The sequence below is a fragment of the Wohlfahrtiimonas sp. XWW7 genome (genome assembly GCF_056716055.1).
The window spans coordinates 288,358-345,490 of the sequence record NZ_CP168032.1 but is presented as its reverse complement, the minus strand read 5'-3'; the positions used below and the strand labels follow the sequence as shown (position 1 = coordinate 345,490).

The window sequence follows — 57,133 nt, the reverse complement described above, 5'->3', positions numbered from 1 at the left end:
ATTAGGCGCAGGTGCAGGTATTGCAATTCAGCAAGCAGCACGTTTTGGTATTGCGCGTGGTTTATTCTCAAACGAAGCAGGTATGGGTTCAACGCCACATGCACACGCCGTTGCGAAAGATACAGCACCTGAAGAGCAAGCATTTTTAGCAATGATGGGCGTTTTCATCGTATGTACAATTGTAACTTTAACAGGCTTTGTGATCATTACATCGGCATTAAAAGATTGGGCAGCACTGGGTTTAACGTTGCAAGATGGTAATTTTTTATCCATTTATAAAGTTAAAGGGATTGCAGTTACTCAACAGGCATATCAATCAGTCTTTGGTGACTTTGGCGGTTATTTTGTGAGTGTTGCATTGCTGTGTTTTGCATTTTCAACCATTATTGGCTGGTATTATTATGCAGAAACGAATGTACGTTACTTATTCAATTCATCATTAGCAATTCGTATTTTCCAATTTTTAGTGGTTTGCTTTATCTTCGTTGCAGCATTTTTTAAAGTGGATTTAGTTTGGGATATGGCGGATATGTTCAATGGATTGATGGTGATTCCGAATATTATTGCATTAATTTTATTATCATCCATTGTGGTGAAAATCACTAAAGCGTCTAAGATCAAATGATGAAATGATCAGCGTACATAGCTTAAATGTAAGATAATAAAAAAAGCGCCGATGGCGCTTTTTTAGTTTATAAGATTATTAAGAAATTTTAGCCCCAGGCTTCAATTCACTCAATGTTGTCAATAATGCTAAATCACCATCTAGCGATGCGGATAAAATCATGCCTTCACTGACGCCAAAGCGCATTTTGCGTGGTGCTAGGTTTGCAACAACGATCACATATTTACCAATTAATAATTGTGGTTCACCATAAGCAGAACGAATGCCAGAGAAAATATTGCGCGGCTTTTCTTCGCCTAAATCTACAGTGAATGCTAATAATTTGTCAGAGCCTTCCACAAAATCACAATGCAGCACTTTACCTAAACGTAGATCAACTTTTGCAAAGTCATCGATATTGATGAAGCCTTCTTCTGCAACAGGTGCGGCTTTTTTCTTGTTAGCTTTTTCTGATTTGTCAGTTTTTTCAACTTTCTTCACAGATTCCGCAGGTTGTAAACTTGCTTTATTGCGCTCAACCAATTGCTCTAATTGTTTGAGTTCAATACGCTTCATTAAATGTTCATAATTGTTGATGCTTGCATTTTCTAAGCTGTTATCCGTTGCTTCAAAACTGCTTAAATCACAATTTAAGTATTCGCCAATATTTTTGATCGTTTCTGGTAAAACAGGGAATAAATAGATGCTCAATAGTCTAAATGCTTCCAAGTAGCTTGTACACAATGCTTGTAAGCGAGTAGCTTGGCTTTCATCTTTGGCTAGCTCCCAAGGTTTTGTTGTATCAAAGCTCTCATTGACTAAATCACAACCACGCGCGATTTCGCGCATTGCAGCTGCAAAATTACGATCTTCATAATGCGCTAAAATCGTTGCTTTCATGCCACGGATTGTATTCAATAATTCTGATGTTTCTTCAGCAAATGAGCTTAATTTATTGTCAAACTTGCTGGATACAAATTTACTTGTACGCGATGCAATATTAATAAATTTGCCCACTAAATCAGCATTCACACGATTGACCAAATCTTCCATATTTAAATCTAGGTCATCAATTGCGCCTGATGATTTAGCTGCAAAGTAGTAACGTAACCATTCAGGGTTCAATTTCTCATCTAAGTAAGAGCGTGCGGTGATGAATGTACCGCGTGATTTACTCATTTTCGCGCCATTGACTGTGATGAAGCCATTCACTGCGTATTGCGTTGGTAAACGATAGCCTGAGAAATTCAACATTGCAGGCCAGAACAATGTATGGAAATACATGATGTCTTTACCGATGAAATGAATCATTTCTGTGCCTGCTTTTTCGGCAGCTTCACGTTCTGTATATTCAGCAAAGTTGTATTGAGGATTTTTCTCAATGTAGTTTGCAAGTGATGCTAAGTAACCAACTGGTGCATCCAACCAAACGTAGAAATATTTGTTGGGTTCATTTGGGATTGGGAAACCAAAATAAGGTGCATCACGGGAAATATCCCAATCAGATAATTTATTTTCTTCTTCAGTGCCCAACCATTCTTTCATTTTGTTGGCAGCTTCGGGTTGCAAACGATCGCTGTTTGCTAAGAAATCACGGAGGAATTTCACACAACGATCATCAGATAATTTAAAGAAGAAGTGTTCAGAGCCTTTCATGATTGGTTTATTACCAGAAACAGCGGAGAAAGGATTGATCAATTCTGTTGGATGGTAAACTGCGCCACAAGCTTCACAGTTATCGCCATATTGATCTTGTGCATGACATTTTGGACATTCGCCTTTAATGAAACGATCAGGCAAGAACATTGATTTTTCTTCATCAAAGAACTGCTGAATTTCACGAGTTTCAATTAAATTTGCTGCTTTGAGTTTTAAATAAATATCTGAAACTAACTTGCGATTCTCTTCACAATCGGTTGTGTGATAGTTATCAAATTTCACATGGAAATCTGTGAAATCTTGTAAATGTGCTTTTTGCGCTTTATCGATTAACTCTTTTGGCGTGATGCCCAAGCTTTCTGCACGAATCATAATGGGTGCACCATGAGCATCATCAGCGCAGATGAAATGAACTTCAGAGCCAGACATTCGATGGAAACGTGCCCAAATATCACCTTGGATATAACCCAATAAATGACCTAAATGGATATCGCCATTGGCATAGGGAAGTGCATTGGTAATAAATAACTTACGTTTCTCAGTCGACATTGTTTTGCTCTCAGTTTGAAAAATAAAACGAATTTAATAGTGTAACATTCTCTACGATTTATATTAACCTTATTCTTGAGTAGGTTTTAAAAGAACGATGGCTTGTGCAGCAATGCCTTCTTCTCTTCCAATAAATCCTAGTTTTTCCATTGTGGTTGCCTTAACATTCACATCATCTTCATGAACATTAAGTGCTTTGGCAATGTTGAGTGCCATTTTTTCTTTATGTGGCATTAGTTTAGGGCGCTCTGCCATCACAGTGATGTCAATATTGCCGATGGTATAACCTTTTGCTTGAACTTTTTCATAGGCTTTTTGCAATAGAATCACGCTATCTGCATCTTTAAATGCAGGATCTGTATCAGGGAATAGCATGCCGATATCACCACATTTGGCAGCGCCTAAAATGGCATCCGTTAAAGCGTGTAAAACAACATCGCCATCTGAATGAGCCAAAAATGATTTTGTGTACGGGATTTTTTCACCCGCTAAAATAACATAATCACCTTCTTTGAAGGTGTGAACATCAAATCCAATGCCTATTCGCATAGTTTTCTCTCTTCTAATAAAAAGCGCATTAAGCGTAAATCTGTTGTGTGAGTGATTTTAAAATTGTGTGAATAACCTTGGTAAATATAAGGTTGATAGCCTAAAGCTTCAATGGCAGATGCTTCATCTGTGATAGCTTTGCCTTGCGTTAAAGCTTCTTCATAAGCTTGATATAAATAATGATAGCGGAACATTTGTGGTGTTTGCGCTAAATAAATCGTATCACGATCAATGGTTTGTGTGATTTGTCCGTGTGCAACTTGTTTCACTGTATCCACCGCGGGCATCGCCATAATTCCGCCAATAGAATTTTCTTCATACATCACTTCTGTGATGAATAATTCAAGTTCTTCAGTTGTTAATCCTGGACGAGCTGCATCATGCACAATGATCCAATCATTAGGTTTGGCAATATTTTGTAAAGCTTTTAAGCCCAAAAATACAGTATCACTGCGTGTTTCGCCTGCATCGTAAGTGATTAATTTATCTTTTGAAATGTTCAGTGTTGGGAAATAGGCATCATTCGCTGAAATGCCGAGCGCACCACTTTTGATATTAATAATGGCGTGAAATAATTCTAAAGTGCTTTCTAGAACTGTTTGATCCAATAATTTCAAATATTGCTTCGGACGATCAGCCTGCATCCGAGAGCCAATTCCGCCAGCAGGAATGATGAAAAAGATATTTGCCATGTCTTTCATTGAGAGTAAAACCTCTATTTTATCGCATCCGCTTTTAGAATGTTATGATAATCCTAGTCATATTGTTCAATAATTTATTACGATATAATGACAAGTATATTATTATGTAGATGAAACCCAACAACCATAGAGGAAAAGCTATGAGTAATGAATATAAGCATGTATTAGTGGCAATTGATCATTCTGAAGATTCAGAAAAAATCGTGAAGCAAGCCATTGTAGTTGCACAGCGTAACCACGCAAAAATTACATTGTTACATGTTTTGGAGGATATCAATATTGCATTGGGCTATGAGCTCATGCCGATTATTTCTGAGCAAACAGATACTGAAATTGTAAGCGAAGCAAAACGTAATGCACGTGCATTGGCAGATCGTTTGGGCATTCCAGATGCGGATACACATGTTGTTTCTGCATTTTCTACCAAAGAAGGCATTATTAAAACAGCTGAATCTTTACAGGTGGAATTAGTCGTTGTAGGTGCGCATACAAGACAAGGTTTGGCCCTTTTATTAGGTTCAACATCAGGTTCTATTATTAATGATTCTCCATGTGATATTTTGGTTGTTAAAGTCTAAACAATCAGGTCGCACATAAAACTTAAAGCGATTAATGTTTGACAACCTCGTTGTCAAACATTAACATGTCCATCTTATTTTTAAAATATTGCAATGAATGAATGATGGAAAAGCGCTTTGATATAGTTCATGATTTTTATACAAAATTCTTTACAACTAAAACAAATCTCATGAAAACAAGCCAGAAAAGAATTGAACCAATTGGGATCAATTTTTCTTCATGGCAGTTAGTTATCCACCTTTCGGTATTTTGCCAAGAAAATAATCGAGGCATGACAACCTCAGAATTGGCAGAAGATTTAATCATTTCAAGGCAAGCCGTTTTAAAGCAAATGAAGTGCTTGCTGGAAGAAGAGTTGATTGTTGTTCAAGAGAATAATGCAGATAAACGTTCACCATATTATTGCGTTTCTGAAAAAGGCGAAGAGCTGTGCCAATATGTGGTGGAAGAAATTTTTGCCGACTGGATGATGGAAAGTTTGAAGGATTTTAGTACCGATGAAATTCAAGCAGCAACCAAAATTCTAGCGCATTTAACGAAGTTTTAATATTGAGTCTATTGAGATTGAAAATTATGAAGAGAAAAATTTTTTCTAGAAATAAATGGTTATTAGTCATCGCATCTTCTTTGGCTTTATCAGGCTGTTTTGAAGGTGATAAACCTGCAGCAGGTGGAGAGATTCCTCCTGTATCGGTTGTCGCTATCACAACAAAAGCTGAAGATGTATTGATTAAAGCTGAATTACCAGGCAGAACAAAAGCTTCTAAAATTGCGGAGGTTCGTCCACAAGTTGGGGGGATTATCTTAGAGCGCAATTTTGTAGAAGGTTCGTATGTTGAAGAAGGTGTGACGTTGTATCAAATTGACCCTGCAACATATGAAGCAGCTTTACAACGTGCTGAAGCAAGTTTGGCGCAAGCAGAGGCAAATCAATTTGCTGCAGCAGAAAAAGCAAAACGTATCAATGCATTGGCATCTTCAAAAGCTGTCAGTAAGCAAGATGTGGATGATGCTAACTCACTATTGATTCAGGCGGATGCGCAAGTAATGGCTGCAAAAGCTGAAGTGAATAATGCTGAGATTAGTTTGAATTATACAAAGATGTTGGCGCCAATCAGTGGTCAAATCGGTCGTTCAAACTATACGCAAGGCGCGTTAGTGGCAGCAGGGCAACCAACTGAAATGGCAGTGATTCAGCAAAATGATCCAATGCGTGTTGATATTACATATTCTGCAAAAGATTTCTCAAAGATGCAGCAGAAATTCCGTGATGGCACTTTGATTAATCCTGTACCTGGTGCGATTGATGATAATAATTTCACAGTGCATTTGATTATGGATGATGGCTCAACATATCCAGAAGTAGGTAAAGTGAAATTCTCTGATCGTACAGTTGATCCAACAACTGGTTCTATTTTAATTCAGGCAGAATTCCCGAATAAAGAGCAGATCATTTTGCCAGGCATGTTTGTGAGAGCGATTGTAGAGCAAGGTATTCAAAAAGAAGCAATTCAGATTCCACAAAAAGCAATCTTCCGTGATCCTAAAGGGCAAGCGTTTGTGATTGTCGTGAGTCAAGATAGTTTTGCAGAAGTTCGCCCTGTCGGTATTGAACAATCTAATGATAATAATTGGTTGATTTCAAGTGGCTTAAAAGTAGGTGATCGCGTTGTTGTAGAAGGTATTCAGCAAGTACAAAGTATGCTCCGTCGAGTAGAGAAAGTTCCTTTAAAAGTGTCGACACCAGAAGCACAGACTAAAGGTTAATTTAGGGTATTAAAAGGAAGATATATGGCTCGCTTTTTTATTGATCGACCTATTTTTGCGTGGGTAATAGCGATTTTGACAATGTTCTTGGGTGCATTGTCATTGAAATCGCTACCTGTATCGCAATATCCAGAGATTGCACCGCCACAAGTTTCTATTTCCGGTGTTTATCCTGGTGCAAATGCAACCACTATTGAAAATAGTGTGACGCAGGTAATTGAACAAAATCTATCAGGTTTGGATGGCTTTAGATACATGTCTTCATCCAGTACAAGCCAAGGCAGTTTTCAGATTACACTGACCTTTAACCAAGGTACTGATCCAGATATGGCTCAGGTTCAAGTTCAAAATAAGATTCAAACAGCATTGTCGACATTGCCTGAAGATGTGCAAAGACAAGGTGTCACTGTACAAAAATCATCGGGTTCATTCTTCATGGTTGTGAGTTTCTACTCTAAAGATGGTAAATACAGTAATGCCGATATTGGTGATTTTGTGAATACCAATATTAAAGATACAGTGAGCCGAATTGAAGGATTGGGTGATATTCAGTTCTTTGGTTCTGGTTATGCGATGCGCATTTGGTTGGATCCATATTTATTGAATAAATATGCAATGACACCAATGGATGTCATGGCGGCGATTAAAGAGCAAAATACTCAAGTGGCATTTGGCCAAATGGGTGCGATGCCAACAACCAATGGGCAGCAAATTAACTTTACGATCACAGCGCAAACACAGCTAGAAACAGTGGATCAATTTGAGGAGATCCAGTTACGTGTGAATGAAGATGGTAGTCAAGTACGTTTATCTGATGTTGCGCGTGTTGAATTAACAGCAGAATCATCAGCATTTGATTCAAAATATAACAACATGTCATCTGCGGCATTGGGCTTGAGTTTAGCATCTGGTGCGAATGCATTGGATACAGCTAATAACGTAAAAGCAACGATTGAGCAGTTGTCTGTATTATTGCCTGAAGGTGTTGCGGTTGCATATCCTTATGATACAACGCCATTCGTTGAAATCTCTATTAAAAACGTTGTGAAAACCTTGATCGAAGCAATCATTTTAGTATTCTTCGTGATGTATTTATTCTTGCGTAACTTAAGAGCGACGATCATTCCAACATTGGCAATTCCAGTTGTATTGTTGGGAACATTTGCAATTTTGGATCTATTTGGGTTTACGCTCAATACATTGACGCTCTTTGCAATGGTATTGGCGATCGGACTTCTTGTAGATGATGCGATTGTTGTGGTGGAAAATGTTGAGCGTATTATGGAGGAAGAGCATCTTTCCCCTGTAGAAGCAACGCGTAAATCTATGGATCAAATCACAGGTGCATTAGTAGGGATCGCGGTTGTATTGTCGGCAGTATTTGTACCAATGGCATTCTTAGGCGGTGCATCGGGCGTTATTTATCGTCAGTTCTCCATTACAATCATTACCGCAATGACATTATCTGTCGTGTGTGCGATCATCTTTACATCTGCGCTATGTGCAACGATGTTACAACCACATTCAGCTCGTACTGAAGAGCCAAAAGGTTTAGCGAAATTATTTGTGCCAGTATTGAATATCATCGATTGGCCAATTACGAAGTTTAACAATTGGTTTGATCGTTTGAATAAACGTTATGAAACTGGTGCGCATCATGCGGTCACAAAGAAAAAACGTTATTTAGCAATGTTTGCAGTGATTTTAGCGCTCATCTATTTTGGCTTCCAGCGTTTGCCATCAAGTTTCTTACCTGATGAAGATCAAGGGATTATGATTGGTATGACAATTGGTCCAGATGGTACGTCGCTTAATATTACCACAGAGATTCTTGAACAGATTTCAGCACATGTCTTGGAAGAAGAGAAAGATTCGATTGAAGCAATCATGTCTGTTTCGGGCTTTAGCTTTAGTGGTCGCGGTGGTCAACACGGTGTATTCTTCTTGAAACTGAAAGATTGGAGTTTGCGTAAATCTCCTGAGCAATCTTTAGGGGCGATTCAAAACCGTTTGGCAGCTTATCTTCAAACGATTCCAGGAACGCAAGGCTTCGTTTTTGCACCACCTGCAATCATTGAGTTAGGTAGTGCGACAGGTGTTTCATTCACATTGCAAAATATGACAGGTTTACCACATGAACAATTCATGGGTGAAGTGATGAAGTTCATTGGTTTAGCTGCAACGAAATCTGAAACGATGAATATTGCGACATTACGTCCTGGTGGGCAATTTGATGGCCCGCAATTATATGTGGATATCGATCAAGAGAAAGCTCGTGCATTGCAGATTACCGTAGGTGATATCAATAATTCATTGGCAATTGCTTGGGGTAGTTTGTATGTGAATGACTTTGTTGATCGTGGTCGTGTTAAGAAAGTATTGTTGCAAGGTGATGCTGAATTTAGAATGCAACCTGAAGATTTTGATAAATGGTATGTTCGTAACAAAGTCGGCAAAATGGTTCCTTTCAGTGCCTTTGCAAAAACGGAATGGACTTATGGTCCTGCGCAGTTGAACCGTTTTGATGGTTACTCTTCATTCCCATTATCCATTGAAGCGAAACCTGGTTTCAGTACGGGTGAAGTGATGAATGAAATTGAAGCCATGACAAAACAGTATTTAGATGGTGTTCAAGTGAAGTGGACAGATACATCGTATGAAGAGCGTCAAGCAGGGAATATGCAGATGTATTTATACGCAATTTCTATTTTCGTTATCTTCTTAAGTTTGGCAGCATTGTATGAATCATGGTCGATTCCATTTGCGGTAATTTTCACATTGCCTGTGGGTGTGATTGGTGCAGTGATTGCAGCAAATGGATTTGGTATCGAAAACGATGTTTACTTCCAAGTTGGTCTATTAACAGTACTTGGTTTGACATCGAAGAATGCGATCTTGATCATAGAATTTGCGAAAGACTTATTGCTACAAGGTAAAAATATCATTGATGCAACTGTTGAAGCAGCTCACTTACGTTTACGTCCAATTATCATGACATCTTTGGCATTCGGTTTTGGTGTATTGCCAATGGCATTGAGTAGCGGCGCAGGTTCTGGTGCTCAGAATGTTGTGGGTGTTACAGTCATTGGCGGTATGATTGGTGGTACGATTCTTGTTCTTTTCTATGCACCTATTTTCTTTACAATGATTGGTAAAGGATTTGAGAAAAAAGAGCATGAAATTGCTGATCAGCACAAAGCTTAAGTCTATTTAGATTAGATTAATATCGACCGCCATTAACGATGAGTTAGTGGCGGTTTTTTATTTGCTTGCGATAAATCAATGAAATTAAATACATTTGATGTATCTTATTCAAATAAGTACAAAAATAATAAATGAGTGAGTATGAATATGAACGAGCAATATAATGTGGTTTTTGATGGAAAGATTCAGCCAGAGCAAGATATTAATATTGTTAAAAGTCGAGTGCTCCAGCATTTAAAAATACCAGAGGCGCAATTGGCGAATTTCTTTTCAGGCAAAGAGATTCCTTTGAAAAATAATCTTTCTTTAGATGAAGCGATGAAGTTGCGTGCTCAATTAGAAAAGCTGGGATTGGTCATTAAAATTCGGCCAGTTGAGGTAGCCAAAGTTGCTCAGCCGATTCAGAAAGTCGATGAAATACCTAAAGCATTGAAGGTAGATGTAAAATCAAGAGTTGAATTTGAGGGTGAATATGATTATGAGAATTATGAACCACTTGCGCCAATTCCAGCCATATTTGCATTCGATTGTGAAAGTCGTTTTGGGCGCTTGAGTTTTATTAATGCACAATTGGCTTTGATTTTAGCCATCATTCCTTTGGGGATAATTTATTATATTTTGATAACATTTTTATCTTCGACTGTATTTTCAATCATTTTACTGCTGGTGATGGCAGGTGTTTATATCGTATTTTCATATCGTATTGTTATTTTAAGACTACATGATGTTAATTTAAGTGGTTGGTTTGTATTGATCTATGCGCTGGGAAGGATTCCCGTTGCAGGACCTTTTATTGAGTTCTTATTTACACTTTTTTTAGTTTTAGCGCCAGGTACAAAAGGTGCTAATAATTATGGTGCACAGCCAGAACAAGGTTCAAAAATTGGATTAATCGGCTTTGCTATCATCATTCCGATCGCAATTGGTTTTGTGAGTTATGTTGAATATGAGACAGCACAAACAAAGAAAGCCGTGGAAGAAAGTTTTGTGATGGTGGCGAATTTACAACAGAATATAGAGTCCTATTATCGTGAGAAAGAAAAATTTCCAACCATTATTAATAATGTTTCGGGTTGGCAAGAAGTCCTCAAAGTTTCTCCTGTGATTGATCGATTAGATTTAACAGAACAAGGTTTATTGGAAATCACTTATAATGATGAAATTGAACAGGGAGCATTTATAACGCTTGCGCCATATGTGAATGATGGTTTGATTACATGGCGATGCTATGAATCTAATCTATCGTATGAATATATTCCTGATCAATGTTTATCAGAAATAGATAATTACTATACAAGTGACTACGATCTGGAAGGATATGAGTAAAATATGGCAGAGAAATACAATGTAATATTCAGCGGTAATATTGCGCAAGGCTTTGACGAAGCAACTGTTCAGGATAATATTGTAAGGCTTTTGAAAATTCCAGAGCAGCAACGTGCTGCATTTTTCTCTGGCAAAGAGATTACTTTAAAGAAAGATTTGAATTTAGATGAAGCCTTAAAGCTTAAATCTCAATTGGAACAATTGGGATTAACGATGACAATGGTTTCAACGATGATGGCAGATATGTATGCATCTTTGGAACAATCTCAGGCAGAAAAACAATCTAAAATAGCCGAGCAGAAAGTTGTTAATCAAGCGCAAGAGGAAAAAGAAGCTCGCCGTCAAGCGGCTCGTGATGAGTATGCAGCTTTAATGGCACAAAAAGCAGAAGATGAAGCCGTAGAAGTGGATAAGCCACCTGCGATCTTTTCACTTTCCCTACAAGGGCGTTTTGGTCGTTTGCACTATTTAAATGCAGCACTTTTGTCATTTGTCGTTGTCATCATTATCGTATTTCTATGGATGCTTGTATTTATGAGTGGGAATGACGCTAATACAGAACAAGCTATTAATAATTCTATTCTTTTGACGGTGATTAATTTACTGTATTCTTTGATCAGTTTACGCTTCGGTATTTTAAGATTGCATGATGTCAATTTATCAGGTTGGTATTTAATTTTAGGGTTTGTGCCTTTGATCAGCGGTTTATTCTCTCTCTATCTATTATTTGCACCAGGCACAGATGGTGAAAATGATTATGGTCATCAACCACGGGAAGGTAATAAATTGGGTTTGTTTGGCCTTGCTTTTTTTGTGGTTGCACTGTTTTGGTTTGGTTGGGGATAAACAGCAAAAAGCCCATTCATTTAGAGGATGGGCTTCGTGTGCTTTATGATTGAGGATCGAGGCTTATAGAGCCCACAAAACTCGTTCTTCTGCTTTTAATAATTCATAAGCTTTATCAATATCATCTTGATTTTCCACCCAAACATCAATGGATAAAGATAGATATTTGTCAGATTTACTCATCAAACGCTTAATTTTTGAACCATCAATTTTTGGATCCACTTGCTTTAGAATTTCAACGATGTCATTTTCAAATTCTTCAGTATTTTTACCTGTGACTTTGAATAGAAAGTGTGTTGGGAAATCTACTAAAGGTTCTTTAGTTTCTGGATTAATCATAGTATTAACTCCTTGAATTTAATTTGTTTCTCTGCGCCATGTTGTTTTGCCTTGTTTATCTTCCAAAACAACATTGCGAGCTTTTAACTCATCACGAATACGATCTGATTCTGCCCAATCTTTATTAGCGCGCGCTTCATTACGCTGGACGATTAGTGCTTCAATGAAATCTGCATCATCATCTGATTGATTAGGTGAGCTTTTTAAGAATTGATCAGGATTTGCTTCTAAAATACCTAAAACTTTACCTAAAGTTTTCAATACAACATAATCTTGTGGATCATGGTTTTTATTGTATAGATTCGCTGCTTCAAACAATAAATCAATGGCCATTGGCGTATTAAAATCATCATCCATAACTTCTGTAAAACGCAGTGCAATTGGATGATTGGGATTAAATTCTGGCAACGCATCAGGTGCATCGTTCAATGCAGTATATAAGCGACGTAAACCGTTCCAAGATTGATTTAATAGTTCATCCGTATAGTTAACATGCGTACGATAATGGCTATTGAGCATGAAAAAGCGAATCACCTCAGCAGGAAAGTGCTTTAATACATCGCGAATGGTAAAGAAGTTCCCCAATGATTTACTCATTTTTTCATTGTTGATATTGATGAATCCATTGTGCATCCAATAATTTGCCATTGGTTCATCATGGTAACCTTCTGATTGTGCAATTTCACATTCATGGTGCGGGAATTTTAAATCCATGCCGCCGCCATGAATATCAAAATGATTCCCTAAAGTTTCTTTGCTCATTACAGAACATTCAATGTGCCAACCTGGTCGGCCATTGCCCCAAGGGGATTCCCAGAAAGGCTCATTCGGCTTTGCACGTTTCCATAAAACGAAATCCAAAGGATCTTCTTTTTTAGATTCTACTTCTACACGCTCGCCTGAACGGAGCTCATCAATGTTTTGATTAGAGAGCTTGCCATAGTCTTTAAAACGGCGAACACGATAATAAACATCGCCATCTGGCACAGCATAAGCTAGATCTTTTTCGATCAATCCGTTGATTAACTCGATCATGCCTGCAATTGCATCTGTTGCACGAGGTTCAGAATCTGGCGATAGAATATTGAGTTTTTCACAATCTTCATGTAATGCAGTGATGAATTCATGTGTGAGCTCATTGATTGTGATACCGCGTTCATTGGCGCGTGCGATGATTTTATCGTCAATATCTGTAATATTACGCACAAAGTGAACATCAAAACCTTTATGCATTAAATAACGACGAATCATGTCAAACGCTAACATCGAACGAGCATGACCAATATGACAGTAATCATAAACCGTCATGCCACATACATACATGCGGATTTTGTTTGGTTCAATGGGCACGAAAGTTTCGTGTTTTCTCGTTAGACTATTAAAAATCGTAAGCATAAAAAGGTTCCGATGAAATAAAAAAAGTGTGTATAAGAATTATATATTATGGGGATATTTCTGTTTGATTCAAGGAATAACACTTGGAAAAAAATGAGTTTCCTATATTCTTTATGGCAATGCGTTCAAAAATATAAAAATGAGGAGATAAATGTTACTCCATTCTGTCGAAATTCAAGGTTTTAAAGGCATCAAAGATTTGAGTATTAATTTCAATCAAGACATCAGTGTTTTGATTGGGGAAAATAGCTGGGGATCATCCAGTTTGTTGTCAGCACTTTCTGTGATTGCTAAAGAAAATTTTTTGTATAGTTGTCAAGATCATGATTTTTATCATGATGAAGATTGCCAAGATTGTTTGCGCTTAAGATTTACCTATGTGGATAATCCATTATTGGTGAATGAATCTTTGCAAAATTATCCTGAATTGTCAGAAGTGAGTTACTTTTCTAATCAATTGCGTCAGCAGATGATTTGCTATCAAGTGAGTGCGAATAGACAAGAGGGGAAAATTACAACAGAGCATCATTTTATTGATGATGATGGCAATATTATTGAAATTGAAAATTTCCCAATTCGTTTGCGGCGCTTGATTGATTTAAGTCCATTAATTGTGTTTCGTGGTAATGTCACGAATGAACCGATTGTTAGAAATGAGGATGCGCAAGTTAGGGCATTTTATGATCTGTTGGCCAAGCAATTATCTAAAGATAGTGAAAATTTAACAGAAAGGGAGCTGAAGCAAGGCTTATATGCAGCGACATTATTGCTGACGTATTATCTGGTGAATAATAAACAGTATGAAGAACACATTAGGAAACCAACATTAGAAGATTGGCAGGTGCTTGATAAGATCAATGATCTTTTAGATCAGATGGATAATGCAGTGGCTCATAATGTGATGATGAAATTTTTTTCAAGCATCATTTTTTATCGCATGGGTTATGCATTGCCAGAAAATTCATTGCCTATTTTATGTTTGAAAAATTTTGGTGGTAATACGCATCCAATCATCACCTCCGTTGGGATGCGATTATTGAATAATCTACCCGTACAAAAAATCTTAACGAGCAATACGAGTGATCTGATTCCTATGCTGTCGCTTGAGAATGTGATGCGGATTTCTCGTTCTGATTCTCAGATAGTTGTTAATCAAGTTTTGCCGAAAGAGTTGGGTGCAAGCACCAATCGAAAGGTTTTGTTTCATATTTTTTATCGTCGACCAATTGCTATGTTTGCACGTTGTTGGTTTTTAGTGGAAGGTGAAACAGAAATCTGGTTATTGCGAGAATTGGCGAGTATTTGCGGTTATAACTTAAATGCAGAAGGCGTTGCTTTAGTGGAATTTGCGCAATGTGGTGTTTTGCCATTGATTGAATACGCCGAAGCAATGGGGATTGAATGGTATGTAATGTCGGATGGTGATGCGGCAGGGCGGCATTATGCAAAAACTGTCAGATCCCATTGCCGTGATAAAGAGACATATTATAAACATATGACGCAGTTGCCTTCGCGAGATATTGAAAATTTCTTATTTCAAAAAGGTTTTAGCTCAGTTTATAAAGAGATTGCTTATGGTTCTTCTGAGTTTGTGAATGTGCCTGTGCATGAAATTATTCAAAAAGCGATCCAAAAGAGTTCTAAGCCAGATTTAGCATTGGCAGTTTGCGATTATGCTAGAGTACGAGGTACAAGATCTATTCCAAATTTATTGCAGAAAACATTTAAGAAAGTTATAGCTTTATCGAAAGGTTCGATGTCTGACTGATGATTTTGTACTATAATACGGCGGAACATGATGCGATGGATTAAAATCTTAAATGGCTCATGTTTAGTATTTTAATAGGTAATTCCCTTGTATATGTTGGTTTAAATATATAGTATGTTTACGTCAATTATTTTTCGTTCAATTAACTTAAAGGAGTATTAACATGGATGTTGATTTTACTTTTGGTAACTCAAAAACTGTTGGTGACCGTTTAGACGCTTTTGAAGTTGTAGGTGTTAAACCTGGTTTTAATCATCACGAAGAAGACGGCGTATCTGCGTTCGAAACAATCAATGAAAAATCTTTCCCAGGTAAATGGAAAGTTATCTATTTCTATCCAAAAGATTTCACATTCGTTTGCCCTACAGAAATCGTAGCATTCGATAAATTAGCTGGTGAATTCGCGGATCGTGACGCTGTATTAATGGGCGGTAGCGTAGATAACGAATTCTGTAAATTGGCTTGGAGACGTGATCATAAAGATTTAGACAAATTGGGTCACTACTCATTTGCTGATGTTAAAGGTGAATTGATCGACATGTTGGGTGTTCGTGATCAAGAAGCTGGCGTTGCATTGCGTGCGACATTCATCGTAGATCCAGATAACGTAATTCAACACGTTTCTGTTAACGGTTTGAATGTTGGTCGTAATCCTAACGAAGTTTTGCGTATCCTAGATGCGTTACAAACTGATGAATTATGCCCATGTAACCGTGCAGTAGGCGGCGAAACTCTATAATTTGAGTTTTCCAAAAGCATGACAAGAACCGCGCGAAAGCGTGGTTTTTTTATTGTTGGTAAATTTATTAAAAATATTTGTTATTTATCTAGTTCCTGTAGGGAACTAGGTAGTTATAAATTAGATCTAATATTATTTTTTCGGCTTTTTTTTAGCACGAGGATGTGCTGAATCGAATACTTTGGATAAATGTCCAAAATCTAAATGTGTATAAACTTGAGTTGTCGAAATATCAGCATGGCCCAATAATTCCTGTACAGAACGAATATCTTGGCTAGATTCTAAAACATGGGTTGCCATGGAATGGCGGAACATATGAGGATTCACTTTTAAGCCTTTGCCAAGTTTATCCGCAATATGTTTCACTCGATTACTGATTTGTCGACTTGTGAGGCGATTGCCTTGCTGTGTGATGAAAAGAGCATTGGTTTTTGGTATCCATTGTGCACGAAGATTGAGCCAATTTTGTAGTGCATCTTTTGCTTTATTGCCCAGTGGCACAATGCGATCTTTTCCGCCTTTGCCGTCGATAATGCGAATTTCATTAGCATTGAGAGAGATATGTTTAATATCTAGCGCTGTGAGCTCTGATAATCGTAAGCCAGAACTATAAAACAGTTCGCAAATGGCTAAGTCTCTAATCTCTAGAGGTTGATCAGGATCTGGCGTTTGATCTAACAATTCTTGGATTGCATCGACAGCGATTACTGTAGGTAATGTTTGCTGTACTTTGGGTGTTTTCACTAAACGCGCAGGATTGGATGCAATGATCTCTTTAGATTCTAAAAAATCAAAAAATACACGAATACTCGCTAAATGAGTTTTTAAACTGGTGAGTGATAAGCCATTTTTGTGGCGATAAATAATATATTTCTGTAAACATGCTTGATCGCATTGAGTCCATGATTGAATATCATGATCATCAAGATATTCGGCGAGTTGTCGTAAAGTTAATGACTTAATTTCAACGCTTCGTGGGCGATAGCGCTGCGCAAATTGATCTAAGAATTGATCAATAGGATTCAGTAGATTATTCATAACCTTTACGCAAATCTCTGAGGCGTTGTCGATCTTTTTTATCTGGTGCTTTATCTGGTTTTGGATTATGTACGAGTTTTTTCATTTCTCGATCTTCCATGCGCTTTGCTAAGCTCTCTTCAGTTTCATGATAGAGCAGAACAGCAACTTTAGCAGGACCGCGGGTTTCACTTAAATCATCCACAATGATTGTAAAAGTTTCGCCAGCTTTTTTTATGATTAGCGTATCTTCAATTTTAATTGTACGGGCAGGCTTAGCTCTGTCGCCATTGACTTCCACTTGGTTTTTTTCGATGGCTTCGACAGCCAGACGGCGAGTTTTAAAAAATCTCGCCGCCCATAACCATTTATCGAGTCTCATTATTTGCTTCAACTGTTGATGCGGTCGTGGCTTCTGTTGCATTCTCAGAATCTTGTTCATTTTCTAGTAGAACAATATTCAGCTCTAAAACATCACAGCCATCTTCTTTATCCATTGCAACTTTGATTTGGTCGCTGTCGATTGGCATATATTTACGCACAACTTCCAAGATATCTCTTTGCAGTGCTTGTAAAAAGTCTGGTTGCTGAGAAGGAGAGCCTTGAGTTCTTTCGTGGGCAACAATGATTTGCAAACGCTCTTTAGCGATTGAAGCTGTTGATGCCTTCTTTCTTCTTTTAAATAGCGCGCTAAACATGATTAACCTCCAAAGAGTTTCTGGAAGAAGCCTTTTTTCTCTGCTTCAATGAAACGATGAGGTTTATCTTCACCTAAGAAACGAGCAATAATATCCTCGTATGCTTGGCCTGCATCTGCTTCTTCGTCCAAAATTACAGGAACACCAGCATTTGAGCTTTGTAGAACTGCTTCTGATTCTGGTACAACGCCTAATAATGGAATGCCCAAAATTTCTAAAACGTCAGTCACAGATAACATGTCACCTGAAGCAGCTCGCTCTGGGCTGTAACGGTTTAAAATCAAATGTTGTTTGATCTCTTCGCCTTTTTCAGCTTTTGCTGTTTTACTCGCAAGGATACCTAAAATTCTGTCTGAATCTCGTACAGAAGATACTTCTGGATTGGTTGTGACAATTGCATCATCTGCAAAGTACATGGCCAATTGAGCACCTTTTTCAATACCTGCAGGTGAATCACAGATAATGTATTCGAAATCCATAGCTTTTAAATCATTGATCACTTTTTCTACACCTTCCACAGAAAGCGCATCTTTATCACGAGTTTGTGATGCAGGTAAAATGAATAGATTTTCTAGACGTTTATCTTTGATCAAAGATTGTTGGAGTGTTGCTTCATTGTTGACGACATTCACAAAATCATAAACCACACGACGCTCACAACCCATAATGAGATCTAGGTTACGCAAACCTACATCAAAGTCGATCACAGCTGTTTTATTGCCACGTTTTGCTAAACCTGCGGCAATGCTAGCACTTGTTGTGGTTTTACCAACACCACCTTTGCCTGAAGTTACAACTATTACTCGTGCCACATTTTACTCCTAGTTCTTATGTTTAAAATTCTTTGGTAAATTGCTCGATCTTTAAATCATCATTTTCAAGATAGATTTGTACTGCTTTGCCGCGCCACTCATCTGCAATGGATTCTAATACTTTATATTTTCCTGCAATTGAGACAAGCTCAGCTTCTAATGATTGACAAAAAATTCTGGCGGAAGTATCACCTTTTACACCAGCTAATGCTCGACCACGTAATGCACCATAGATATGAATATTACCATCTGCTAAAACTTCTGCACCAGTATTTACAGTGTTGATGATGATTAAATCACCACCTGGATCATACACTTGTTGGCCAGAGCGAATGTGACTTTTGACAAGTTTTACAGGTATTGTTTCTATGTTTGGTGTTTCTGCGGGTTTAACAGTTTCTTTTTTAGGTTCAACTTCAACTTTTTCTGCTTTTGGCTTATCGTAGCGAGGTTGAATGTTGGGGAAAATTCCCCAATCGCTTTGTTGGGCTTTATTCAACAAATGCTTAGGAATATTGTGCAAAGCAACTGGAATGATGCCTTGATTGATCAACAGGTTTTTTAACCAATTAAAATCTAAATGAAGTGCATCTTCTGGTAGTTGGCTCAAATCAACGATCACAGGGAGTTGTTGGAAAAAATCTGGAGACTCAGCAATTTTAATGTTGAGAGTTTCTTCGAACTCTTTGAGATCATTGGATTGTAAATGAAGGACGGTCAATGTGAATAGACCGCCCTTTAATTGAAAACAAGGTTTAGACATGAAGAATAAATCCTAATTATTTTTATTAGTGATCGTGGCCGCCTGCGTGAACGTGACCGTGATCTAATTCTTGAGCTGTTGCATCACGAACTTCTTTAATTTCTACATCAAAGTTCAATGTTTTGCCTGCTAAGAAATGGTTAGCATCTAAAGTAATTTCATCACCTTCAACGCTTAAAATTACGAAATGACGTTGATGACCGTTTTCTTCAGCTGCAATCATGCCGCCAACTTGGATATCATCTGAATCTTTGAAGTGTTGGCTTTTGCTGATTGTGAATACGTTTTCTTCGCTACGAACGCCGTAACCATCTTCTGGAGCTACGCTGAAAGCAACTTGTTGACCTGCTGCTGCGCCTTCTAAAGCTTTTTCAAAGCCAGGAATCATCATGCCAACGCCTTGAATATAAGTTAATGGTTGCTCTTGACCTTTATTGCTGTCAATAACGTTGCCTGCATCATCTGTCAATGTGTAAAAAACAGATACAACTTTGTTAGGTGCAATGCTCATTATTAAATCCTTTCAGTTTTTGGTTCATAAGTCTTACACTATACAGGAAACTCAGGTTAACCACTAGATGCAATCCTTGCTTTTTCTCATAAATAAACTCCCTTTTAGGCATAAAAACACCTATAATGTGCCTAGTTTTTAGTTAGGGGAACAAAATGAGTCAAAAAACTTTAAAGCAGTTAGCGGCAGAAAAAGCTTTAACGTATATCAAAAAAGGTGAATTGTTGGGCGTTGGCACAGGATCAACAGTAGATTGTTTGATCGCATTATTGCCAGATGTTCGTCATTTGATCGATGTTGTTGTGTCGAGCTCTGAGCGCTCAACAGAACAATTGATCCAATTGGGTTTTGAAGTGGTTCCTTTGACAGATGTTGAAAAGTTAACATTGTACATTGATGGTGCAGATGAAATTAATGCTCAGTTACAAATGATTAAAGGTGGCGGTGCGGCTTTAACGCGTGAAAAGATCGTTGCGGCACATGCTGATCAGTTTATCTGTATTGCAGATCAATCCAAATATGTTGAAACATTAGGACAATTCCCATTGCCTGTAGAAGTGATCCCAATGGCGCTTGGTCATGTTCAGCGCGAATTGAATAAATTAGGTGATGCGCGTGTGCGCCCTAATGTGATCACAGATAATGGTAATCCTATCATTGATGTATTTGGCTTAAATATTACAGATCCATTAGCACTAGAAACACATATCAATCAGATCGTAGGTGTTGTGACAAACGGTATTTTTGCACATCGTCCAGCAGATTTATTGGTGCTAGCAACTGATAATGGCATCGAAACAATAAAGGCACAATAAACGTGTTTTCTAAGCATCTTCTACAGAATTTATTCTTCATTGTTGTGATTGGTGTATTGGTTTATATTTCTATGAATCTTTACCGTGAAAATAACGAAGAAGAAGCGCAAAAACCTATCTATCCTTTGTTTGTGATTAAAGGATATGATTTGGTGCGTTTTGATGCCAATGGTCGAAAAATCTATGAGATTATTGGGCCAGAAATGGAACATTTTGATGATGATCGAGGTTCAACATTGAAAGATCCATTTTTAACGCATTTTCTCGTAGATGGACAGCGTGATTGGACGGCAAGAAGCAATGTTGCATTGGTGAATGAGGATCAATCCTTGATTACAATGAATGATGATGTTGTGCTAACCAAGTTTGATAAAGAAGATACAAAAACGACGATTTTAAATACATCACAATTATTTGTGCATGACAAAGGCGAGAAAGTGACCAATGATGTGTGGACAAAAATCCGCACTTATCCAAATAATACATTGGAAGGTATTGGCTTGGATGGTTATCCAAAAATTGGTCAGTTTAATTTATTAAAGGATGTGAAGAGTTATTATGAAACCATCAAAGATGAAAACAGCCATTAGTTCGCTATTTGTTATGGCGTTATTTTCTGTTGCGAATGCATTGCCAGAAGATAGTAGTTTACCGATTCAAATTACAGCAGATACTGGCGGATATGATCAGGCAATCAATGAAGGGTTTTATGATAGCAATGTGATCATGGTTCAAGGCACTTTGGAGATCAAAGCTGATCATGCTAAGTTTTCTATGGTGGATAATGAACTAGAAAAAGTGATCGCGACAGGCAATTTGATTAAAATAAAGTATTTACCTGAGAAAGATAAGCCTTGGATTTTTGGTGAAGGAGAAGTTTTAGAGTATTTCCCTAAGAAAAATCTTTTAGTTTTAAAAAAACGCGCTAAGTTGGTACAAGATACGGATATTGTTGAAGCTAATGTCATTGAATACGATACTTTGAATAAGAAAGTGAAGGCGTTGAGCGGTAATAATAAATCAGATCGTGTATTTTTTGAAATTAAACCAAAAGGGAAATAACGATGCAATTGAAAGCAAAAGAGCTGGTTAAGCGCTTTAAAAAACGTACAGTTGTCAGCGGTGCATCGTTTCATATTAATGCTGGTGAAATTGTCGGTTTGCTTGGGCCAAATGGTGCAGGTAAAACAACGAGTTTCTATATGACAGTCGGTTTGATTGTGGCGGATGAAGGTCATATATTTTTAGATGATCAAGACATTACTAAATTACCGATGCATGAACGTGCTCATCGTGGCATTGGCTATTTGCCGCAGGAAGCATCGATTTTCCGTAAAATGACATCGCGGGATAATATTTTGGCGATTTGTCAAACACGCAAAGATCTCACTAAAAAACAACAGGAAGATCTTGCTGATCAGTTGCTTGAAGATTTTAAAATCACTCATATTGCCAATTCTTTAGGAATGTCATTGTCTGGCGGTGAACGTCGCCGCGTTGAAATTGCACGAAGCTTGGCGTTGAATCCTAAATTTTTGCTATTGGATGAACCTTTTGCAGGTGTTGATCCATTATCAGTCGCGGATATTCAAACGATTATTTTAGATTTGTCTAACCGCGGGATTGGTGTGTTGATTACGGATCATAATATTCGTGAAACATTAAGTATTTGTCAGCGCTCTTACATTTTAAGTGGCGGACAAGTGATTGCAGAAGGCACAACAGAAGAGCTCTTGAATAATCCTATCGTGCGTAAAGCATATTTAGGAGATAATTTTTCACTATAATAATGACAGAATTTCTATTTTACGATTACGAAACATTTGGGATTAGCCCAAAAAATGACAGGATTGCTCAATTTGCGGCGATTCGTACAGATGCTGATTTTAATGTGATTGATGAGCCAATCAATATCCATTGTCAGCAATACGATGATTATATTCCATCGCCTGAAGCCATTGTTATCACAGGCATTACGCCCAATTATTGTAATGAGCATGGCTTACCTGAACATGAGTTTGCAAAGCGCATTTATGATGAGTTTATGAAGCCGAATACTTGTGTTTTGGGCTTTAATTCAGTGCGTTTTGATGATGAAATGACGCGCTATCTCTTTTATCGTAATTTTTTTGATCCTTATGCTTATACTTGGAAAAATGGTAATTCCCGTTGGGATGCTTTGGATTTAGTGCGTGGCGTTTATGCACTCCGTCCTGAAGGGATTCAATGGCCAGAGATTGATGGTAAAACCAGTTTAAAATTAGAAGAGTTGTCGAAAGCTAATGGTTTGGAGCATGAACATGCTCATGATGCATTAAGTGATGTTTATGCAACGATTGCTGTATTAAAGCTTATTAAAGAAAAACAGCCTAAATTTTTTGAGTATTTCTATCAAAATCGACGTGCGAAAGATTTGCAACCCATCATTGAAAAACATATGTATAAACCTTTGGTGCATGTTTCAGGGATGTTTGGTGAAGTGAATGGCTATTTATCATTGGTGATGCCAATTGCAATGCATCCTTGGAATAAGAATGCTGTGATTGTGATCGATCTTCGTGGCGATATGGATGAGCTATTAAATTACAGTGCAGAAGAGATTAAAGCTGCAATGTATACAGCAACAGAAGATCTAGAAGAAGGGCGCAATCGTGTACCTTTAAAATTGATTCATCTGAATAAATGCCCAATCGTTGCGCCTTTTGGTGTGTTGCGTGATGTGGAAAATTTACATGGTTTGGATATTGAAGCTGCACAAGATAAGGTTTCTATCATTATGGGGAAACTATCTGAAATTGAGCGTAAATCAACGGAAGTATTTAAGCCAACGACAGCGCCATCTTATTCAGATCAGCCGATTTTACAACGCGTAGAATCAATGTTGTACGATGGTTTCTTTGGTCCTGAGGATAAAAAAGTGATGGAGCAAATTCCATTCTTATCTGCCGAGGATTTAAAGTCTGCGCATTATCAATTCAATGATGCTCGTATTGCACCATTGTTGTTTTTATATCGTGCTAAGAACTTTCCTGAAAGTTTATCGAGCGATGAATATCAAGAGTGGGCGCAATATTGTGATATTCGCCGAGAATCAAGTTTGGCAGAGCAACAACGTATTTATCAAGAGAATGTAGATAAATACCGTGATGATCCTGAAAAAAGCCAATTGTTGGAAGCGTGTTATTCGCTCTATTTTGAATGATGGATCCTTTGATTGTTGCCACAATTAACACTGCTAACTTAGGTGAGTGGTCAAATATTGAGCGTATTCAGCGTTTAGCATATTCTATTGTTACGGATTTGCAGTCGCCAATGGTGATTGCGGTACAGGAATTGGGTGGATTAGCTCAAGCAGGTGAATTGACAGTTCGAGCGATGGTTGCTGATCAAATCATTGATATTTTGCGAGATGAATTTCAGCAGAATTACCAATATGCTGAAATTGCGCCAGAGCCTGAAAGTAGTGGTGGTGCTGAAAATATTAACATTCGTTGTGGTTTTTTCTATCGATCAGAAATTGAGTTGAAGCAATTGAAGCAAATTGGTGCAGATTCAGAGTTGTTTTGCGGCAATGATAGTGGTGAATTTGTATCGTCTAGGATGCCGTTGTTGGCTCAATTTCAACATGGTGAAGCACTATTTTATGTGATCAACTGCCATTTGAAGTCGATGAGCACAAAAGATCAAACGAAAAAACAAGCGAAGAAGCAGCGTAATAAGCAAGCACAATTGATAGCAGATTATATTCAAGAGAATGGATTAATGGATAATCCTTTGTTTATCATGGGTGATATGAATGATACATTTGCCAGTAAAACAGTGCAGGCAATGGCTTCTCAAGGTTTTGAGAGCGCACATCATGCATTGAAATATCAAATTTACACATATAAATATCACAAAAAGCCCATTCTTTTGGATTATATTCTGTACAATAATTACGTTGAAAATATAGAGAGCTCGATAGCCCATATCAATACAGATCAAAGTAGCGATCGAGCTTATAGTGACCACGATCCTTTGATGATGATTTGTCGTATATGTTAAGAATAACGCTAACGCTATTAATATTGATGAATTCGATGAGCTTTGCTGACAATTTTAGTGATGCAATCGATGCTTATGATCGTCAAAATTATGCTGAGGCTTATCGTTTATTCACTGAGCTCGAAGAGCTTGGCCATGTGGATGCCATGAATAATTTGGCAACAATGTATCAAACGGGCACTGGTGTTCCAAGAAATTATGTCAAGTCAGCAGATTTATATTTACAAGCTGCAAAAGCTGGGCATATAGATGCTGCATTCAATTATTCAACATTGGCGCGATTAGGAATAGGCACACATAAAGATATGGCGGAATCATATGCTTGGGCAGTGATTGCGGCACGACATGGTGCAAGCGATTTAGTGGCTTATCGTGATGTTTTAGCAACCAAGATTTCTCCAAAGGAGTTAACGAAAGGTTCGGAGCGTGCGCAAATGGTTTTGGAAGATTTTGCTCAACATGAATATTCAGTAGGCTGGTTGCTACCGAATAATGTTCGCATTGCATCTCGAGAAACACCGTTACCTAAAATCATTGACAGAATTGAGCGGATTTCAGCAGATGGCGAGATCACTATTATTAAAGATGAAGATCTGCAAAAAATTACCGAGGAAAATGCTAATCAATATGTCGCGCCTAGTTATCGTGCGTTATTTACGACCTATCCTTTAATGATGAGTTCATACAGATCAGCGGTATATCGTCCTTTGTTAAGTTCTGCTAGATATAGTAGTGATGATATTTTAAGGCCGCGTCGAATGCTGGGAGAGCGTGCCGTACCCATTGTAGAATCCATGGAGGTTGATGCATCCTTGTTGCCATTATTTCAGAGTTTGGCTGATAGTTATAGTGTGCATATTAATGATGTCGTGCGTGCGATTCAGTCCATGAATCCTGATGTTTTTGAGGCAGATCTGCCATTGCGCTTGAAGGATTCAAATACTCGTTTAAAAATCCCTAATTACTCGCAAGTTAAAGATCTTTAATGTTGTCGCATCTATTTCAGGCTTTATATCCGAAACAGTGTTTTGTTTGCAAAGTGCCTATTTTAGATCAAGGTGTGTTGTGCTGTGGTTGTTCGAGTGATTCAATTAGAGTGTTTAATTATTGTCATCAATGTGGTGGAGAGGTTTCGGTTGGGTCATTATGTCCATCGTGTGATTTGAATGATCATCTCAATGTGATGCGTCATTATATCATTGGTTATCATTATCAGAATGCAATGCGAGAAGCGATCATTCAATTGAAATTTAATCATAAAATGCATATGGTTCGTGTGATTAAAACATTGATGCATCCTGTATTGGATGAATGTTCAGATGCATTATCGAGCGTTGATTATATTGTGCCAATGCCTGTAGATCGTGTGAGATTGGCAGGAAGAGGATTTAATCATATGTTGGAGATTGCACAGAACTTGCAATCTATAATTGATAAGCCCATTCGGCATGATATTTTGCATAAACGAGCATTTTCAATTCCTCAGAGTAACTTATCTAAGTATGAGCGAGCAACTAATCTTCATGGTGCTTTTGAGTGCAGTCAAATTACAGGTCATGTTTTATTGATAGATGATGTCTTAACAACAGGAAAGACATTGCAGTTCGCTATGGATGCATTGATAAATGCTGGTGTAACAGAGATTACAGTTCTGGTTTTAGCTAAAGCATAAAAAATCACCAAGACTATTAGCTTTATCTAAAAAATGTTATACTTCTTCCATGGGTGGATTACTGAAGGACTCGTGTTTAATATGCCTAAGTCCCCTTGATCCTAAGTATATCGTAAGATATATTACTAGGTACCAGTGAGCATGCCGACTTGTTTCGGAAGCCTAAGGTGCTTAAACTTATATCCATTTGAACCATTCGGTTCAAGGGTAAGGTATACCTAACGGTACTTCGGGGTCCACTCTAACTTCTATGACAATGCAATCTTCCATTCGTCGACAAATGCTGTCAAAACGCAGATCATTAGATCAATCGTATATTGATCATTATCAGCCGTTATTTGATGTCAAAATTCAAAACTTTGCTCAATCATATGTTTCTATGGCTATCTATTCTGCTATTGGGAATGAAATTTCTATCAATAGTCTTGCTCACAATGTTAATCTGAAAAAGCTGGCATTACCTAAAATTACGGCTGATGATCAGTTGATTTTTGTAGATTATGAAGATCCAGAATTGTGGCAGCGAGGGCGCTATGATATTTTGGAGCCAACGACAGAGCCTATTCAATTCGTTCCCGAGTTATTTTTTATACCATTAACAGCAATAGATTATGTTGGTACAAGAGTTGGTATGGGGAAGGGTTATTATGATAAATATTTGCAGAATCTAATAGGGCAATCTATATTCGTGGGTGTTGGTTGGGATTTTCAGTTGGTGGATGAAGTGTTAATGCGACAATCACACGATGTCCCCATGGATTATTTTATTTCGCCATCATGTATTTTAGATTTTTCTAAGTTTGATGATTAAAATTTAGATAATAAAAAAACACCTAATTAAATTAGGTGTTTTAGATATTCTTCTATTAAGTAAAAAATTACTTAGTAGCGATACCTTTGATAGTTACATCTACGCGACGGTTTTGCGCACGGCCTTCAGCTGTAGCGTTTGTAGCGATTGGGTTTTCTTTACCAAAACCTTCAGTAGTGATGATTGCTGGGTTAACACCGTTAGCAACTAAGTAAGCTTCAACTGCTTTAGCACGACGCTCAGACAAACCTAAGTTGTATTGTTGAGAACCGATACCATCAGTGTAACCAGCTAAGTTAATTGATTTAACTTTACCGCCAGCGTTTTTGATGTCAGCTGCTAATTCGTTTAATTTTTCTTTACCAGCTGCTTTCAATACTGATCTATCGAAATCAAAGAATGCATCAGCACTTAAAGACATGCTGCGAGTACCACAACCAGCAGTACCATCTAATGTTAATACGCATTCGCCTTGACGATCTCTTACGAATTCGCCTTGTCTGTCAACTAAACCTTCAAGTTGAGCCATTGCTGATGTTGAAGCAACAAGCCCAGCAATTACTAAAGTAGTTAATTGCTTTTTCATATGTAACCTCCAAATAAGGACCTAAACTAAATAAAAAATGAACACCTAATAATTTAAGTGTAAATATATTCAGCGCAAGAATAACACAACTGATGGCAGAATGATACCGCATTTCTAGTAAAAAACATACATTTTTGTGTCAAAAATGAAAATTTATTATCCTGAATCATACAAAATTTGATATGCGCAGCATTTTGGAAAAATTCAAATTCTAGTAAATATCTTATATTTCATATGATTATATGCTTTATGTGTTTTCTTCTCCTAAACGATAAAGACTGGCATAAATGTTGTTTTTTTCCAACAACTCTTGGTGAGTCCCCATTTCAACAATTGCTCCTGCATCGAAAACAATAATACGATCAGCTTGCTCAATTGTGCTTAAACGATGCGCAATTATGATCATGGTTGTATCTTCACTTAAGACTTTTATACTCTCTTGAATATTGAATTCACTTTTTGTATCCAAGCTGCTTGTGGCTTCGTCTAAGATTAAAATAGGGGATTTTTTATAGAGTGCGCGTGCAATCGCTATTCGTTGTCTTTGGCCGCCAGAAAGCTTGCTGCCATTTTCACCCACTTGAGTATTTAAGCCATCAGGCATTTTTTCAATGAATTGCCATGCATTAGCATTTTTGGCGGCATTGACGATTCTATCCCAATCGGGATTTGGATCGCCTAACGCAATGTTATTTGCAATTGTGTCTGCAAATAAAACAACATGTTGACTGACATAACTAATGTGATGACGATAATCTTTGAGCGATAAATCTGCCAAATTATATTCATCCACCATAATTTTGCCATCTGTTGGTGAATAAAAACCAGCTAAAAGATTTGCAAATGTACTTTTTCCGCTGCCTGAAGCACCAACTAATGCAATCGTTTCTTTAGATTTAATGTTAATCGAAAGCTGATTGAAGATATTAGGGGATTCATCATCATATTTAAAGCTAACATGATCGAATTGAATATTACCCTGAATGTTTAGAGGTAGTTTATCTGGGTTGTGATGCGTTGCGGTATCTCTTTCAATAGGCGCGTCAATGAGTTTAAATACGCTTTCTGCACCAGCTAAGCCGCGTTGTAAGGATTCATTTAAACGAGTTAAGCGTTTAATGGGGTTCAATAGACCGACCATTGCTGCCAATGTTGCTAAAAATGCACCTGGCGTTAAGCCATCATCGCTGACTTGTTGTGATGCATAGCTGATGACACCTGCCACACAGAATACGATCATTAATTGAACCAACGGGCTAGCTACTTCAGAAGCCACCATTATTTTTACATTCACGCGCTGTAATTGATTATTCGTTTTGTGGAAGCGTTCTTTAACGAAATCATAAGCATTGAATAACTTAATCTCTTTATTACCACGGATTGTTTCTTCAGTAATATGATTTAAATGCCCCATATCTTCTTGTGCTTTGTGCGATAGACGACGGAGACGCTTAGAAACTATGCGAAGAATAATGGCAATAAAAGGTGCAATTAGGAACATGACTAAGCTGATCTTCCAGCTGTTATAGAACATGACAAAGAGTAAGCCAAGGACAGTTGCGCTATCTTTAATGAGTGTAACAAGTGCAAATGAGCTAATGGTTAATAGCTGATTAACATCGAAGGTTAATTTAGAGAGTAATGATCCTGAACTGTTTTTGTCATATTCAGCGATCGGTAAGGTAATGAGGCGATCAAACATTTGCTGTCGTAGAGTTTGAATGACTTTTTGTGCAACAAACTGCATTCCCACGTTGCCGAGAAATGCAAATAGACTTTTAATGAGAAACACACCAATCAAGATTACGGGCATCATTTGAATAAAGCTTGGGTCTTTATCAAAAAAGCCTTTATCTAAAATAGGCTTTAATAAAGCAAATAAAGCGGCTTCAAATACACCAGACATCGCGATTGCAATCAATGCGAATATCAGTATTCCTCGTCGTTGATTTGTGTAAGTGAGTAGTCGTTTATATAGCTGTAAGCTAGTGGTTTTCATGATCTTTTCGACATCAAAAAAGAAATAATTATGCCATAGATAGCAAAAGCGCACAGAAAGAATCTCTCTATGCGCTTTGTAATGGTTGAGTTATTGGGATTAGTAGATGATTTCTACGCGACGATTTTGTGCGCGAGAACCTTCATCAGACCCAGCAACAGCAGGGCGCTCTTTACCATAACTCACAACGCGAATTTGGTTAGGGCTAACACCTTCTGAAACCATTAGATTAGAGACAGACTTAGCGCGTCTTTCACCTAAACCGATGTTATATTCACGAGAACCACGATCATCTGTATGACCTTCTAGAATTACACCGCGCGATGGATTATTGCGAAGTTCAGCAGCATGTGCGCTAACAACAGCATGAGATTCTTGACGTAAGCGATCCGAGTCAAAATCAAAATATAAAATTCTATCTTGAGTGCCGCGTTTGCCATACATTGAATCGTAATAAGTACTTGCTTGCTCGCCGTTATAGCCAGAGCCATTACCGTAAGCATCAGAACCGCCAGCGCCTGATCCAGACGTGGAAGAACAAGCTGCAACAAGTGCAGAAAGACAAACGATGCTAAGAAGTTTGAGGCTACGTTTTTTCATAATTTCTCCCAGTTTTAAAATTAATCAGTCTGTTGATTTGTTAATTTGACCAAGCTGGCTCTCTAACATCAGAGGCATTGCTTGAGAATCTTTGTGTGACATTGCCATCATTAGAAACAGCGTTTAATCCACCATTACCATTTGAGTAAATGATCATATGGCCATTGCTTGAGAAACTTGGCGCTTCATCTCTACCGCCATTTGTTAAGCGTTTTGTTGCGCCTGTTCTTAAGTCGATAATTGCGATGCCAAAGCCATTGCCACTGCCACGATTCATTGTGGCTAAGTAACGACCATCGTTGGAAATTGAAGGGCTTGCGTTGTAGCTGCCTGATGTTGAAACACGAACAGGTGTACCACCATTGGCATTAACGCGGTAAACTTGCGGGCTGCCAGTTCTATCAGATGTGAAATAGATCATGTTATCTTTGCCCCAAACAGGTTCTGTATCAATGCTTGGATGATTAGTGATGCGCGTTAAGCTTTTACCATAGATGTCGGATGTATAAATTTCAGGATTACCATCTTTAGATAATGTGAAAACTAAGCGATTACCATCTGGTGACCATGATGGTGCACCATTGATGCCTGGTAAATCTAATGCAACATGGCGTTTACCTGAATAAACATCCTGAACAACGATCTTGCTTTTTTTACCTTCTAGAGAGGAATAAGCAATTTTTTGACCATTAGGTGACCAAGCTGGTGATAAGATTGGTTCGGATGAGTTAAATACAGTGCTCGGATAGAATCCATCAGCATCAGAGATGATCAGCTGATATTGACGGCCATTTTTTGCAACATACGCAACTTTAGTGTCAAATGAGCCCGTCACACCTAAGATCTTTTCATAAATGGAATCTGCAATTTGGTGGGCTGTTTTGCGCCACTGACGCTCATTGCCACCATTGACAGTGTACACACGTTGCAACATGGATGTTTTAGAGAAAGTGTTCATCAAATCTACAGAGATTTGATTGCCTCTTACCGTCAAAAATACGCCGTATTGTATGCCGCGTTGCATCCATGCATCGCTATTAATGCTCGCAGGACCAGCATTAGGTTCTGGTGAACTTTTTGCTGGTAGTGAAATAAATCGACCAGAGCGAGCTAAATCAGCGCCTACAACTTGTTCAACATAATTGCCTTGTGGATCGGCAGAAAATAGTGCAATTGGAATTGCATTATTAGCGGCTTTTGTCACTTGTATTTTTAATTGTGCATGGCTGAAAGTTACTAAAGAAACGATAGAAATTAGTATCCAATACATCAATTTTGCAACATGTTTTTTCATTGTACACCTCTTGAGATGAATTAAGCTTCTTTAAGTGCCCAGATACTATCTAGGTTGCGCCAGTATTCATTACAATCCATACCGCAACCAAAGACATAGCGATCAGGAACATCTAGACCAATATAATCTACCCTAAAATCTTTAGGTTTGCGATCATGGACTTTATTAAATAGTGTTGCTGTATAAACTTTTGTTGCGCCCATACCTACTAAAGCTTTTGTGATTGCTTCTAGTGTTGTACCTTCATCGAAAATATCATCTACCAAAAGAACTGGTCTGCCTTCTACAGGAATGCTTGGCTGTGCTACCCAGTGTAATTCACCGCCAGTTGTTTCACCACGATAACGAGTTGCGTGAAGATACCCAATTCTGAAAGGGAAGTTTAAACGAGAGAGTAAAAGGCCGCCAGGAATTAAAGCGCCATTCATCACCACTAAAACGACAGGGTCTAAATCTGACAAGGCATTTTTAATGACAACAGCCATTTCATTTAATGCATTCTCGACCGCTGTTGCAGGAATGATTTCTTCAGAATTGGCCAAGATTTGTTGAGCCTTATTGTCGGGATTTGACATGATATTACCTTTTGGACGATTAAAACTTAATGAGATGTGTGTTTCTTATTAGAAGTGTATTGAGCAAGAATTCTATTCACCATATCGCTATTACCTTCGTGTTCTAGCTCTTTTAAAAGAGAGATTAACGGATGTAAGACGCGATTACCCATTTGGCTGACCACTTGATCAACAATTTCATCAATTTCATATTGATCTTGATGATGGATCAATTGGCGAGCTTTGCGCAGGGTTGTCTCTTTTTGCTCATCAACATAATGGAAGACGGACTGTAAATGTACAGAGAGATCAGCAAGCTGTAGCCAATCTTCCCATTCTGAAACACTTTGCTGAACATAAACTTCTGCTTCTTTAGCAGCAGCTTCTCTGGATTGATAATTTTTTTCAACGATATTATTTAAATCATCGACGCTGTAGAGATAAATATCATCTAATTCATTGACATTGGCATCGATGTCTCGTGGCACTGCAATGTCTACCATTAAAATAGGTTTATTGCGACGTGCTTTTAATGCGTTGGCTGCCATCTCTTTATTGATTAATGAGAAAGGTGCGCCTGTTGAAGAGATAACAATGTCTGCTTTTTCTAAAAGCTCAGGGATTTCCGTAAGCTCGTGAACAGAGGCAGGCAATGCCAATCTTCCGCTCATCTCATGTGCGCGGCTTTGTGTTCTATTGGCAATGGCAATGGATTTGACATTAGCTTCGATTAAATGCTCTGCCACTAATTCGATTGTTTCACCTGCACCAACCAATAGTGCATTTTGCTCAGAGATGTCGAATACTTGCTTGGCTAATTGTACGGCAGTATATGCCACTGAAATGGTATAAGCACCGATGTTTGTCTCTGTGCGAATGCGTTTAGCAGTCTGAAATGCGAGTTGGAAAAGTCTATGTAGAGTTTTGCACAATGCATTGGCTTGATGAGATAAATCAAAAGCTGTGCGCAGTTGCCCCATGATTTGAGGTTCGCCCAAAATCAGCGAATCAAGTCCTGCTGTTACACGTAATAAATGCGCGATGGCTTCATTGTTTTGGTAACAATAGTGATACTGTTGGATATCATCCAAAGAGATTCGAGCATGATCCGCCCACAGTGCGAAAAACTCTTCTAAAGGGATGTTCAATCCTTCTAGATAAAATTCTGTTCTGTTGCATGTTGAAAGAATGACAGCACCGTTCGTCCACTCATTGTTTTTGAGTGTTTGTAAGAATGCTGGGACTTTTTCAGGCAATACGGAAGCTTGCTCACGAATTTCAACGGAAGCTGCTTTGTGGTTAATGCCGATAGCTATTACTGTCATTGGTGGTTAAATAATAGAAAGAAGGGATTCATAAAAGTGGGATATATTAGCAAATTTTACGCACTTCTACATCTAAAAGCACAATATCATTTAAGGGATTCATAAAGTGATTTGAGTTTTGTTTGACTCTGCTCAATGGTATCGCTGATTGGTTGAATCTGTTTTTCCGCTTTTGGCAGTGATAACTCTTGTAAAACTGCTGAGTGTAATGCTGATAAATCATTGGGAGGAATTAAACCATTGGGATAAAACATCTGAAGATTTTCACCAACGCCGCCATAATTAAATCCGATCACAGGCGTTCCGCATGCGAGAGATTCTACAACTGTTCTGCCGTATGATTCTGGTTTTGAAGTGATGGACAGTGTTAAGTCTGCTAATTGATAAATTGATGTCATATCATCACAAGTGCCAAACCATAGGATTTGTGATTCTAGTCCAATCTCTGCAATACGAGCCTTCATAGAGTGATAAAACTCTTCATTGCGCTTGTCATATCCGCCCACGATTACAGATTTAATATTGGCATGATTTTCATCTTTGAGCTGTTTCATTAAATCAATAAGTAATGAAATACCTTTAATACGCGTAATTCTTCCTGGGAGTAATAAGATGTTATCTCGTTCAAAATCAATGCCTAATTCAATCATTTGTTGGCGAATGGCATCATTAACGGGGTGATTAAGATTAAATTTGTGCGAATCTACGCCTTGTGAAAGGACTAACACTTTATCCACAGACTCTTGTGGATAAGCTTGTGATAGATAATCTTTCAAAGATTCTGATACAGCAATGACTTGATCCGCATGTAACATTTGTTGGCTGTATCGATTAATTGAGTTAAAGCCATGCACAGTTGTGACGACTTTGGGTTTGTACGATAATTTTTTGAGTGCAAAAGTAACAAGCCAAGCTTGTAAGCGGGAATGAACATGGATGATGTCAGGATGAATCTGCTCAATGAGTTTTCTGAGCTTGCGTATTTGCATTAATGAACGGAGATTTTTCTTTTTAATGGGTAGTTCAAAATGTTGAGATCCATTGGCTAGCAATGATTCAACTAATCTTCCACCAGAAGATATGACATAAGAGTCAGCATATTGAGCAATATGCTGTGCATTGTCTAAAACGTGATATTCAACGCCACCTTGATCAAGTGCGGGGAGAATTTGTAAGATTTTCATCGCAAATTATTCAAACTTATATGTATAGCCATAGCGTTCTTTATTGTTGGGATCAAACATAGGTTTTGCAGTTCGCCAAATTCTGTATTGATGTGCAGAAACCATAATGACCGTACTGCTGCCATAGCGCGTCATTTCTGCCATATCTGTGATTTGTCCAATCGCAGATATTCTTACGTTTTGTAGTTGTTCAGCTGGAATATATTCTGGGATATTAATGATGGCTCTTTTGTTCATATTGCCTTGAGCAGATGGTGCATCTTGATCATTCAATGGTGCATTAGCAATTTCAATTTGCGTTGAGTTTGCGGTGTGATTGTAGGACAAGATTGGTCCGCCAATGACAATCGTTTTTCCGATAGCCGCGGAAGATGATTGAGCTGCTGTTTCATAATCCAAAGCAGTTCTAGCTTGATCACCGAATGTAGATGCGCAAGCGGTTAATAATAATGTTAAAGGCAATATTTTTAATAGTTTTAGCATGATGAATGGCCTATGGTGATTAATTTTGAGCAAATAGAGTGGATTCGATGATTTGACATAGCATATGTTCAATCAACAGATGTGATTCTTGGATTCTTGGTGTGTGTGTAGATGGGATTTTCAGCATAATGTCGCATAAATCATCCATTTTGCATGCTTTTGATCCTGTTAAACCAATACAATATAAGCCCTGTTCTTTAGCAGCGTTGACGGCATTCACAATGCTTTCAGAATTACCTGATGTAGATATTGCAATGAGTGCATCATGGGCATTGCCTAAAGCTTCCACTTGGCGTGCAAAAGTATAGTGATAGCCATAATCATTGCCCACAGCAGTTAAGATTGAACTATCTGTTGTTAAGGCAATTGCAGGTAAACCTTTGCGTTCTAACTCGAATCTTCCAACTAATTCTGCGGCCATGTGCTGTGCATCAGCGGCAGAACCACCGTTGCCAGCAATTAAAATTTTGCCATTATTTCGATAAAGCTCAATCAATTTTTCTGCAACCGTCATGATATTGCTGAGTAAAATTTCATCTTTCAAAATTGCTTGTTTAGTATCGATTGATGCTTGAATTTGCTGGATAATATTATCTTTCATAGCCGTACTCTTTTAGAATTTTACTCATTTTGTCGACAACTTCTTGATCCATTTCGATAGGAATGCCCCATTCTCTATCAGTTTCGCCAGGCCATTTGTTCGTGGCATCCATACCCATTTTGGAACCTAATCCTGAAACAGGGGATGCAAAGTCTAAATAATCAATCGGTGTGTTATCGATCATTACTGTATCGCGTGATGGATCCATTCGTGTGGTAATTGCCCAAATCACATCGTTCCAATCGCGGCAATTGACATCTTCATCCACAATGATCACAAATTTTGTGTACATGAATTGACGAAGGAAAGACCAAACCCCCAGCATTAAGCGTTTTGCATGACCAGGATATTGTTTCTTCATGGAAACAACAGCCATGCGATAAGAACAACCTTCTGGAGGTAAATAGAAATCAACGATTTCTGGGAATTGTTTTTTAATAATTGGCACAAAAACTTCATTCAAAGCAACGCCGAGCATTGCAGGTTCATCAGGCGGGCGGCCTGTATAAGTCGAATGATAAATAGGGTTTTGACGGTGCGTAATACGCTCAACTGTCATCACAGGGAATGTATCCACTTCATTATAGTAACCTGTGTGATCACCATAAGGACCTTCAGGTGCCATATCATCAGGGTAAATATGGCCTTCCAATACAATTTCAGCATAAGCTGGCACAGTTAATTCATCAGAGATCAATGATTTTGCAACGTGAGTTTTTTTACCGCGCAGTAATCCTGCAAATGCATATTCAGATAAAGTATCTGGAATCGGCGTTACGGCTGCAATGATCGTGGCAGGATCAGCGCCCAATGCAACAGCAATTGGAAACGGCTTGCCTGGATTTTTTAATTGAAACTCACGAAAATCTAATGCGCCACCACGATGAGCGAGCCATCGCATGATGATGCGATTTTTACCAATCACTTGTTGGCGATAAATGCCGATATTTTGACGCTTCTTATGCGGACCTTTTGTGATGGTTAATCCCCAGGTGATTAAAGGTGCTGCATCTAAAGGCCAACATTTTTGAATGGGTAATTGACTTAAATCAACGTCATCCTTCTCAATCACAACCTCACGGCAAGCGGGCGATGATGTCATTTTTGATTTCATTGCCAATACTTTTTTGAAGATTGGAAATTGTTTGATCATGCTGCGCAAGCTTTCAGGTGGATTGGGCTCTTTTAAGAATGCTAATAATTCACCAATTTCGCGCAGTTTTGCAGGATCAGTTTCACCAATGGCTAATGCAACGCGTTCAGGTGTGCCAAAAAGATTGGTGAGCACAGGAATAGAGTGGTCTTTTGGATTTTCAAATAACAGGGCAGGGCCTTGTTGTCTTAAAACGTGATCTGAAAATTCAGTCATTTCAAGATTGGTGTCAATCTCGTGGGAAATTCGCTGTAATTTACCATTTTTTTCTAAATAATCGATGAATTCTCGTAAATCTTGAAATTGCATGCCGATCAGTCCAATCCAAAAAAATCTGATTATAACATTAATAAAAATGGTTCTGTTATAATTCCCTGCTTAACTAAAAGTAATGATATTAAATGCTAAAGAGGATGCTATGTGGGATGCTAATCAAATCGATCATGAATTAAAACAAGCTGAAGAGGCATTAAAAAATTTAGGAACAGCAGTGACCATCTTTGGTTCAGCAAGAATCCCAGAGGATGATCATTATTATCACGCAACCGTTGAAGTCGCACAGAAAATCGCAGAAGCAGGTTTTGCGATCATCTCTGGCGGCGGACCAGGCATTATGGCGGCGGCTAATCAAGGTGCTGTTCAAGGTAAGGCTGAATCTGTGGGTTTGAATATTGTGTTACCACGTGAACAGCATCCTAATCCTTATCAGACTAAATCTTTAAAATTCTCACAGTTCATTCCTAGAAAACTCACATTTTTTAACTATTCATCTGCATTCATCTGTATGCCAGGTGGTTTTGGGACGTTGGATGAATTATTTGAAGTCTTAACATTGATCCAAACAGGTAAATTAAAGCGATCACCTGTGATGTTGTATGACAATGATTTTTGGGCGCAATTATTCGCATGGTTTAAAACGTCATTGATGGATAAAAAATTGATCAGTGCAGATACTTTTGATTGGGTTTACATCGTGAATTCCACAGAAGAAGTGATGGAAATCTTGAAGAAGCACAGTGTGTAATCAATAAAATCAGTGAAATACAAATAAAGGGACATCGTGATAGAATGTCCCTTTATTTTTTAAGGTGATAGAGCAATGCAGGCAAGTGATCGTTATTTGTTTTGGGTCGATTTAGAGATGACAGGATTGGATGAAACGCGTGATCACATCATTGAGATTGCCTCCATCGTGACGGATAGCGATTTAAATATTGTGGCTGAAGGTCCTGTGCTAGCCGTTCATCAGCCTCAAGAAATTTTAGATTTAATGGATGATTGGAATCAAAATACGCATGGGCAATCTGGCTTAATTGATCGAGTGAAAGCAAGCACGGTTGATTTAGCAACAGCTGAACAAATGACTTATGAGTTTTTATCACAGTGGATTATAGAGAAAAGTTCGCCATTGTGTGGCAATAGTATCGGTACAGATCGTCGCTTTTTGAAAAAATATATGCCATTAGTGGATAATTATTTACATTATCGAAATGTGGATGTGAGCTCGTTTAAAGAGATGATTAAGCGTTGGTATCCTGAAGGTGAAACATACGCAAAACAAAATACACACCAAGCATTGGATGATATCCGTGAATCCATTGGCGAATTGAAATTTTATCGTGAGCGCTATATTAAATGATGAAAGATAAACATGATCACAATGTAAAAATCACTGTAAAAACACCGATGCAATTTTTTGCATCTGGTTTTGGTTCAGGTTGTGCTCCAGTTGCGCCAGGAACATTTGGTACAGTTGCATCGATTCCTGTTTGGATGCTCTTGAGCTTTTTATCACCGATTCCTTATGCAATTGCTGTGATTGCAATCTTTTTCTTTGGTTGGTATGTCAGCGAGAAAGCAAGCCAAGAATTGGGTGTGCATGATCATGGTGGCATTGTGATTGATGAGTTTGTTGGCTTTTTTATCACAATGTTTTTAGTGCCATTAACATGGGTGAATATCTTATTAGGATTCATCTTGTTTAGAATTTTCGATGTGATTAAACCGTGGCCAATTAAAGTTGTGGATCAAAAAGTCAAAGGTGGTTTTGGCATTATGATTGATGATGTGTTTGCAGGAATTATGGCGTTGATCTGTATGCACGTTATTTTATGGGGATATGGTTATCTCTTCTAAAGAGAGATTGATCCAATATATACGCTGGTGGTTTAAACGCTCTCGGCAATCGTCAGGCTGGAAGAATAGTTTAATCATCATTGGTTTATGTGTTGGGCTCTTTTGGATCGCTTTGTTATATGAAGCCCCAAAAAGCCGTTATGATAAAACGCCTTATGCGCATTATCCTATTAAATTGAAATGTGATGTTGATCGAATTCTTGATGGTGATACGATCATTGCATTGTGCCCAATATCATTAGAAAGTACTGAAAAATCATTACGCTCGGTACGTTTGTGGGGCATGGATGCACCTGAATCTGGACAGAAATATTGGGGCGATTTTGCAACCCAAACCCTGATCGACTTGATCGATCATCACACGAGTATTACGATTGAAATTGTGGCGCAAGATCGCTATCAGCGTATGATTGGTAAGTTGTATGTGGATGATTTAGATTTGGGTTTAGAGATGGTGAGTCGTGGTGCTGCAGTTGTTTATCATCGTTATAATAAAGATCAAGACTATATAAATGCAGAGAAAAAAGCTAAAATAGCGCGTTTAGGTATTTGGAAAACTTCTGGCGCACAACAAAATCCAGAGCGCTGGCGACGATTTAATCCATAATAATATTGGAAAAAGTATGTTATTCAGTAGAAAAGAAGAAGATTTGGCTCGGAATGAGGCCATCATATTAGAGCAATATACCCATTGGTGGATTTTCGTTATCCCAAGTTTATTACTGTTATTCGGTTTTTATCTTTGGTTGAAAGCAGTTTCCAATGGTTCGTTTTCTCTGTATTCGTTGATTGTCTTTGATGAGCCAACCGCAACAACAGGTACGTTAAAATATCAAATACAATTTTATTTGCAGCAAGGATCTCAATTATTGCGTGAACATTTACCTGATTCTATCTATGCATTTTTGAGCCAAACGCGACTACATCCTATGAAATGGTTGAGTCAGTTAGTGATTGTGTATGCTCTATATCGTACTATTCGTGCAATATTGACATTCTTAACCACAAAAATTACAGTCACAAATTTTAGAGTTTTAGTGGAAACGGGGTTGTTTAAGCCACAAGTTGTAGAGTTTCCAAAGATGCACATCGATGCCTTTCATATTAAAAAGGGATTGTTCAGTCGTTTTTTTCAAGTTGGCACTTTAATTATTCAAGCAACGGGCGGATTAACAGTCAAATTGCCAGCAATTAAATCACCTCATATATTAACAACTGAAGTTGTTGAGACAAATAGCCTATGATGTTGACTCAGAATAAAAATCAGATTCTTCTGCAAGGTGATTGGACAATTGCCAATACGACTGCAATCGAAAAAGAGATTGCCACAGTTAAAATTGCAGAGTTGGATTTGAATCAAACAATAGAAATCAGTGGCGATAGCATTACGACAATGGATACAAGTGGTGCTTATTGGATGAGTAAATTCATGAATCAAATTGAAGCTGCTAAAGGTACTGTTCAGCTCACTCATTTTCATGATGAAATTTCAACTTTGGTTGACTTTATTGCCGCGCGTACAGATAAAGTTCAATATGAAGAGCCTGAAGCAGAGCAGAAAGATTCATTTTTTACCGCTGTGGGCAAAATGGCTTATGACGTTAAGGGACAATTTTATAATTTCTTTGACTTTGTCGGGCGCGTTTCGGTTGTGATGGGAAAAAATTTAGCTAACCCCATGAAAATTCGCTGGAAAGCTTTGTGGGCAAATGTGCAAACGGGCGGTGTTCAGGCTTTATTCATCATTGGATTGTTGAATTTTTTAATTGGGATTGTCATTGCTTATCAAGGCGGTGCACTACTGAAACAATATGGCGCAAATATTTTTGTCGTGGAGTTGATCTCTATTTCTATGCTGCGTGAATTAGCGCCGTTAATGACAGCGATTATTGTGGCTGGTCGTACAGGTTCAGCGATTGCTGCACAGATTGGCACAATGGTTGTGAATGAAGAAGTGGATGCGTTAAAAACAATTGGAATTAATCCTTTGGATCAATTGGTTGTGCCCAAAGCTTTAGCTTTGGTTATTGCATTGCCATTATTGACAGTTTTTGCTGATATTTGCAGTATTTTTGGCGGGATGGTTTTAGCCAATAGTTATTTGGATGTATCGTTTACCGTCTTTTTAGACAGAATTCCAGAAGTCATGACAGTGAATACATTAATTGTGGGTTTATCTAAAACGCCAATTTTTGCATTGATCATCGCTTTGACAGGTTGTTATCAAGGTTTCAGAGTGAAAGGCGGTGCAGATAGCGTTGGTAAACAAACCACAGTATCAGTTGTACAGGCAATTTTCTTGGTCATCATTTGTGATGCTATTTTCTCAATTATTACAAGGAACGTTCCGATCTAATGACAGATATTATTTCAGATAAATCCAACATCGCAATTGAGATCGAGCATTTATATAATCGCTTCGGCACTCATTCTGTGCATGAAGATTTAAATATGACGGTGAAAAAAGGTGAATTGGTTGCTTTGGTGGGCGGTTCAGGTTCAGGTAAAACGACCTTGTTACGCGCAATCATCATGTTGCTAAAACCACATGCAGGGCAAATCTATATGATGGGCGAGCCAGTTTGGGGAATCAACGGGCAGCAACAAATGGATTTAAGAAAGCGCTTTGGGATGTTGTTTCAAAGCGGGGCGCTTTTCAGCTCATTGACAGTCTTAGAAAATGTAATGGTGCCAATGAAGGAACATTTATCATTATCGACTGCAGAAATGAAAGAGTTGGCAGAGCTTAAGATTATTTTGTCAGGTTTGCCACCACATGCCGCGAATTTATTACCTAAAGAGTTATCGGGCGGTATGATTAAACGTGCAGCTTTAGCGAGAGCATTAGCGCTAGATCCACAGCTACTGTTTTTGGATGAGCCAACAGCAGGTTTAGATCCTGTGGGTGCAGGTGAATTTGATGACTTAATGAATCAATTAAAAGAGTCATTGTCGCTAACCATTATGATGGTCACGCATGATCTAGATTCATTATGGGCGATTACGGATAAGGTTGCATTTTTGGGTGAGAAGAAAATTCTTGCCTATAAGCCAATTGCAGAATTGGTGAAAGATCCGCATCCTTTAATTCAACACTATTTTCAAGGTCCAAGAGGACGAGCGACAGAGGAAACTTATGGAAAATAAATTTAGTTTTGCTGCTGTCGGTGTTTTTGTGGTGGGATTTGCCATCGCATTATTAACACTGGTGGTTTGGCTAACTGTAGGTACAGAAAAAGTGACCTACTTGCCATATAAAGTTGTCACAGCAGAATCCGTTTCAGGCTTATCTGTTAATTCATCTGTCAACTATAAAGGTGTGGATGTTGGTATTGTGCGTAAAATTCAATTGAATGAGAAAGATCCGCGCTTTGTGATCATTTCTCTCGATATTATTAAAGGCACGCCAATCAAAAAAGATACAGAAGCAGTGTTAACTAGCCGAGGCATTACAGGATTAGTGGGCGTAAGTTTGACAGGTGGCACAGCATCATCGCCTGATGTTGTACCAACTAGTGATGATCCTGTGCCAAGTATTAAAAATGGTGCCTCGTTAGCTAAACGATTGGATACAGCATTTAATGATGTGACGAAATCAGTTTCAGAGTTATCAGCAAAATTGGATTTAGTGATCACTAAGGAAAATGCAGAACATATTAATAATATTTTGGGCAATATGGATCGTTTGACGAGTAACTTAGCGGATAGTTCGGAAGATCTTTCTGCAATGGTGGATAGAGTTGAGCCTAAATTAGGTCGTGCATTAGAGGCATTTGATTCTTTCAGCGTGATTACAGACAATGTGAAGAAAACATCGGAAGATTTGCAAAGTACGTTGAATAAAGCTGATGCGACTTTGGCTTCGTGGGATAAAACAGCCGTTGTTTTCCAAAATTTAGGTAAATCTGTGGGCACACAAGTACCTAATTTAAATTCCACATTTACTGAGTTGAATACAATTTTATATCAAGCTTCTCAGTTAATTAATCAGCTGAACAATGAACCTAATGCATTAATTATGGGTAAATCGAAGCCGAAAGCAGGTCCAGGAGAATAAGGAGAATATGATGGTGAAATTATCAGCAGTTTTAGCTTCGTTATTATTGGTTGTGGGTTGTAGTTCTGCGCCATATAAAACGCAATATACATTGAGCCCAGAAATTGGATCCTCGATCCCTGCGAGTGTTAAGCAAAAGCCATATTCTATCATTGTCAGTGATGTGAAATCTTTTGGTGCAGGCAAAAATACCGATATGACTTATTCTCGTGAAGCCAATGTTGTGGAGGCTTACACGAAAAGTGCTTGGGTTGAACCACCTGTTCAATTAGTGAAGGTTGCCTTAGCTAATGCTTTGATTGCATCGAATGCTTATCAGGATGTGTTAATGTCGCCAACTGCGATCAAAAGTCCTTATAAAGTAGATGCAACGATTCAAACAATGCAGCAGCAGTTTAACAATGGGCAGAGTAATATCGAGTTAAGTTTAATGGTTCGTTTGGTGAATACATCGAATCAGAAATTAGTCTTTTCAAAGATTTATGCAACCACAGAGCCTGTGATGTCCTTGAATGCGCAAGGTGGTGTTGAGGCTTACAATAAGGCCTTGGATCGTTTATTGCCAAATATCGTTCAAGATATTATTCGACGTTAAGAATATGCTTATGAAATATCAACATCTATTGGAAGCTTTGCCTGAGCCTAATTTTTCCAATTATACGCCTTTGACATTTCAAGGGCAGCAGATTGGATATGTGAATAAAGCACATATTGCTATATTTGACCAGTTTCCTAAAATTTTTCAATTTACATTTGGCAATTTGGCTGGGATGTTTGCGCAAGAATTTGTGGAAGATTCCATTGAAGATCGTTCAGATGCTTTGGCGGAACTGTCACAAAAATTGCGCGGTGCAGATTTGGTGCATAATTGGCGCCATGAACTTTTTTCTATTTATTTAGATGTGGAACGTCAAATCGAGATCTTTCAATTAGAGCGCGGCGTTGTGCCATTATTGGCTTTGCAAGCGCATGGCGTGCATTTGAATGGTTATACAATGATCAATGATGTGCCACATATTTGGATCGCGCAGCGTTCTGCTGATCGAGTGATTGCACCTTTGAAATATGATCAATTAGTTGCAGGTGGCTTGCCAGCCGAACTTTCTTTAAAAGAGAATTTATATAAAGAAGCGGGTGAAGAAGCAGGTATCGCTCAAGCATTAGTTGAACCAGCGAGATATGCGGGCAGTTTGCAATACATGACAGAAGATGAATTTGGTATTCGCAATGATGTTCTGCATTGTTTCGATGTGGAGCTACCAGAATCATTTGAGCCACACAATCAGGATGGTGAAGTAGAGCAATTTATGCGCTTGCCAGTTTCTGAAGTTATTTCATTGTTACAACAAAAAGATCAATTTAAACCTAACACCGCATTAGTGATGCTGAATTTCTTGTTGCGCCAAGGTTGGCTTGTTGTGAATGATGAAGAAAAAGCACGTTTAATGTCTTATTTTCATGTCGCAAATTAATGTATATTGAATCCTGATTGAAATATAACAATGAGGGATGAATATGGTTGAATGTAAAATAATTCATGGTGATACAGATCCATCGATCCAAGATGCATATTATGTACGTGATGTAGTTTTTACACAGGAACAAGGCTTTCCTGCGGATATTGATATTGATGATTATGACAAAATTGCATGGCAATGTATTCTTTATAGAGATGGTGCGGCAATCGGTACCGCACGATTAATTCCACAAGATAATATTGGCAAAATTGGCCGAGTGGCGATTTTGAAAGAGTTCCGAGGTTTGGGTTTAGGTTTCAAAATTATGGAAGCCATTTTAGATCAAGCTGAGAAATTATCTTATGAAAGCCTCAATTTATCTGCACAAGTTTATGCTGTACCATTTTATGAGAAATTAGGTTTCTCAGTTGTGGGTGATGAATATCTAGAAGATGGTGAACCTCACATCAACATGATTAAAACATTGATCGTGTAAGTTTATTCAATATCACTCTTGCTAGAGAGTGATATTTATTTTTAAGCTCGAAATTATTGATCTGTAATCTGCCAGTTAATTGGTGTTTTACCATGTGAGACTAAGTATTGATTAGCTTGAGAAAATGGTTTTGAACCAAAAAAGCCACGATAAGCAGATAATGGTGAAGGATGAACCGATGTAATGATGCAGTGCTTTGATTGATCAATCAAAGGAATTTTCTTCTGTGCATGGCTGCCCCATAAAATAAAGACAACATTCTCACATTGTTCATTGATTTCACGAATCGTTGCATCCGTCAGATGCTGCCAGCCAATATTAGAATGTGAGCCAGCCTTAGATGCTTCAACAGATAATGAAGTGTTCAATAGAAATACGCCTTGCTCAGCCCATTCTGTCAATGAACCATGATTAGGGATTTGAAATCCTTCAATATCATCCGCGAGCTCTTTGTACATATTGCGTAATGATGGTGGAATGGGGATGTTTTTATGGACTGAAAATGCTAATCCATTGGCTTGATTAGGGCCATGATAAGGATCTTGCCCTAAAATCACGACTTTGATATCAGCAGGGGATGTGAGTTGATAGGCAGTGAAACGCTCTTCTTCAGTCGGATAGATACTTGTAGTTGTTGTATCAACCTGAGAAATCTCATGGTAGATTTGTTTAAAATAAGGCTTTTGGGATTCTGTTTGTAGGAATTGTTGCCAAGAGTTGGGTGCAGTCATGTGGTTAATATTCATTTCAGTCAAAAAGTCTATTCTAGATTATAATGTACCGAATGATATTAATACCAGACATATAGTGGGGATATTTTGGTAGATGAAAAAAGGCGGCATTCGCGTTGGTACGAAATGCTAATATTCAGTGCATGGTTTCAGTTAATATTGGGGCTATTATGCGTGGCTATATTGCCAAGTATAATCATGTGGCCAACTTTATTGACGGACTTTTCTAATCTTGCAGATGTTCAAGTACACACAACGGTTGCAAATGGCGCAGCATATTGTATTGCTTTTTTATTGTATAAAAAATTACAACAATTTCCTGGTGCACGCACATTAGTTTATTTATTGCCATCTGTGACGATCTGTTGGGCCATTGCCATTGGTGTGATTTTATTATTGAGAATGGATTATTCCCGCCCCGCATTATTAATCGCATTCATTATTGCCAATGTTTTCTTAATTTTTGGTAATCAATTAAGTCGAAAATACCATCAACTAAAACTAGCAATTGTGCCTTTTGGGGATTATCAAGAGGTTTTAGATGTCCAAGCTGCGGATTATCGTATTTTAGAAGAGCCAGCATTAAATCGTATTCGTTATGATGCTGTTGTGGCAGATTTGCGAAGCGATATGCCTGATGAATGGCAAACCTTCTTAGCCAATTGTGCATTGGTGAATATCCCTGTGTATCATAGCCGATTAATGGTGGAGCAGTTAACAGGTAGAGTTAAAGTCACTCATTTATCTGAAAATATCTTTGGTGCACTTTATACAACTTCTTTTTATGGCATTGTGAAGCGCATTTGTGAGATTTTATTGGTTGTTATATTGTTGCCGTTATGGTTGCCATTAATGTTGATTTTTGGCTTGCTTGTTAAATTAGAAAGCAAAGGGCCAATGTTTTTTATTCAAGAACGTGTTGGTTTGGGTGATCGAGATTTCAAAGTCTATAAACTCCGCAGTATGTGCCAAGATTCAGAAAAAAAAGGTGCACAGTTTGCAACACAAGGCGATGCTCGTGTGACTAAAATTGGTAAATTCATTCGTAAAACACGCATAGATGAGATTCCGCAATTCATCAATATATTGAAAGGCGATATGAGTTTGATCGGTCCAAGACCAGAGCAACGCGTATTTGTGGAGCAATTCAAAAAAGAGATTCCTTTTTATTCGTATCGTCATGTGGTTCGCCCTGGGATTTCTGGCTGGGCACAAGTGACACAAGGTTATGCTGCTAACGCTGATGAAACAAGAGTAAAATTGGAATACGATTTATATTACATTAAGCATTTTTCATTTTGGTTGGATGTGTTGATTGTATTGAAAACGATTAGAACGATGCTGACAGGATTTGGGGCGAGGTAATGAAAATATTAGTCACAGGCGGTGCAGGCTTTATTGGCTCTGCTGTTGTTCGCCATATTATTAACAATACGAATGATACTATATTGAATGTTGATAAATTAACATATGCAGGCAACTTAGAATCATTGTGTTCCATTGAAAACAATCCTCGTTATCAGTTTGCTCAAGCAGATATTTGTGATGCTGTTGCTATGACAAAGCTATTCAATGAATTTCAACCAGATTTAGTGATGCATTTAGCCGCTGAATCTCATGTTGATCGCTCTATTGATGGGCCATCTGCCTTCATTCAAACGAATATTGTCGGCACATATAACTTGTTAGAAGTAGCACGATCATATTGGCAAAATTTAACCGATGATCAAAAAGCTATTTTCAAATTTCATCATATTTCAACAGATGAAGTTTATGGGGATTTAGCAGATACAGATGATTTGTTTACAGAGACAACATCTTATGCACCAAGCTCGCCTTATTCAGCAAGTAAAGCGAGCTCTGATCATTTAGTGCGCGCTTGGCAGCGTACTTATGGTTTGCCAACGATTGTGACCAATTGTTCCAATAATTATGGCCCTTATCATTTCCCTGAAAAGTTGATTCCATTAATGATTTTGAATGCCTTGGATGGCAAAGAATTGCCTGTTTATGGTAATGGTCAGCAGATTCGTGACTGGCTATATGTAGAAGATCATGCAAGAGCTCTTTATAAGGTGATCACTGAAGGTAAGATTGGCGAAACGTATAATATTGGTGGGCACAATGAAAAGGCCAATATTGATGTTGTGAAGACAATTTGTGCGATTTTAGACGAATTACAACCACAAGCCAATGGCCAAAAATATGAATCTTTAATCACTTATGTGAAAGATCGGCCTGGGCACGATTTACGTTATGCAATTGATGCAACTAAGATTAAGAAAGAGTTAAATTGGATGCCAGAAGAAACTTTTGAAACAGGTATTCGTAAAACTGTGGAATGGTATTTAAATAATTTAGAATGGTGTCGCAATGTACAAGATGGCAGCTATCAGCGTGAAAGATTAGGGGAAGGATCATAATGACAACTAAAGGTATTATTTTAGCGGGTGGTTCAGGCACTCGTTTATATCCGATCACTAAAGGTGTTTCTAAGCAGCTATTGCCAATTTACGATAAGCCAATGATTTATTATCCTTTATCTGTTTTGATGTTGGCAGGGATTCGTGAAGTTTTAGTCATCAGCACGCCAGAAGATATTGATGGGTTTAAACGTTTATTGGGTGATGGCACTCAATTAGGTATTGAGATTAAATATGCAGTGCAGCCAAGTCCAGATGGATTAGCTCAGGCATTCATCATTGGGGAAGAATTCATTGGCGATAGTAATGTTTGTTTAGTGTTGGGTGATAACATTTTTTACGGTCAAGGTTTTACACCAATGTTGAAGCAAGCTGTAAATCGTAAGAAAGGTGCGACCGTATTTGGTTATCAAGTGAAAGATCCTGAGCGCTTTGGTGTTGTGGAGTTTAATGAGCATAAACAAGCCATTTCTATCGAAGAAAAGCCTAAACAACCTAAATCAAACTTTGCTGTGACGGGATTATATTTCTATGACAATGATGTTGTAGAGATTGCCAAGCAAGTGAAGCCATCAGAACGTGGTGAGTTAGAGATTACTACAGTTAATCAAATATATTTAGAACGTGGCGATTTAAACGTGGAATTAATGGGGCGTGGCTTTGCTTGGTTAGATACAGGTACTCATGAAAGTTTATTAGAAGCGGGCATGTTTGTGGAGACCATAGAAAAGCGCCAAGGTTATAAAATCGCATGTTTAGAAGAGATTGCCTATAACAATGGTTGGCTCACTAAAGAGCAATTATTAACAATCGGGCAAAGCATGAATAAAAATGCTTATGGGCAATATTTGATTTCGTTGGTGGGTGAAGATGTCATTAGTTAATGTGATTGAATTTCCTATACTTGGAGATGAACGAGGCTCTTTGGTTGCTTTAGAAGCAATGAAAAATATTTCTTTTGAAATTAAGCGTGTTTATTACATCTTTGGTGCTGATCAAAATACACCACGAGGATTTCATGCCCACAAAGAATTACAGCAAGTGGCTGTGTGTGTGGCAGGTAAGTGTCGTATGATTTTAGATGATGGCTATACTAAAGAAGAAGTGTGGCTTGATTCACCTGAGAAAGCTGTATCTATTGGTAATTTATGGCATGAAATGCATGATTTTTCTCATGATTGTGTACTATTAGTATTGGCTAGTAATCATTACGATGAAGCAGATTATATTCGTGATTATGAAGAATTTTTGCAAGTGAGTTCAAAGTTATGAAAATGATTCTACAAAGTCATTCTATATATCTTCGTTTAGTCGAAGAGTCGGATGCTGAATTTATTTGTCAATTAAGAAACAATGAAAAACTCAATACATTTATTAGCAAATCCACTAGTGATGTGAATGCTCAAATTGAATGGATTCGTGCTTATAAACAAAGAGAAACTAATCATCAAGAATATTATTTTATTATTTGTCGTAATTGTGATGATTTGCCAATTGGTACAGTAAGGCTTTATGATTTTAAAGAAAACCCAAAATCATTTTGCTGGGGAAGCTGGGTATTAGACGATTGTCATAAAACTAAATATTCTGCGTTAGAAAGTGCATTATTGGTTTATGAGTTTGGATTTAATCAATTAGGCTTTGATCAGAGTCATTATGATGTGATGAAAGGTAATGATCAAGTGCATTCATTTCATTTGAAAATGGGAGCTGAAAAAACTTCAGAAGATGATATTAATGTTTATTATTATTTTCTGAAAGATAAGCATACTCAAAATATTCAGCGTTATAAGAGATTACTTAAGGTATAAACAAATGATTCCTTTTTTAGATTTGAAAAACATTAATGCTCGGTATCGAAATGCGTTGATTCTGGAGTGCATAAGTGATTAATTCATTAACTTCTATGCGCATGTTTTTTGCATTGTGTGTTTTCCTGAGTCATCTAAGTTTTTTAAATGATAGTAAACAATATAGTGAGATTTTTGATAGTGTTTTTTATGAAGGTTTTTTAGGGGTTAGTTTTTTCTTTATTCTGAGTGGCTTTATTTTATCATATAGTTATGGAAATAGATTAGAGAAACAGGAAGTTAGCAAGCGAGCCTTTTATGTCGCACGCTTAGCAAGAATATACCCAATTCATTGCGTAACTTTGATCATTGCAATTTTATTGGGTTTGCTTAGTAGCTCCGGTGCTAAATATATTTTACCCAATTTATTGTTAATACAAAGTTTTTCAAATAATTCTAGTATCTTTTTTTCGTTAAATGCTCCCGCTTGGAGCATCTCTGATGAAATGTTTTTCTATCTACTATTTCCAGCCATTATTTTATTGAAAATGCAGCATAAGGTATTAATTTTTAGTATGCTGGTTATAGTCATTATTTATCTAAATATAGCTTTATTAGAGGATAATAAACATTATTGGCTCTATATCTCACCTATTATTCGATTTGCAGATTTTCTCTTAGGAATGATTCTTTATCAAATATTTGTAATGATCAAGAACACAAAATATCAATATTTATCAAAGATATCTCTTTCTGTTTTAGAGCTTTTTACAATATTTATCTTTGTATTATTCTTTTATTTTCATAATGAAATTCCAATTAGTTATAGATATGCAGCTTATTATTGGGCACCAATGGTACTGATAATCTTAGTTTTCTCTCTTATTGGTAGTTGGCGTAATAAAGGAATCATTACTCATATTCTTTCAATGAGATTTTTTGTATGGCTGGGAGAAATTAGTTTTTGTTTTTACTTATTTCATCTTCTGATTATAAGAGTTCTAAATTATCTTAGAATAAAGTATGAATGGAATATAGATTTGTTATATTTTTCAGGAATTATATTTTTTCTAACGATTATAGTTAGTGCTATAGCATATCATTGTATAGAAAAACCTATGAATAAAAGGATTAAAAGTTGGCTATCATGATTCCATTTTTAGATTTAAAAAATATTAATGCTCAGTATAGAGAAGAATTAATTGCTGCATGTACAAAAGTAATTGATTCAGGTTGGTATATTGGTGGCTCTGAATTAGAGAGTTTTGAAAAAAACTTTGCAGAATATTGTGGCACAAAATATGCCATTGGTGTTGCCAATGGTTTGGATGCGTTAATCTTAACACTCAGAGCTTGGAAAGAGTTAGGTAAGCTTAAAGATGGTGATGAAGTAATTGTTCCATCTAATACCTATATTGCAAGTATTTTGGCAATTACTGCTAATGATTTAACACCAATTTTAGTTGAGCCTGATATTAATAGTTTTAATATTGATCCTGAAAAAATTAAACAGGCAATCACTACAAAAACTAAAGTAATTTTACCTGTGCATTTATATGGTCAATTGGCAAATATGCCTGAAATTATGGCAATTGCTGATGCTAATGATTTATTAGTATTAGAAGACTCTGCTCAATCGCATGGTGCATCTATTGATGGTAAGAAAGCTGGTAATTGGGGTGATGCATCTGGTTTTAGCTTCTATCCTGGTAAAAATTTAGGTGCTTTAGGTGATGCGGGCGCAGTGACAACTAATGATCCTAAATTAGCGGAGATGCTAAAAGCATTACGCAATTATGGTTCACATGAGAAATATAAAAACCTTGTGCCTGGTGTGAATAGTCGTTTGGATGAAATTCAGGCAGCGATGTTGAATGTTAAATTACCTTATATGGATAAGGAAGTAGCGCATCGACGTAAAATTGCCCATATGTATTTGCAAGGCATTAAAAATCCTTTGATTCATTTGCCTTTACATGACATCAATGCTGAAAAATATCAACAACATGTCTGGCACTTATTTGTGATTCGTACAGAATATCGTGAGGAGTTGCAAAAATACTTGCTAGATAATGGCGTTCAGACTTTAATTCATTACCCGATCCCACCACATAAACAGGAAGCTTATCAAGAATGGAATCATTTAAGCTATCCTATTTCTGAAAAAGTTCATAGTGAAGTGCTGAGTTTGCCAATGGGGCCGACTTTGAGCGAGTGTGATACGCAAAGAGTTATAGAACTTTGTAATAATTTCAGAGTGTAATATGGGATTATTTAAAACAAGTATATTAAATGGTATTGCTGTTTTAGTTAGAGTCATCACAGGCTTTTTATTAAATAAAATTTTAGCTGTCTATGTTGGCCCATCAGGTTATGCAGCCATGGGGCAATTTCAGAATTTTATTCAAATGGTAACATCGTTTTCTGGTGGTGCAATTAATACAGGCATCATTAAATATACCGCTGAATATTATGAAGATGCTGAAAAGCAGCGAGGAATATGGAGAACGGCAGGGAGTTTAGTTTTAATTTGTAGTTTTATATTTGCACTCTTGATTATGTTATTTAATGTTCAATTATCAAATTACATATTTAATACTGAAAAATATCGATCAGTTTTTATATGGTTCGCTATCTTTCTAATCTTTTTTAATTTTAATGCATTATTTTTGGCCATTTTAAATGGCAAAAAAGAAATTGTAAAACTTGTGATTGCTAATATTTTAGGAAGTGTATTCTCATTAGTAATCACATCAATGTTAGCTATTCAGTATCAGTTATATGGTGCACTTGTTGCATTATCTATTTATCAATCTCTTGCATTTTTTGTAACATTAATTTTATGTTACCGAGCTACGTGGTTTAAGTTGTCCTATTTATTCGGAAAAATAGATCCGAGTATTACTAAAAGATTAGGCGCTTTCGTTGTGATGGCGTTGGTAAGTGCTGTATGTGTGCCGCTCTCTCAGATCGCTATTCGTTATTATTTAACAAAAGAGTTTAGTTTGGAATATGCTGGATATTGGGAGGCAATGATCCGTTTAAGTGCTACTTATTTAATGTTAGTGACGACTACATTAAGTGTGTATTATTTGCCTCGTTTATCAGAATTAACCAATATTATTGATATAAAGAAAGAAGTCTATCGGGGATATCAATTTATTTTTCCACTTGCATTGATCTCTGGTTTATTTGTTTATCTATGCAGGGATTTAATTATTAGGATTTTGTTTACAGACTCATTTTTACCAATGGAGCAATTATTTTTATGGCAGATGATTGGTGATTCCTTGAAAATTGGCAGTTGGATATTAGCATTTTTAATGTTAAGTAAAGCCATGACTAAGTTGTTTGTGATCACTGAGATTTTATTTGCGATTAGTTCTGTAGTTTTGACGATAGCTGGAACAAAATTATTTGGATTTGAAGGTGTATCTATTGCACATATTGTGAATTATGTGGTTTATTGGATATTTATGGCCGTATTTGTGTTTAAACGTTTGAGAGAATAGTAAATGGGTGTAGAAAAAAAACCTTTAGTTTCCGTTGTTATTCCTTGTTATAACCATGAAAATTTTGTTCAAGAATGTATTCAAAGTATTATTGATCAGGATTATCAAAATATAGAGTTGATTATTATAGATGATGGCTCTAAAGATAATTCTGTACAAAAAATTGAAGAAATGCGTGAAGTATGTGAAAAACGTTTTGTTCGTTTTGAATTTAGGCATAGACCAAATAAGGGCGTTTGTGCGACGTTGAATGAGGCTGTTTCATTATCTCTAGGTAGCTTTATAGCAATTTCTGCATCAGATGATATTTCATTGAGTACTAGGATTACACTGACAGCGCTAGCTATTGAAGAAAATAATGCAGATGTGGTTTTTGGCAATGTTGTTGCTAAAATAGATAGCCGTTCAAAGCAATTTAAGCCTAGAAAGATAGAATCCACACAAATTACTTTTGAAGATGTTTTTTTGAGGAAAATTATTCCATTTGCACCAACCGCATTGTTTAGAGCTAGTAGTTTAGAATCGGTGGGGGGATTTGATCCTAGTTTTAAGATAGAAGATTATAATTTGTGGCTAAAAATGACAAGTTTAAATTATAAGCTAATTAATATAAGTGATGACTTAGTTATATATAGAATACACGATAATAATTTATCTAGTAATTATGAGCTTTTAAACGATGAGGTATTACAAATTATTAATCAATATTCAACTCATAAATTAATTGGTAAGGCTAATAGCATATATAAAACATTAATGTTTAATTGTTACTCAGGTCTAAATAAAAGAAAAGCTTTGAAAATACTATATACCTCAAAATTAGAATATTTTAGCAGGACTTTTTTTTTAGGATTATGTAAATTATTTTTTCCTAAAAAATTTATTGAATGGTTGAGGTCTAAATTATTATGATGAATGACAGAAAGAAAATAGTTTTGTTTACAGAAACCATGGAGACGATGGGTGGCGTGGAAAGAGTTGTTGCTTTTTTGACTAATGGTTTAAAAGATGAATATGATGTAAGAATTTTAACCATGTATGGGAAAGAGTGTACGTATTTCGATATTGATTGCCCAATCGATACTCTTGATATAAAAACTCATGCAAATAGCTTTAAAAATAAGATTCAACGTTATTTTCAAACGATTATAAAGTTAAAAATGTATCTTAAACAGAATTCTGGTATTGATTATTTTGTTGCTAATTCTCATGCAATGAGTGGTTCTGCAATGTTACTTAAAGTATTAACAAATACCTCTATAAAAATGGTTCTATTTGAACATAGTAAATTTATGTTTTCTAGTGGGATATGGAGGTTTGTACGACATTATACATTTAGAAAAGCACACAGAGTGATTGCGTTAACAGAAGATGCTCATCAAGAGTATTTAAAAATTGAGGCACCTTCAGTGCATATTTCAAATGCTGTAACTATTGAGATAGAAAAATTATCTTCGATGAGTAAGAAAAAATTAATAGCAGTAGGTAGATTAGTCTATTCAAAAGGCTTTGATACCCTATTACCAGTGTGGAGAGAAGTTGTGAAAAGCTATCCTGATTGGCAGCTAGAAATTGTGGGCGATGGTGAGGATGCTGCAAAGCTCAAAGCTTTAGCAATAGAGCTAAAAATTGATGGCAATATGACTTTTTTTGGGCACACTAATAATGTGCAAGAGCGTTATTTAGATGCTTCTGGATTTATTTTAAGTTCTCGTTATGAAGGTTTTTGTCTGGTGATGATTGAAGCGATGGCACACGGATTACCATGTATTAGCTTTGATTGTGAATCTGGTCCTAATGAAGTGATTGAGGATGGTGTGAATGGTTATTTGGTAGAAGATCAAAATAGTAAAGACTTGGAGGATAAAATTAAGCAATATATCGCTTTAACAGAAATAGAGAAACAAAAAATGTCACATAATGCTAAAGAAACTTCATTGAGATACTCTCCTGAAATTATATTAGAGCGATGGAAGAAAGAAGTTTTGAATGATTAATATTTGGTACTCTAGAAATGAAAATCGGAATTACATTAAAGCCAACGGCTTATACGCCAGAAGCCTTTGCCTATGATAAATATTTACAGTCAAAAGGACATAGTGTTCAATTAGATTATGCAGAAAATCTAGATGCTGACAATGATATTAATATTTATTTCATGGGAACTCGTCCATTTTGGAAACAAAAGATAGGTAGGGCTATTGAAATTCATGAATACCAGAGTCTATCAGTTCCTCCGTATTCTCGTCTAAAAGACATAATTAAAAAGGTTATTAATAAAAAACCTCAAGGCCGTATATTTTTAAATAATTTTGTTAAAACCGATTTGAATTTTACAGACAATTGTCCATACATTACGCGAGATATGGGTGTTGATGATGCATTCTTTTCTTTAATGCAAGAAAGTTGTGAAAAAGAATATGATATTGTCTACTCAGGTACGATAGATGCACGTATTGGGCTCGTTAATATGTTACATGCGCTTGCAATACAAGGTTATAGCATTTTGGTCATCGGTAATATTTCGACTGATAGCCAAAAGTATTTAGAGTCGACTGATAATGTACAATGTATAGGCAAAGTTGCTTATCAGGATTTGCCTGAGTTATATCGTAAAGCTATATATGGTTTGAACTATACGCCCGATATTTATCCTTTTAATGTTCAAACAAGCACTAAAACCTTAGAGTATTTGGCATCGGGGTTAAAGCTTATTAGTAATAGATATGATTGGATAGAACAATTTTGTATTAAACATCATTATTCACCTATTTGGTTAGAGGGTTTGATAGATGGGCAAGGGCTGGTAGATATTGATTTGAATAATAATTCACCCAATATGGAAGAATATCGATGGTCTTCTATTTTAGAAAATGCACAGTTTGACGAATTTTTATTAAGTTTATTGAAAGAATAACTTGTTATGAAGAAAATCATCCTCATTGGCACAACTGCCTCAATGACCATTCAATTTAGGCAGGATTTGATTAAATTATTGGTCAGCCAAAATTGGCAAGTTTATACTTTTGTGTGTGAATATAATGATGCTCAGTTAGATGCTTTACAATCATTAGGCGCAATCCCTGTGACTTACAAAATGAGTCGTGGAGGATTGAATCCTTTGGCTGATATCCGTGCAATGTTTCAGTTAAAGAAAAAAATCTCACAAATTCAACCTCAAATAGTGTTTTCTTGTTTTGCGAAACCTATAGTTTACGGAACATTGGCAGCAAAAATGGCAAAGGTTCCCTATGTTGTTGGAATGCTAGAAGGTTTAGGTCATGCATTTACTGAGCAGCCAGATGGGCAAAGCTTAAAAACCAAGCTCATTAAAACTGTACAGATTCTTTTATATAAAGTGGCACTGCCGAAATTGGATCAGATTATTTTTTTAAATCCTGATGATCCTAAAGATCTATTAGAAACTTATCATATTAAGACTAAAAAAATGGATGTATTGGGCGGGATTGGCTTGGATTTAAATCACTATACATATAGCCAACCAATCATTGATCCTATAAACTTTTTATTCATTGGTCGATTGTTAAAAGAGAAAGGTATTTTTGATTTTATTCAAGCTGCTA

At 37.2% G+C, this 57,133-nt stretch carries 63 protein-coding genes and 1 other RNA gene (2 of these 64 running past the window's edge); 42 read left to right on the top strand and 22 right to left on the bottom strand.

The annotated features are described in order from the left end of the window. Positions 1-625 carry the final stretch of an alanine/glycine:cation symporter family protein gene (locus tag ACA100_RS01755; RefSeq protein ID WP_481078304.1) on the top strand. 764 nt of this gene lie to the left of the window's left edge, so 625 of the gene's 1,389 nt are visible here — the last part of the coding sequence; the start codon falls outside the window, past its left edge; it ends in the stop codon at positions 623-625. Positions 626-703: 78 nt separating this feature from the next. On the opposite strand, the gene metG is transcribed toward ACA100_RS01755, so the two are convergent. From metG to ispD, 3 genes are read right to left on the bottom strand one after another with little or no spacing between them, the layout of a single operon-like run. Then, positions 704-2,836 carry a methionine--tRNA ligase gene (gene metG, locus ACA100_RS01750; RefSeq protein ID WP_481079090.1) on the bottom strand — a complete coding sequence of 711 codons (2,133 nt, stop codon included), beginning with the start codon at positions 2,834-2,836 and terminating at the stop codon, positions 704-706. A 45-nt stretch (positions 2,837-2,881) separates the two neighbouring features. Further along, a complete protein-coding gene (gene ispF / locus ACA100_RS01745; protein WP_481078303.1) occupies positions 2,882-3,361 on the bottom strand; it encodes a 2-C-methyl-D-erythritol 2,4-cyclodiphosphate synthase in 480 nt (159 codons plus the stop codon). Continuing rightward, on the bottom strand, positions 3,352-4,053 hold the full coding sequence (gene ispD / locus ACA100_RS01740) for a 2-C-methyl-D-erythritol 4-phosphate cytidylyltransferase (RefSeq protein WP_481078302.1): 702 nt from the start codon (positions 4,051-4,053) through the stop codon (positions 3,352-3,354). The genes ispF and ispD overlap by 10 nt, the downstream gene beginning before the upstream one ends. Positions 4,054-4,202: 149 nt before the next feature. Between ispD and ACA100_RS01735 the strand changes: the two genes are divergently transcribed. The 6 genes from ACA100_RS01735 to ACA100_RS01710 all read left to right on the top strand — a co-directional run bounded on the left by ACA100_RS01735 (position 4,203) and on the right by ACA100_RS01710 (position 11,784). Next, on the top strand, positions 4,203-4,640 hold the full coding sequence (locus ACA100_RS01735) for a universal stress protein (RefSeq protein ID WP_481078301.1): 438 nt from the start codon (positions 4,203-4,205) through the stop codon (positions 4,638-4,640). 101 nt (positions 4,641-4,741) lie between these two features. Then, on the top strand, positions 4,742-5,188 hold the full coding sequence (locus ACA100_RS01730) for a MarR family winged helix-turn-helix transcriptional regulator (protein ID WP_481078300.1): 447 nt from the start codon (positions 4,742-4,744) through the stop codon (positions 5,186-5,188). A 26-nt stretch (positions 5,189-5,214) separates the two neighbouring features. After that, on the top strand, positions 5,215-6,408 hold the full coding sequence (locus tag ACA100_RS01725) for an efflux RND transporter periplasmic adaptor subunit (RefSeq protein ID WP_481078299.1): 1,194 nt from the start codon (positions 5,215-5,217) through the stop codon (positions 6,406-6,408). Between the two features lie 24 nt (positions 6,409-6,432). Further along, positions 6,433-9,612: an efflux RND transporter permease subunit gene (locus ACA100_RS01720; protein WP_481078298.1), complete on the top strand. Its 3,180-nt coding sequence runs from the start codon at positions 6,433-6,435 to the stop codon at positions 9,610-9,612. A gap of 141 nt (positions 9,613-9,753) precedes the next feature. After that, positions 9,754-10,938 carry a DUF805 domain-containing protein gene (locus ACA100_RS01715; RefSeq protein ID WP_481078297.1) on the top strand — a complete coding sequence of 395 codons (1,185 nt, stop codon included), beginning with the start codon at positions 9,754-9,756 and terminating at the stop codon, positions 10,936-10,938. Between the two features lie 3 nt (positions 10,939-10,941). Continuing rightward, the gene (locus tag ACA100_RS01710) at positions 10,942-11,784 is read left to right on the top strand and encodes a DUF805 domain-containing protein (RefSeq protein ID WP_481078296.1); all 843 of its coding nucleotides are present in this window, start codon (positions 10,942-10,944) and stop codon (positions 11,782-11,784) included. A gap of 63 nt (positions 11,785-11,847) precedes the next feature. On the opposite strand, the gene ACA100_RS01705 is transcribed toward ACA100_RS01710, so the two are convergent. After that, the gene (locus ACA100_RS01705) at positions 11,848-12,123 is read right to left on the bottom strand and encodes an HP0495 family protein (protein ID WP_481078295.1); all 276 of its coding nucleotides are present in this window, start codon (positions 12,121-12,123) and stop codon (positions 11,848-11,850) included. An 18-nt stretch (positions 12,124-12,141) separates the two neighbouring features. After that, positions 12,142-13,518 carry a cysteine--tRNA ligase gene (cysS, locus tag ACA100_RS01700; RefSeq protein WP_481078294.1) on the bottom strand — a complete coding sequence of 459 codons (1,377 nt, stop codon included), beginning with the start codon at positions 13,516-13,518 and terminating at the stop codon, positions 12,142-12,144. 151 nt (positions 13,519-13,669) lie between these two features. On the opposite strand from cysS, the gene ACA100_RS01695 reads away from it, so the two are divergent. Next, positions 13,670-15,286: a DUF2813 domain-containing protein gene (locus tag ACA100_RS01695; protein ID WP_481078293.1), complete on the top strand. Its 1,617-nt coding sequence runs from the start codon at positions 13,670-13,672 to the stop codon at positions 15,284-15,286. Positions 15,287-15,449: 163 nt separating this feature from the next. Next, positions 15,450-16,025, top strand: coding sequence for a peroxiredoxin (locus ACA100_RS01690; RefSeq protein ID WP_481078292.1), 576 nt, complete (start codon positions 15,450-15,452; stop codon positions 16,023-16,025). 132 nt (positions 16,026-16,157) lie between these two features. On the opposite strand, the gene ACA100_RS01685 is transcribed toward ACA100_RS01690, so the two are convergent. From ACA100_RS01685 to ACA100_RS01660, 6 genes are read right to left on the bottom strand one after another with little or no spacing between them, the layout of a single operon-like run. Then, positions 16,158-17,063, bottom strand: a complete 906-nt coding sequence (locus tag ACA100_RS01685; protein ID WP_481078291.1) for a tyrosine recombinase XerC — start codon at positions 17,061-17,063, stop codon at positions 16,158-16,160. Continuing rightward, positions 17,056-17,424 (bottom strand): RNA-binding S4 domain-containing protein, encoded by a 369-nt coding sequence (locus ACA100_RS01680; RefSeq protein ID WP_481078290.1) that lies wholly within the window; start codon positions 17,422-17,424, stop codon positions 17,056-17,058. The genes ACA100_RS01685 and ACA100_RS01680 overlap by 8 nt, the downstream gene beginning before the upstream one ends. After that, positions 17,411-17,740: a cell division topological specificity factor MinE gene (gene minE / locus ACA100_RS01675; RefSeq protein WP_481078289.1), complete on the bottom strand. Its 330-nt coding sequence runs from the start codon at positions 17,738-17,740 to the stop codon at positions 17,411-17,413. The genes ACA100_RS01680 and minE overlap by 14 nt, the downstream gene beginning before the upstream one ends. A gap of 2 nt (positions 17,741-17,742) precedes the next feature. After that, positions 17,743-18,552 carry a septum site-determining protein MinD gene (gene minD / locus ACA100_RS01670; protein WP_481078288.1) on the bottom strand — a complete coding sequence of 270 codons (810 nt, stop codon included), beginning with the start codon at positions 18,550-18,552 and terminating at the stop codon, positions 17,743-17,745. Between the two features lie 22 nt (positions 18,553-18,574). Beyond that, the gene (minC, locus tag ACA100_RS01665; protein WP_481078287.1) at positions 18,575-19,315 is read right to left on the bottom strand and encodes a septum site-determining protein MinC; all 741 of its coding nucleotides are present in this window, start codon (positions 19,313-19,315) and stop codon (positions 18,575-18,577) included. A 25-nt stretch (positions 19,316-19,340) separates the two neighbouring features. Further along, positions 19,341-19,826 carry an FKBP-type peptidyl-prolyl cis-trans isomerase gene (locus tag ACA100_RS01660; RefSeq protein WP_481078286.1) on the bottom strand — a complete coding sequence of 162 codons (486 nt, stop codon included), beginning with the start codon at positions 19,824-19,826 and terminating at the stop codon, positions 19,341-19,343. Positions 19,827-19,981: 155 nt separating this feature from the next. On the opposite strand from ACA100_RS01660, the gene rpiA reads away from it, so the two are divergent. From rpiA to ACA100_RS01610, 10 genes are all read left to right on the top strand, one after another. Beyond that, positions 19,982-20,641 (top strand): ribose-5-phosphate isomerase RpiA, encoded by a 660-nt coding sequence (gene rpiA / locus ACA100_RS01655; RefSeq protein WP_481078285.1) that lies wholly within the window; start codon positions 19,982-19,984, stop codon positions 20,639-20,641. 2 nt (positions 20,642-20,643) lie between these two features. Next, the gene (lptC, locus tag ACA100_RS01650; protein ID WP_481078284.1) at positions 20,644-21,231 is read left to right on the top strand and encodes an LPS export ABC transporter periplasmic protein LptC; all 588 of its coding nucleotides are present in this window, start codon (positions 20,644-20,646) and stop codon (positions 21,229-21,231) included. Continuing rightward, positions 21,200-21,703 carry a lipopolysaccharide transport periplasmic protein LptA gene (gene lptA / locus ACA100_RS01645; RefSeq protein WP_481078283.1) on the top strand — a complete coding sequence of 168 codons (504 nt, stop codon included), beginning with the start codon at positions 21,200-21,202 and terminating at the stop codon, positions 21,701-21,703. Before lptC ends, lptA begins: the two co-directional genes overlap by 32 nt. Before the next feature lie 2 nt (positions 21,704-21,705). Next, positions 21,706-22,428: an LPS export ABC transporter ATP-binding protein gene (lptB, locus tag ACA100_RS01640; protein ID WP_481078282.1), complete on the top strand. Its 723-nt coding sequence runs from the start codon at positions 21,706-21,708 to the stop codon at positions 22,426-22,428. Positions 22,429-22,430: 2 nt separating this feature from the next. Beyond that, positions 22,431-23,843, top strand: a complete 1,413-nt coding sequence (sbcB, locus tag ACA100_RS01635; protein WP_481078281.1) for an exodeoxyribonuclease I — start codon at positions 22,431-22,433, stop codon at positions 23,841-23,843. Next, on the top strand, positions 23,840-24,685 hold the full coding sequence (locus ACA100_RS01630) for an endonuclease/exonuclease/phosphatase family protein (protein WP_481078280.1): 846 nt from the start codon (positions 23,840-23,842) through the stop codon (positions 24,683-24,685). The genes sbcB and ACA100_RS01630 overlap by 4 nt, the downstream gene beginning before the upstream one ends. A 35-nt stretch (positions 24,686-24,720) precedes the next feature. Further along, the gene (locus ACA100_RS01625; RefSeq protein WP_481078279.1) at positions 24,721-25,671 is read left to right on the top strand and encodes a tetratricopeptide repeat protein; all 951 of its coding nucleotides are present in this window, start codon (positions 24,721-24,723) and stop codon (positions 25,669-25,671) included. Further along, on the top strand, positions 25,671-26,357 hold the full coding sequence (locus ACA100_RS01620) for a phosphoribosyltransferase family protein (protein ID WP_481078278.1): 687 nt from the start codon (positions 25,671-25,673) through the stop codon (positions 26,355-26,357). The genes ACA100_RS01625 and ACA100_RS01620 overlap by 1 nt, the downstream gene beginning before the upstream one ends. A 55-nt stretch (positions 26,358-26,412) precedes the next feature. Next, positions 26,413-26,597: non-coding RNA, 6S RNA (ssrS, locus tag ACA100_RS01615), on the top strand. A 10-nt stretch (positions 26,598-26,607) separates the two neighbouring features. Next, positions 26,608-27,168, top strand: a complete 561-nt coding sequence (locus ACA100_RS01610) for a 5-formyltetrahydrofolate cyclo-ligase (RefSeq protein WP_481078277.1) — start codon at positions 26,608-26,610, stop codon at positions 27,166-27,168. 67 nt (positions 27,169-27,235) lie between these two features. Here the strand turns inward: ACA100_RS01610 and ACA100_RS01605 are convergent, their stop codons facing one another. The 10 genes from ACA100_RS01605 to ubiD form a co-directional block, all read right to left on the bottom strand. After that, entirely contained in the window at positions 27,236-27,754 is a 519-nt protein-coding gene (locus ACA100_RS01605) for an OmpA family protein (RefSeq protein ID WP_481078276.1), read from the bottom strand. Between the two features lie 247 nt (positions 27,755-28,001). Continuing rightward, positions 28,002-29,753: a lipid A export permease/ATP-binding protein MsbA gene (gene msbA / locus ACA100_RS01600; RefSeq protein WP_481078275.1), complete on the bottom strand. Its 1,752-nt coding sequence runs from the start codon at positions 29,751-29,753 to the stop codon at positions 28,002-28,004. 99 nt (positions 29,754-29,852) lie between these two features. Further along, entirely contained in the window at positions 29,853-30,353 is a 501-nt protein-coding gene (gene pal, locus ACA100_RS01595; protein ID WP_481078274.1) for a peptidoglycan-associated lipoprotein Pal, read from the bottom strand. Between the two features lie 40 nt (positions 30,354-30,393). Continuing rightward, positions 30,394-31,647, bottom strand: coding sequence for a Tol-Pal system beta propeller repeat protein TolB (gene tolB, locus ACA100_RS01590; protein WP_481078273.1), 1,254 nt, complete (start codon positions 31,645-31,647; stop codon positions 30,394-30,396). A gap of 20 nt (positions 31,648-31,667) precedes the next feature. Beyond that, positions 31,668-32,222, bottom strand: a complete 555-nt coding sequence (locus ACA100_RS01585; RefSeq protein ID WP_481078272.1) for a hypoxanthine-guanine phosphoribosyltransferase — start codon at positions 32,220-32,222, stop codon at positions 31,668-31,670. Positions 32,223-32,248: 26 nt separating this feature from the next. Then, entirely contained in the window at positions 32,249-33,526 is a 1,278-nt protein-coding gene (gene hemA / locus ACA100_RS01580) for a glutamyl-tRNA reductase (RefSeq protein ID WP_481078271.1), read from the bottom strand. Between the two features lie 86 nt (positions 33,527-33,612). Next, complete coding sequence (locus tag ACA100_RS01575) at positions 33,613-34,710, bottom strand: glycosyltransferase (protein WP_481078270.1); 1,098 nt, start codon at positions 34,708-34,710, stop codon at positions 33,613-33,615. Positions 34,711-34,716: 6 nt separating this feature from the next. Beyond that, on the bottom strand, positions 34,717-35,193 hold the full coding sequence (locus ACA100_RS01570; protein WP_481078269.1) for a Slp family lipoprotein: 477 nt from the start codon (positions 35,191-35,193) through the stop codon (positions 34,717-34,719). Between the two features lie 19 nt (positions 35,194-35,212). Next, positions 35,213-35,794 carry a D-sedoheptulose-7-phosphate isomerase gene (locus tag ACA100_RS01565; RefSeq protein WP_481078268.1) on the bottom strand — a complete coding sequence of 194 codons (582 nt, stop codon included), beginning with the start codon at positions 35,792-35,794 and terminating at the stop codon, positions 35,213-35,215. After that, the gene (gene ubiD / locus ACA100_RS01560) at positions 35,784-37,256 is read right to left on the bottom strand and encodes a 4-hydroxy-3-polyprenylbenzoate decarboxylase (protein ID WP_481078267.1); all 1,473 of its coding nucleotides are present in this window, start codon (positions 37,254-37,256) and stop codon (positions 35,784-35,786) included. Before ubiD ends, ACA100_RS01565 begins: the two co-directional genes overlap by 11 nt. A gap of 109 nt (positions 37,257-37,365) precedes the next feature. Here ubiD and ACA100_RS01555 point away from each other — a divergent pair, with 109 nt between their 5' ends. The 11 genes from ACA100_RS01555 to ACA100_RS01505 all read left to right on the top strand — a co-directional run bounded on the left by ACA100_RS01555 (position 37,366) and on the right by ACA100_RS01505 (position 45,093). Further along, positions 37,366-37,971 carry an LOG family protein gene (locus ACA100_RS01555; RefSeq protein ID WP_481078266.1) on the top strand — a complete coding sequence of 202 codons (606 nt, stop codon included), beginning with the start codon at positions 37,366-37,368 and terminating at the stop codon, positions 37,969-37,971. A 75-nt stretch (positions 37,972-38,046) separates the two neighbouring features. After that, positions 38,047-38,586 (top strand): oligoribonuclease, encoded by a 540-nt coding sequence (gene orn, locus ACA100_RS01550; RefSeq protein WP_481078265.1) that lies wholly within the window; start codon positions 38,047-38,049, stop codon positions 38,584-38,586. After that, complete coding sequence (locus tag ACA100_RS01545) at positions 38,586-39,083, top strand: phosphatidylglycerophosphatase A family protein (protein ID WP_481079089.1); 498 nt, start codon at positions 38,586-38,588, stop codon at positions 39,081-39,083. The genes orn and ACA100_RS01545 overlap by 1 nt, the downstream gene beginning before the upstream one ends. Further along, entirely contained in the window at positions 39,067-39,690 is a 624-nt protein-coding gene (locus ACA100_RS01540; RefSeq protein ID WP_481078264.1) for a thermonuclease family protein, read from the top strand. Before ACA100_RS01545 ends, ACA100_RS01540 begins: the two co-directional genes overlap by 17 nt. 16 nt (positions 39,691-39,706) lie before the next feature. Next, entirely contained in the window at positions 39,707-40,327 is a 621-nt protein-coding gene (locus ACA100_RS01535) for a PH domain-containing protein (RefSeq protein WP_481078263.1), read from the top strand. After that, positions 40,324-41,439, top strand: coding sequence for an ABC transporter permease (locus tag ACA100_RS01530; protein ID WP_481078262.1), 1,116 nt, complete (start codon positions 40,324-40,326; stop codon positions 41,437-41,439). The genes ACA100_RS01535 and ACA100_RS01530 overlap by 4 nt, the downstream gene beginning before the upstream one ends. Then, a complete protein-coding gene (locus tag ACA100_RS01525) occupies positions 41,439-42,230 on the top strand; it encodes an ABC transporter ATP-binding protein (RefSeq protein ID WP_481078261.1) in 792 nt (263 codons plus the stop codon). The genes ACA100_RS01530 and ACA100_RS01525 overlap by 1 nt, the downstream gene beginning before the upstream one ends. Continuing rightward, on the top strand, positions 42,220-43,140 hold the full coding sequence (locus tag ACA100_RS01520; protein ID WP_481078260.1) for an MlaD family protein: 921 nt from the start codon (positions 42,220-42,222) through the stop codon (positions 43,138-43,140). The genes ACA100_RS01525 and ACA100_RS01520 overlap by 11 nt, the downstream gene beginning before the upstream one ends. 7 nt (positions 43,141-43,147) lie before the next feature. Then, positions 43,148-43,735 carry an ABC-type transport auxiliary lipoprotein family protein gene (locus ACA100_RS01515; RefSeq protein ID WP_481078259.1) on the top strand — a complete coding sequence of 196 codons (588 nt, stop codon included), beginning with the start codon at positions 43,148-43,150 and terminating at the stop codon, positions 43,733-43,735. Positions 43,736-43,745: 10 nt separating this feature from the next. Beyond that, on the top strand, positions 43,746-44,612 hold the full coding sequence (locus tag ACA100_RS01510) for an NUDIX hydrolase (RefSeq protein WP_481078258.1): 867 nt from the start codon (positions 43,746-43,748) through the stop codon (positions 44,610-44,612). Between the two features lie 43 nt (positions 44,613-44,655). Then, complete coding sequence (locus tag ACA100_RS01505; protein WP_481078257.1) at positions 44,656-45,093, top strand: GNAT family N-acetyltransferase; 438 nt, start codon at positions 44,656-44,658, stop codon at positions 45,091-45,093. A gap of 53 nt (positions 45,094-45,146) precedes the next feature. Here the strand turns inward: ACA100_RS01505 and ung are convergent, their stop codons facing one another. Then, on the bottom strand, positions 45,147-45,824 hold the full coding sequence (gene ung / locus ACA100_RS01500) for a uracil-DNA glycosylase (protein WP_481078256.1): 678 nt from the start codon (positions 45,822-45,824) through the stop codon (positions 45,147-45,149). A 198-nt stretch (positions 45,825-46,022) separates the two neighbouring features. Between ung and ACA100_RS01495 the strand changes: the two genes are divergently transcribed. The 12 genes from ACA100_RS01495 to ACA100_RS01440 all read left to right on the top strand — a co-directional run. Further along, a complete protein-coding gene (locus ACA100_RS01495; protein ID WP_481078255.1) occupies positions 46,023-47,189 on the top strand; it encodes an exopolysaccharide biosynthesis polyprenyl glycosylphosphotransferase in 1,167 nt (388 codons plus the stop codon). Then, positions 47,189-48,247 (top strand): dTDP-glucose 4,6-dehydratase, encoded by a 1,059-nt coding sequence (gene rfbB / locus ACA100_RS01490; RefSeq protein WP_481078254.1) that lies wholly within the window; start codon positions 47,189-47,191, stop codon positions 48,245-48,247. The genes ACA100_RS01495 and rfbB overlap by 1 nt, the downstream gene beginning before the upstream one ends. Then, entirely contained in the window at positions 48,247-49,131 is an 885-nt protein-coding gene (gene rfbA, locus ACA100_RS01485; RefSeq protein WP_481078253.1) for a glucose-1-phosphate thymidylyltransferase RfbA, read from the top strand. Before rfbB ends, rfbA begins: the two co-directional genes overlap by 1 nt. Then, entirely contained in the window at positions 49,118-49,519 is a 402-nt protein-coding gene (locus tag ACA100_RS01480; protein ID WP_481078252.1) for a sugar 3,4-ketoisomerase, read from the top strand. The genes rfbA and ACA100_RS01480 overlap by 14 nt, the downstream gene beginning before the upstream one ends. After that, entirely contained in the window at positions 49,516-50,058 is a 543-nt protein-coding gene (locus tag ACA100_RS01475; protein ID WP_481078251.1) for a GNAT family N-acetyltransferase, read from the top strand. Before ACA100_RS01480 ends, ACA100_RS01475 begins: the two co-directional genes overlap by 4 nt. A 74-nt stretch (positions 50,059-50,132) precedes the next feature. Next, positions 50,133-51,188 (top strand): acyltransferase family protein, encoded by a 1,056-nt coding sequence (locus ACA100_RS01470; protein WP_481078250.1) that lies wholly within the window; start codon positions 50,133-50,135, stop codon positions 51,186-51,188. Then, the gene (locus tag ACA100_RS01465; RefSeq protein ID WP_481079088.1) at positions 51,185-52,300 is read left to right on the top strand and encodes a DegT/DnrJ/EryC1/StrS family aminotransferase; all 1,116 of its coding nucleotides are present in this window, start codon (positions 51,185-51,187) and stop codon (positions 52,298-52,300) included. Before ACA100_RS01470 ends, ACA100_RS01465 begins: the two co-directional genes overlap by 4 nt. 1 nt (position 52,301) lies before the next feature. Further along, positions 52,302-53,549 (top strand): O-antigen translocase, encoded by a 1,248-nt coding sequence (locus ACA100_RS01460; protein ID WP_481078249.1) that lies wholly within the window; start codon positions 52,302-52,304, stop codon positions 53,547-53,549. 3 nt (positions 53,550-53,552) lie between these two features. After that, positions 53,553-54,461: a glycosyltransferase family 2 protein gene (locus ACA100_RS01455; protein WP_481078248.1), complete on the top strand. Its 909-nt coding sequence runs from the start codon at positions 53,553-53,555 to the stop codon at positions 54,459-54,461. Beyond that, entirely contained in the window at positions 54,458-55,546 is a 1,089-nt protein-coding gene (locus ACA100_RS01450; RefSeq protein WP_481078247.1) for a glycosyltransferase family 4 protein, read from the top strand. Before ACA100_RS01455 ends, ACA100_RS01450 begins: the two co-directional genes overlap by 4 nt. A gap of 17 nt (positions 55,547-55,563) precedes the next feature. After that, on the top strand, positions 55,564-56,466 hold the full coding sequence (locus ACA100_RS01445; protein WP_481078246.1) for a glycosyl transferase: 903 nt from the start codon (positions 55,564-55,566) through the stop codon (positions 56,464-56,466). A 6-nt stretch (positions 56,467-56,472) separates the two neighbouring features. Then, positions 56,473-57,133, top strand: the 5' portion of a protein-coding gene (locus tag ACA100_RS01440) for a glycosyltransferase family 4 protein (RefSeq protein WP_481078245.1). The gene runs 482 nt beyond the window's last position; 661 of the gene's 1,143 nt are visible here — the first part of the coding sequence; it begins with the start codon at positions 56,473-56,475; its stop codon lies off the right edge, out of view.

Excerpts from the sequence above, each read along its gene's own strand:
- ispF (WP_481078303.1), bottom strand. The coding sequence starts at position 3,361 with ATGCGAATAGGCATTGGATTTGATGTTCACACCTTCAAAGAAGGTGAT.
- ispD (WP_481078302.1), bottom strand. The coding sequence starts at position 4,053 with ATGGCAAATATCTTTTTCATCATTCCTGCTGGCGGAATTGGCTCTCGG.
- ACA100_RS01735 (WP_481078301.1), top strand. The coding sequence starts at position 4,203 with ATGAGTAATGAATATAAGCATGTATTAGTGGCAATTGATCATTCTGAA.
- ACA100_RS01730 (WP_481078300.1), top strand. The coding sequence starts at position 4,742 with ATGATGGAAAAGCGCTTTGATATAGTTCATGATTTTTATACAAAATTC.
- ACA100_RS01725 (WP_481078299.1), top strand. The coding sequence starts at position 5,215 with ATGAAGAGAAAAATTTTTTCTAGAAATAAATGGTTATTAGTCATCGCA.
- ACA100_RS01720 (WP_481078298.1), top strand. The coding sequence starts at position 6,433 with ATGGCTCGCTTTTTTATTGATCGACCTATTTTTGCGTGGGTAATAGCG.
- ACA100_RS01715 (WP_481078297.1), top strand. The coding sequence starts at position 9,754 with ATGAATATGAACGAGCAATATAATGTGGTTTTTGATGGAAAGATTCAG.
- ACA100_RS01710 (WP_481078296.1), top strand. The coding sequence starts at position 10,942 with ATGGCAGAGAAATACAATGTAATATTCAGCGGTAATATTGCGCAAGGC.
- ACA100_RS01705 (WP_481078295.1), bottom strand. The coding sequence starts at position 12,123 with ATGATTAATCCAGAAACTAAAGAACCTTTAGTAGATTTCCCAACACAC.
- cysS (WP_481078294.1), bottom strand. The coding sequence starts at position 13,518 with ATGCTTACGATTTTTAATAGTCTAACGAGAAAACACGAAACTTTCGTG.
- ACA100_RS01695 (WP_481078293.1), top strand. The coding sequence starts at position 13,670 with ATGTTACTCCATTCTGTCGAAATTCAAGGTTTTAAAGGCATCAAAGAT.
- ACA100_RS01690 (WP_481078292.1), top strand. The coding sequence starts at position 15,450 with ATGGATGTTGATTTTACTTTTGGTAACTCAAAAACTGTTGGTGACCGT.
- ACA100_RS01685 (WP_481078291.1), bottom strand. The coding sequence starts at position 17,063 with ATGAATAATCTACTGAATCCTATTGATCAATTCTTAGATCAATTTGCG.
- ACA100_RS01680 (WP_481078290.1), bottom strand. The coding sequence starts at position 17,424 with ATGAGACTCGATAAATGGTTATGGGCGGCGAGATTTTTTAAAACTCGC.
- minE (WP_481078289.1), bottom strand. The coding sequence starts at position 17,740 with ATGTTTAGCGCGCTATTTAAAAGAAGAAAGAAGGCATCAACAGCTTCA.
- minC (WP_481078287.1), bottom strand. The coding sequence starts at position 19,315 with ATGTCTAAACCTTGTTTTCAATTAAAGGGCGGTCTATTCACATTGACC.
- ACA100_RS01660 (WP_481078286.1), bottom strand. The coding sequence starts at position 19,826 with ATGAGCATTGCACCTAACAAAGTTGTATCTGTTTTTTACACATTGACA.
- rpiA (WP_481078285.1), top strand. The coding sequence starts at position 19,982 with ATGAGTCAAAAAACTTTAAAGCAGTTAGCGGCAGAAAAAGCTTTAACG.
- lptA (WP_481078283.1), top strand. The coding sequence starts at position 21,200 with ATGAAACCATCAAAGATGAAAACAGCCATTAGTTCGCTATTTGTTATG.
- lptB (WP_481078282.1), top strand. The coding sequence starts at position 21,706 with ATGCAATTGAAAGCAAAAGAGCTGGTTAAGCGCTTTAAAAAACGTACA.
- sbcB (WP_481078281.1), top strand. The coding sequence starts at position 22,431 with ATGACAGAATTTCTATTTTACGATTACGAAACATTTGGGATTAGCCCA.
- ACA100_RS01630 (WP_481078280.1), top strand. The coding sequence starts at position 23,840 with ATGATGGATCCTTTGATTGTTGCCACAATTAACACTGCTAACTTAGGT.
- ACA100_RS01625 (WP_481078279.1), top strand. The coding sequence starts at position 24,721 with ATGAGCTTTGCTGACAATTTTAGTGATGCAATCGATGCTTATGATCGT.
- ACA100_RS01620 (WP_481078278.1), top strand. The coding sequence starts at position 25,671 with ATGTTGTCGCATCTATTTCAGGCTTTATATCCGAAACAGTGTTTTGTT.
- ACA100_RS01610 (WP_481078277.1), top strand. The coding sequence starts at position 26,608 with ATGACAATGCAATCTTCCATTCGTCGACAAATGCTGTCAAAACGCAGA.
- ACA100_RS01605 (WP_481078276.1), bottom strand. The coding sequence starts at position 27,754 with ATGAAAAAGCAATTAACTACTTTAGTAATTGCTGGGCTTGTTGCTTCA.
- msbA (WP_481078275.1), bottom strand. The coding sequence starts at position 29,753 with ATGAAAACCACTAGCTTACAGCTATATAAACGACTACTCACTTACACA.
- pal (WP_481078274.1), bottom strand. The coding sequence starts at position 30,353 with ATGAAAAAACGTAGCCTCAAACTTCTTAGCATCGTTTGTCTTTCTGCA.
- tolB (WP_481078273.1), bottom strand. The coding sequence starts at position 31,647 with ATGAAAAAACATGTTGCAAAATTGATGTATTGGATACTAATTTCTATC.
- ACA100_RS01585 (WP_481078272.1), bottom strand. The coding sequence starts at position 32,222 with ATGTCAAATCCCGACAATAAGGCTCAACAAATCTTGGCCAATTCTGAA.
- hemA (WP_481078271.1), bottom strand. The coding sequence starts at position 33,526 with ATGACAGTAATAGCTATCGGCATTAACCACAAAGCAGCTTCCGTTGAA.
- ACA100_RS01575 (WP_481078270.1), bottom strand. The coding sequence starts at position 34,710 with ATGAAAATCTTACAAATTCTCCCCGCACTTGATCAAGGTGGCGTTGAA.
- ACA100_RS01570 (WP_481078269.1), bottom strand. The coding sequence starts at position 35,193 with ATGCTAAAACTATTAAAAATATTGCCTTTAACATTATTATTAACCGCT.
- ACA100_RS01565 (WP_481078268.1), bottom strand. The coding sequence starts at position 35,794 with ATGAAAGATAATATTATCCAGCAAATTCAAGCATCAATCGATACTAAA.
- ubiD (WP_481078267.1), bottom strand. The coding sequence starts at position 37,256 with ATGCAATTTCAAGATTTACGAGAATTCATCGATTATTTAGAAAAAAAT.
- ACA100_RS01555 (WP_481078266.1), top strand. The coding sequence starts at position 37,366 with ATGTGGGATGCTAATCAAATCGATCATGAATTAAAACAAGCTGAAGAG.
- orn (WP_481078265.1), top strand. The coding sequence starts at position 38,047 with ATGCAGGCAAGTGATCGTTATTTGTTTTGGGTCGATTTAGAGATGACA.
- ACA100_RS01545 (WP_481079089.1), top strand. The coding sequence starts at position 38,586 with ATGAAAGATAAACATGATCACAATGTAAAAATCACTGTAAAAACACCG.
- ACA100_RS01540 (WP_481078264.1), top strand. The coding sequence starts at position 39,067 with ATGGTTATCTCTTCTAAAGAGAGATTGATCCAATATATACGCTGGTGG.
- ACA100_RS01535 (WP_481078263.1), top strand. The coding sequence starts at position 39,707 with ATGTTATTCAGTAGAAAAGAAGAAGATTTGGCTCGGAATGAGGCCATC.
- ACA100_RS01530 (WP_481078262.1), top strand. The coding sequence starts at position 40,324 with ATGATGTTGACTCAGAATAAAAATCAGATTCTTCTGCAAGGTGATTGG.
- ACA100_RS01525 (WP_481078261.1), top strand. The coding sequence starts at position 41,439 with ATGACAGATATTATTTCAGATAAATCCAACATCGCAATTGAGATCGAG.
- ACA100_RS01520 (WP_481078260.1), top strand. The coding sequence starts at position 42,220 with ATGGAAAATAAATTTAGTTTTGCTGCTGTCGGTGTTTTTGTGGTGGGA.
- ACA100_RS01515 (WP_481078259.1), top strand. The coding sequence starts at position 43,148 with ATGATGGTGAAATTATCAGCAGTTTTAGCTTCGTTATTATTGGTTGTG.
- ACA100_RS01510 (WP_481078258.1), top strand. The coding sequence starts at position 43,746 with ATGAAATATCAACATCTATTGGAAGCTTTGCCTGAGCCTAATTTTTCC.
- ACA100_RS01505 (WP_481078257.1), top strand. The coding sequence starts at position 44,656 with ATGGTTGAATGTAAAATAATTCATGGTGATACAGATCCATCGATCCAA.
- ung (WP_481078256.1), bottom strand. The coding sequence starts at position 45,824 with ATGACTGCACCCAACTCTTGGCAACAATTCCTACAAACAGAATCCCAA.
- ACA100_RS01495 (WP_481078255.1), top strand. The coding sequence starts at position 46,023 with ATGTGGCCAACTTTATTGACGGACTTTTCTAATCTTGCAGATGTTCAA.
- rfbB (WP_481078254.1), top strand. The coding sequence starts at position 47,189 with ATGAAAATATTAGTCACAGGCGGTGCAGGCTTTATTGGCTCTGCTGTT.
- rfbA (WP_481078253.1), top strand. The coding sequence starts at position 48,247 with ATGACAACTAAAGGTATTATTTTAGCGGGTGGTTCAGGCACTCGTTTA.
- ACA100_RS01480 (WP_481078252.1), top strand. The coding sequence starts at position 49,118 with ATGTCATTAGTTAATGTGATTGAATTTCCTATACTTGGAGATGAACGA.
- ACA100_RS01475 (WP_481078251.1), top strand. The coding sequence starts at position 49,516 with ATGAAAATGATTCTACAAAGTCATTCTATATATCTTCGTTTAGTCGAA.
- ACA100_RS01465 (WP_481079088.1), top strand. The coding sequence starts at position 51,185 with ATGATTCCATTTTTAGATTTAAAAAATATTAATGCTCAGTATAGAGAA.
- ACA100_RS01460 (WP_481078249.1), top strand. The coding sequence starts at position 52,302 with ATGGGATTATTTAAAACAAGTATATTAAATGGTATTGCTGTTTTAGTT.
- ACA100_RS01455 (WP_481078248.1), top strand. The coding sequence starts at position 53,553 with ATGGGTGTAGAAAAAAAACCTTTAGTTTCCGTTGTTATTCCTTGTTAT.
- ACA100_RS01450 (WP_481078247.1), top strand. The coding sequence starts at position 54,458 with ATGATGAATGACAGAAAGAAAATAGTTTTGTTTACAGAAACCATGGAG.
- ACA100_RS01445 (WP_481078246.1), top strand. The coding sequence starts at position 55,564 with ATGAAAATCGGAATTACATTAAAGCCAACGGCTTATACGCCAGAAGCC.